Source organism: Neobacillus sp. GCM10023253 (assembly GCF_042653105.1).
GTDB lineage: Bacteria > Bacillota > Bacilli > Bacillales > Cytobacillaceae > Neobacillus > Neobacillus citreus.
In genome coordinates this window covers 340,901-398,416 of sequence record NZ_JBHSHV010000012.1, presented here as the reverse complement: position 1 = coordinate 398,416, position 57,516 = coordinate 340,901, and the positions used below count along the sequence as shown (strand labels likewise).

The following is a 57,516-nucleotide window of genomic DNA, read 5'->3' as shown; positions in this document are numbered from 1 at the left end:
AAACACGATGGCAAATCCACCTAATGATAAATTGGCTAAAGTGATGACATTTGCAGTTTGCGATTTTAATTTCTTGATGGTTTGATCTATAACATCCAATAAAAACATTTTTTACCTACCACTCCTTTCTTCAAGCCGAAGGAATTTATAATTTCCACAGTTTACTTTATAATATTTAATTTTAAGGGTTTTATGTCTATTCGTAAAGAGTATTTTTACACTATTTGGGGGTAATACCAGTGATACAGTCCTTTTACCGATTATTTATTGAATTAACGAATGGAAGGTGGACATCGAGCTTCTTAAAAAGATTTGCGAGGTCCCGTGCGAGCCGCGTCATTGTCCCTTCCTTTGCAAGAGTTTATCATCTCAATTTAGGAGAGATGGAGAAGGAACTGCACGAGTTCCCTACCCTGCATGATTTATTTGTCAGAAGACTGAAGAAGGATGCACGGAAAATTGATGAAGCAACCGATTCTGTGGTGAGTCCGGTTGATGCAGTCATTGAAGATGTTGGGAAAATCAATCAGAATAGTGAGATTCTTGTAAAAGGAAAAACGTATTCTATCGAAGAAATGCTGGGGGACGCAGGAGCTTTGCCAAAATATTTAAATGGTACATATATGATTCTATACTTAAGCCCAAGTCACTACCACCGGATTCACAGCCCAGTAAGCGGTACGGTTACTAAGCAATGGAAGCTTGGTTCAAAATCCTATCCTGTTAATAAGCTCGGGCTAAAATACGGAGTTCGTACACTTGCCAAAAACTACCGTATCATTACAGAAGTTCAAACAGAGTTTGGGCATGTGGCGATCGTGAAGGTTGGGGCTATGTTTGTCAACTCTATTGAAACCATTCATGAGGGTTCAGATTTAACAAAAGGCGGTGAGATGGCTTATTTTACCTTTGGGTCAACAGTGGTGTTGCTGTTTGAACATAACATCTTCGAGCCTGCTGCGGATCTAGAAACTCCTAAAGAAATTAAAGTCGGCGAAAAAATTGGTATCCTATTAAAATAAAAATGAGGCGCGCAAAAATAGCGCCTGCTTTTGGGCAAAAAGAAAAGCCCATTTGGGCAGTTAATTATGATGATTTTTTTATTTTATAAGAAAGGGACCGACGGCGAATTTCGGACTCAATAAGGTTAATAAATTCGCTGCTTAGGTTTAATTCTCTTGCTTTAAAGTAAGATTCAATCAGTAATTCATCGGAAAGTTTACGCATGTCTGATTCCACCTCCGGTTTATAAATTGATGGTTCTATTTTAGTAAAAGGGAACATAATATAGTAAGTTCAGATGGTGTACCCTAAATCTACCAAATTTATTCCTGTAGAACAATCGTTCTAATTATCCACAGGATAAGGTGGATAACTTGTGATTAGCTTGTTTATAAAGCGATGAAAAGTGTATGATTCAATGGGTATAATGTTAATAACGTTATCCACAGGTGTAGGGAAAGTAGATGTTTGTCGAAAAATATTTTTATTTTTTTATGAAACTGCCTTTTTCTTCATAAATCTGATATGATTCTGCCTATTTTGCATACATACATATCATGTATTGTCGGGATTTGAAGAACAATAAGATTAAGAATAAAATGGTTTTGCTTTTTCTTTTGAAACCAAAGTTAAAATTAGTTATGATGGTACAAGAATAGGGAAATCCTTGGCTTCATCACCAAAGATTAGTAATTTAATGAGGTGTACGCTTAGTGCTAAAACAATTTTTACCTGATGAACACGTGAAGAGCATTCTTGAGATATCTCCGGAACAATTAAAATCAAGAGGCATAAAGGGAATTATTACTGATTTGGATAACACATTGGTGGAATGGGACCGTCCAAACGCAACTCCCGCTTTAATTAAATGGTTTGAGGAATTAAAAAAGCAAAATATTCTAGTTACAATTGTTTCAAACAATAACAAAGAACGGGTAGGAGCCTTTGCAGATCCTCTCGATATTCCGTTTATTTTTCAAGCCCGAAAGCCGCTTGCAAAGGCTTTTAAGAAAGCAATTACACAAATGGGCATAAAAAAGGAAGAGGCTGTCGTGATTGGCGATCAGCTGTTAACCGATGTGCTTGGCGGAAACCGCAGCGGCTTTCATACCATTTTGGTGGTGCCTGTTGCCCAGACAGACGGCTTTTTCACAAAATTTAACCGTTTTGCAGAACGGCGGATTTTAAATTGGTTTCGAAAAAAAGGAATGGTTTCATGGGAGGATTAATTAGTGAGTGACCTACAACATATATGCATAGGCTGCGGAGTAAAGGTTCAGACAGAAGACCCTGAGAAAATTGGTTATGCTCCCGCTTCCGCATTGGAAAAAGAAACAATTATTTGTCAAAGATGCTTTCGTCTCAAGCATTATAATGAAGTACAGGATGTCAGCTTAACAGATGACGATTTTTTAAAAATACTAAATGGAATCGGCAAAACCGATGCGTTGGTTGTCATGATAGTCGATATTTTCGACTTTAACGGCAGTTGGCTTCCTGGGCTCCACCGGTTTGTCGGGGGCAATAAAGTGATCCTCGTTGGCAACAAGGTCGATCTGCTGCCGAAATCAGTTAAACATAATAAGTTGATTCATTGGATGAAGCAGGAAGCACGGGAGCTAGGGTTGCGTCCTGAGGAGGTATTTTTGGTCAGTGCGGCAAAGGGCTGGACGATGAAAGAAACAGCCGCTGCCATAGATGAATACCGCGATGGAAAGGACGTCTATGTAGTCGGCTGTACGAATGTTGGAAAATCTACCTTTATCAATCGGATTATAAAAGAGGTGACCGGCGAAGGGGATATCATTACGACCTCTCACTTTCCTGGCACGACGTTAGATATTATCCAAATTCCGCTTGATGACGGAAAATCACTAGTGGATACACCGGGAATTATCAATCACCATCAAATGGCGCATTTTGTTGATAAAAGGGATTTAAAAGTGATTACGCCTAAAAGAGAAATCAAGCCGATGGTTTTTCAATTGAATGAGGGGCAGACATTATTCTTTGGCGGGCTGGCCCGGTTTGATTACGTAAGCGGAGGCAGAAGATCTTTTGTTTGTTATCTTTCCAACGATTTAAACATCCATCGGACAAAAATCGAAAATGCCGATGAGCTTTATGAAAAACATGTTGGGGAAATGCTGACCCCTCCTCGGCAAGAGCATCTGGAAACATTTCCGGAGCTTGTCAAACAAGAGTTTTTCATTAAGGAAGCCAAGACAGATATTGTTTTTTCAGGTCTTGGCTGGGTGACTGTCAATGAACCAGGAGCTAAGGTAATCGCCTATGTTCCCAAAGGTGTTCAAGCATTATTACGAAAATCATTAATATAAAAAGTGAAACTGGGTGGGGAGAAATACGTGAAAAAGCTATATGCGGTTATTGGATATCCAATCGGGCACTCCATGTCCCCGGTGATGCACAATGATTTATTTTCTTTTTATCAAATCGATGGCCATTATCTCCCTTTTCAAGTGGCGCCGGAGAACCTCGAGGATGCTGTGAAAGGCTTAAAAGCAATTGGAGTTGGTGGATTTAATGTAACTATTCCTCATAAAAGCAGAATCATCCCTTATCTTGATGGGGTAGACGAACTGGCGAATGCAATTGGTGCGGTAAATACCGTCGTTAACGAAGACGGCCGTTTTATTGGTTATAATACAGACGGATCTGGATTTCTAACGGGATTGGAAAACCAATTTGCTTCTATTGAAGGAAAAAAAATTCTTGTGATTGGAGCGGGCGGTGCGACCAGAGGTATTTATTTTACTTTGGCAAAGGAAAAACCCGCTAAGATTGACATTGCCAACCGGACCGTGGAGAAAGCTTGGAGTCTCATTAATGATTGTCCGTATCCCAATTCATCAGCTGCCTTTTCTTTGGAGGAAGCGGAACAGGTACTGGAAGATTACGACTTAATTATCCAGACAACCATGATTGGGATGGCGCCGAAAGTTTCTGAACAGCCGATTAAACTCGACAACTTAAAGAAACAGGCAATTGTTTGTGATATTGTTTACAATCCGCTGAAAACAAAATTTTTACAAGATGCGGAACAAAAAGGTGCACAAATTCAAAATGGGATTGATATGTTTGTTTTTCAAGGGGCTCTTGCTTTTGAAAAATGGACAGGGACTTTCCCGGATGCAGAACGAATGAGAGCAATTGTGCTCAAACAACTCGGAGGTTAATACATGTTAACAGGAAAACAGAAACGATTTTTACGTTCAAAGGCCCATCATTTAGATCCGATTTTTCAAGTTGGAAAGGGCGGCGTAAATGAGAACATGGTGAAGCAAATTGCTGATGCTCTTGAGGCAAGGGAACTCTTTAAAGTAAGTGTCCTACAAAACTGCGACGAAGATAAAAATGTGGTTGCCCAGCAGCTTGCTGATGGGGCAGGGGCAGAATTAGTACAGATTATCGGAAATACGATCGTCCTTTATAAGGAATCGGTTGAAAATAAACAAATTACTCTTCCCTAAAGTAAAGGTGGGGTTGTATTGTGAAGGTTGGAATTTTGGGCGGAACGTTTGATCCACCACATTTCGGACATCTTTTGATTGCTAATGAGGTTTTAGCCGCTCTTTCGCTTGATGAAATTTGGCTCATGCCGAATCGAGAGCCTCCGCATAAGAAAAAATCGGAATCGATTTCGAACAATGACAGGCTTCAGATGCTGGATTTGGCCATTGAAGGGAATCAGGCATTCAAAATTCAGCCAATCGAACTTGACAGGGAGGGGCCATCTTATACCCTTGATACGATGAAGGTCCTTAATGAAACCTATCCCGGGCATCAATTTCATTTCATAATTGGTGCGGACATGATTGAATATTTGCCTAAATGGCATAAAATTGATGAACTGGTTAAGCTTGTCCAATTTGTCGGCGTACAAAGACCTTCCTACAGCCATCTTACAGAGTATCCTATTCTGTACGTTGATGTACCGGCGATGGAGGTATCTTCAAGTATGATTAGAGAAAGATTTAAAAACGGAAAAACTGCGCGTTATTTAATGCCTGATTCCATCATCCACTATATTGAGGAGAACCATTTATATGGAACGTGATGTAGCATTAAAGCTTGTAAAGGAACAATTAACGGAGCATCGCTACCAGCATACCTTAGGCGTAATGGAAACAGCCATTGCGTTAGCTAGAAGGTATGGGGCAGATGAAAAAAAGGCCGAAACGGCTGCTATTTTTCATGATTATGCCAAATTCCGCCCAAAAGAGGAAATGAAGGAAATTATTAGGACCCAGGGTTTTTCTCAGGATCTGCTCAGGTTTAATGCTGAACTTTGGCATGCTCCTGCCGGCACCTATCTTGTTGGGAAGGAAGCAGGGATTAAAGACAGAGAAATTCTCGATGCTATCCGTTACCATACATCAGGAAGGCCGGGGATGAGCCTGCTTGAAAAAATTATCTATTTAGCGGATTATATTGAACCAGGCAGACACTTTCCGGGTGTTGAGGAAGTACGGGAAATGGCAAACGAGAATTTAGATAAAGCATTGATCCAATCAGTCAAAAATACGATATTATTTTTAATGAAAAAAAATCAGACTGTCTATCCAGAAACGTTTCATACGTATAATGATTTAATCCAAAATGGAAGGGATGAGTAAATGGACAATCAAGAACTACTTCAATTGACAGTTAAAGCAGCGGATGATAAAAGGGCTGAAAACATTCTTGCACTAAACATGAAGGGAATTTCGCTAATTGCCGATTACTTTATGATTTGTCATGGAAATTCCGATAAGCAGGTTCAGGCAATCGCAAGAGAAATTAGGGAAAAAGCCAATGAAAACGGGCTTGATGTGAAGAGAATGGAAGGTTTTGATGAAGCGCGGTGGGTGTTAATCGATTTGGGGGACGTTGTTGCCCATGTCTTCCATCGTGACGAAAGAAGCTATTATAATTTGGAGCGCTTGTGGGGAGATGCCCCGCGGGTTGACGTCTTGAGTGAATTAAATTCATGACAAGCTACCAGCATTTCGCCTATCTTTATGACGAACTCATGAAGGACGCACCATATGATGAATGGATTCGATTTGTGGAAGAGAAGCTTGCCAAATACGATATTAAAGGCAGAAAGCTGCTTGACCTAGCCTGTGGAACAGGGCAGCTTTCTGTTCGTTTTGCCAAGCAGGGCTTCCAAGTGACCGGATCTGATTTATCGGCTGACATGCTGGCTGTTGCCCAAGCAAAAGCAGAAGCAGAGGGGCTTGTGATTCCATTCTTTGAACAGAATATGGCTGAATTCGAAAACCTGGAACAGTTTGATGTCATCGGCATCTTTTGCGACTCCTTGAATTATTTGGAAACGGAACAAGAGGTTAAAGAAACCTTTTTGCATGTTTTTCAACATTTACAGCAGGGCGGACTTTTTATTTTTGATGTTCATTCTATTTATAAAATCACTCAAGTCTTTATGAACCAAACCTTTGCTTTAAATGAAGACCATATCGCTTATATTTGGAATAGCTTCCCAGGGGAGGAGCCAAATAGCGTGGAGCATGAGCTAAGCTTTTTTGTCTTGGATGAAAAGTCAGGAAGATATGATCGTTATGATGAGCTTCATTATCAGCGAACCTTTAGTGTTCAGCAATATTCTGATTGGCTGGCTGAGGCAGGTTTTCAATTATTAGAGATAAATGCTGATTTTGAGCATGCTAAACCACAAACCCATTCAGAACGAATTTTTTTTATTGCACAAAAAAAATAAAGCCATCATAAAAAAGATGGCTTTTTTTTATTTATTCTTGCAGGAATTTGCGGAAATTTGGCGAATTAATGTTTTGAGATATGCAATTCTACTTTATCAAGATCTTCCTTGAATTTTGCGTGGGTGGCTTGAAATACATGTTCAAACATTTCCCCAAGCTCATTGTCGAGCACCTTAATTCCTTCTCCGGTAATTCCGCCTTTCACACAAACTTTTTCCTGGAGCGATGGTAAGGTATAATGGCCTTGCTTAAGCAATTCACCAAGACCTACAATCATCTCACTGGCCAAAACTGTGGCTACTTTTTCATCGATTTCCGTTTCCTTTACGGCTGCATTAATAAATGCCTGCAGCAAATAACTGAAAAATGCAGGTCCGCAGCTGACAATATCCGATGCTACTCTTGTTACCTTTTCATCAATATCAACTGGGACTGAAATCTTCGTCATTAAATTGTCCATTTCCAATCTCCAATTATCCCGACAGCTTTCCCCATAGGTCATTAAGGAAACTCCCGAAAGAGCCCGATTCGTGATGCTTGGGATGACTCTTACCACAGAACAAGAAACCTTACTCTCAATTTGTGCTGTACTGATAGGGCTTGTTATCGAAACAAGACATTTATTTTCCGTCAAATGGGGATTGATCTTATCTATCACCTTAAAAACATCTAATGGCTTTACACAAACAAATATTAAATCGGATTGTGCCGCAACTTCTACTTCATTTGCCCCAACCCTAATTTCCTTGTATTTATCTTTAAGCAGCATGGCTTTAGCGATCGTTCTGTTCGTAATCAGCATCGAAGAAGGAGATACGGCTTCTCCGTCAATTAACGCTTCCACCAAAATCCTCCCCATATTACCGGTGCCGATAATGCCAATATTCATTGTTTCGACCCTCCTTCACCTCAGAGTTTCTTTTATAACCTTATGAGGAATGTTTGTAAAATATACCTTTAGAAAGGATGGATCCAAGTGAAAGACTGGTTGATGGAACATAAGAGTTATGCTGTTGCTGTTGCATTGCTTGTCGTGGTCTTGATTTTTTATTTTTACCAAAACGGTGCTAGTGAGGCTATCCAACCGCAGCCCTTAGCGACTGATCAAGTATCAGAGGCAGGCAGTATTCAAGAAAAATCCGATGAAATTATGGGGAAGAAACAGAGTCAAACAGCTCCAGTGATCATGGTAGATGTAAAGGGACAGGTGAAACAGCCAGGTGTTTATAAAGCCTCAGAGGGGGAGCGGGTTATTGATGTGGTTAGCCGTGCGGGAGGTGTAACCGAACAGGCCGAGCAAGGCCAAGTGAATTTTGCTGAACGGGTAAAGGATGAAATGGTCATTTATATTCCGGCAAAGGGTGAAGGGGCGGTGGTTCTCCCGGAGGCATCGGGAAATGGAGTAATGGTCTCAGGGGGGACAGGTCAGAATGAAGGGAAAATTAATCTCAATAAAGCGGAGGTCAATGAACTGCAAAACCTGCCTGGTATAGGGCCGGCAAAGGCAGCGGCGATCATCGATTACCGGGAAACAAGCGGACCCTTTAAACGAGCAGAAGATTTAAAGAATGTCAGCGGAATCGGTGAAAAAACGTATGAAAAATTAAAGGATTTGGTTACGGCGCCATAATTCTATCATTGACGTTCATGGACAAGCACTATTAAACTTAAACAAAGAAAACATCATCAAGGGAGTGGCTAAGGTGAATCGTATTTCATGGGATCAATATTTTATGGCGCAAAGTCATTTGCTTGCACTGAGGAGCACTTGCACCCGGCTCACAGTTGGGGCGACCATTGTTAGGGATAAGCGGATTATCGCCGGGGGCTATAACGGTTCCATTGCCGGCGGAGACCATTGTATCGATAAAGGTTGTTATGTCGTAGATAATCATTGTATTCGTACTATTCATGCTGAAATGAATGCCCTTTTGCAATGTGCAAAATTTGGCGTTCCGACAGCAGAAGCGGAAATTTATGTGACCCATTTTCCTTGTTTGCAATGCTGTAAAGCGATTATCCAGGCTGGCATTAAAACTGTTTATTATGCTGAAGATTATAAGAATCATCCTTATGCAATTGAACTGTTTAAACAAGCGAATGTAAAAGTGGAAAAGGTAGAATTAACCGAATCAGTGATAGATTTTCGAAAGGTTAATTCATAACCTTTGTTTGGCGCCGGACTTGAATCCGGCGTCAATATTATTCAAAGACTGGAGAAGGCACGATGACCGGAAAATATATTTATTTTGCAGTTGCAGCTCTTTTAGGAGTATTGGCGGCACTGAACCATTTTCTGCCCTATTTTATGTTGTCCATCCTTTATCTGTTTGTTTTGCACCATTATAAAAAGTTTCAACCATACCTATTATCTGTAATAACCGCAGTATGGCTTGTATTTTTCCTCTTTGGCTTTCAGGCAGCCAACCACAATCATACGAAAATTCCTGAGACTGTCTCTTTATTTTCCCTTGAATATATTCAAGACCCCAAAATAGATGGTGATTTATTACAAATCCAGGCAAAAGAGCATGTTTATAAAGAAAAACTCCTTATCCGCTACAAAATGAATTCACAACAAGAAAAAGAAGACCTTAAAGATAAGTCTTTTTATGGTTATGTATGCAAGCTGTCTGGTGATTTGAAGAAACCAAAGATAGCTAAAAATCCGAATGGCTTTGACTATCGTAATTACCTTAAAACAAAAGAAATTTACTGGATTGTTGAAAGTAAGGAAAATCCTCTGAGTAACTGTACTCCTGTAAAGAGAAGTTCCCCGTTCACTCTCATTCAAGATCTCCGCTTTATGGGAATACATTACCTCGAAAAACAGTTTCCAACCGAAATTGCATCATTATCTTCCGCTTTAATTTTTGGCGAGAGGGGAATGCTTAGCCTGGATTTACAGGAGGATTATCAAAAGACAGGACTCGTTCATTTATTGGCGATCTCAGGACTCCATGTTTCCCTCCTGATCGGGATGGTTTTTTATATGGGGATAAGATTGGGTTTGACTAGACAGACGATGACGAATTTTCTTTTGATGGTATTGCCTGTATATGTCATCTTAACTGGCGCGTCTTCGTCAGTAATTCGTGCAGGGCTTATGATTTTTCTTGTTCTGGCAGTAATAAAGTGGAAGAACCAGCTTAAATTGCTGCCCCTTGATGCCATAAGCCTTGCCTGTATCATATATCTGACCTTTAATCCGTTGGTGCTGTTTGACGTCGGCTTTCAATTATCGTTTACAGTAAGTGCCGCCATCATCTTGTCTGCAAAGTATATTTTGGGGAAATACTCGATTACTATTATCCAAATGATTGTCATTTCCGCAGCCTCTCAATTAACCGCACTCCCTTTTCTGCTGTATCACTTCTTTGGATTGTCCTTCATAGGAATAGTGGCTAACTTAATCTATATCCCGTTATTTTCATATGTTTATCTTCCTGGATTGTATGGTTTATTTTTTATTCAACTTGTATTAGGGTGGACTCCGGGAATCCTCATAAAATTCTTCATGTCTATAATTACCCTTTTTAACACTTTAATTGCTTTACTTGCTGATTTAAACTTTGCTGCATTAGTGCCCGGAAGACCAAATCTTTTCTTTTTACTATTTGATATTGTGGTGATTGTTTGTATTTTTTACATTTGGGAAAAGAGGGGGTATCCAAATAGAAAATGGCATCTTGTCGGTTTATCTGCCGCTCTATTGACATTTCAATCAGGCTGGAACTGGGCCGACCCCTTTGGTGAGGTAACGATGATCGATGTGGGACAAGGAGATAGTATCTTCATCCATTTTCCCCGTGGTGGCGGGAATTATTTGATTGACACGGGTGGAACGATGAATTTTATGGATGAAAATTGGCAGAAGCGGGCGAAACCGTACGAGGTGGGAAGAGATGTTGTTGTTCCATTTTTAAAGGGAAAAGGGATCACAAAAATTGATAAATTAATCTTAACACACGGGGATATGGATCATATCGGGGGTGCCAAATCTATAATAAAAGAACTTAAAGTAGAAGAAATTCTTCTGCCCTCAGTCGCCGAACCATCTGCCATGGAGGAAGAAATCAAGGCGAAGGCTGAAAAAAAGGGAATAAATCTCGTTCACGTTTCTTCTGGATATCGATGGGGAAACGCGGATCATCAATTTTATATACTTAGTCCGGATGAGAACTTTAAAGGAGAACGAAACAGCGGGTCGCTTGCCATTTTTGCCCGTTTCGGAGGGTTGAATTGGTTTTTTGGCGGAGATTTGGATAAGCCGGGTGAGGAAAGAATTATCCAGAGATATCCAGAATTAACGGTGGATGTCCTTAAAGCTGGACATCATGGGAGTAAAACATCAAGCTCTGAAGCCTTTATTCGGCAGGTTAAGCCTAAAGCGGCCATTATTTCTGTTGGGGAAGATAATCGATTTGGACACCCCCATCAGGAGGTGATTAAGCTTTTAAAAGAAGTAAATGCGGTAATTTATCGAACTGACCTGCAGGGAGCGATTACTTACAGTTTTTATAAAAATACAGGAACCTTTTCTACGTTTTTGCCATAAGATACATCACTTAATGAAAAAGAGGCTGCGGGTAATACAGCCTCCTGAAACTCTTATGTAGCATTAATTAAGAACCGATCAGCTTAATGACTGTAGCAATGATAAACATTACAGCAAAAAAGCCAAAAGACACACCAAATCCAACCCCTGAATCAATTGCATCGTTACGCTTGCTTTGCGGATTTTTTTCAAATTGGTTCACAGTCTACCCCTCCTATTTCACAATATAGTATAAGCGATTTCCTTAAAAAAATCCAGCCTCCCCTAAATGCTTTTCCTGTACTGACAAGTGTTGTCAAAATAGTTTGACTAACAAAGGGCTACAATAAGCTTACCAAAGGAACTCCGCCTGACATATCGGTACCTAGGGCTGATAAAAGCAGGCGTTCATTATAGATCGGGAATTGGCACTATGGAGAATGCTGTCAATTCCCTTTTAATTATTCGGAAATAACTATTTCGAACCTGGCGTTTTGTACTTGTCAAATTGTCCAAGCTTCATTACGATAATAAAGAGTGAAATAAAGGGGAGCGCTGGACAAAATGGTAACAGATGTATGGCGAAAAATTAAACAAAATCATATTGCTCCTATTTATTTATTATATGGAACAGAAAGCTTTTTAATCAATGAGACCAAGCAATTGCTGCTAAACCATATATTAAATGAAGAGGAAATGGACTTTAATTTTGCAGCCTATGATTTGGAGGAGACTCCGCTTGAAATTGCAGTAGAGGATGCGGAAACCTTTCCGTTTTTAGGCGAGAGAAAGGTTATTTTTTTACATAATCCGATTTTTTTAACAGCTGAAAAATCGAAAGAAAAAGTCGAGCATAATATAGCAAAGCTTGAAGCCTATATACAGGAGCCTGCACCGTATACTGTCTTGGTCATTTCGGCACCTTATGAGAAATTAGATGAACGAAAGAAAATTACAAAAGAACTTAAACGAACTGCAGAGGTCGTCGAGGCCAAAAAATTAAATGAACATGAACTAAAAAATTGGGTGAGGGACCGGGCGAAGATAGCAGGAATCGAAATCGAGACTGATGCTGTGGAGCAGCTCCTCGCGCTTTCGGGCACCAACTTGTTCATGCTGTCGAGTGAATTAGAAAAGCTTGCTTTATATGCTGCAAATGAGAAAAGAATTGATACGGCGCTTGTGGAAAAATTGGTTGCTCGTTCATTGGAGCAAAATATTTTCACGCTAATCGAAAAAGTGGTGCAGCGGAAATTGGAGGAAGCATTAAGGATTTATTTTGATTTGTTAAAGCAAAATGAGGAACCAATCAAAATATTGGCTCTGCTTTCTAATCAATTTCGCCTAATTTATCAAGTGAAGGAGCTGTCACGACGCGGATATGGCCAGCAGCAGATTGCCGGTTTCTTGAAGACCCATCCATTTCGAGTGAAGCTAGCTCTCGGAAAGGCAGCGCAATTTACGGACGAGGAGCTTGCAAATCTCATGAGCCTCCTTGCCGAAGCCGACTATCAAATGAAAACCGGCGGGATGAATAAGTCATTACTGATAGAAATGTTACTGTTCAAATTAAAGAAATAAAAAAACGATTCCTGAAAAAGGAATCGCTTTTTTATTATAGTGCGTTGATTTTCTTCATTAGGCGAGCTTTTTTACGAGCTGCAGCGTTTTTGTGGATAAGACCTTTTGCAGCTGCTTTATCTAATTGGCTAGCAGCATTTACTAAAGCTTCCTTCGCAGTAGCAGCGTCGTTAAGAGTAACAGCAGCTTCTACTTTCTTTACTGAAGTACGCATTGCAGATTTCGCCATTGTATTTTGAGCATTACGAGATTCGCTAGTTTTTACACGCTTAATAGCAGATTTAATGTTAGGCATCAATTTCACCTCCTGTAAAGAATCGAGACTATATGAACTCGACTAAACATTCATAAACAATTATTCGCAACAAGAGATATTTTATCAAATGGTCAACTAGATTGCAATATAGAATTCATTAGCTCGGCTAGAATAAATTGCATGTTTTCTTTGAAAAGGGGCAAAAATAGGAAATAGTTTCTATTTGCAGGAAATCTTTTTTTTCTAATGGAGGATTGAACATGAAGGAATCTATCGACTTAAGTCAATATTCGGTCCGCACTGATTTAGCGATTGAAGCCAGGGAAATGGTACTGGCCCAATCTGTTGAACAAGAGGAAAACTTGTCTCAAATTGAAGGGGTCATTATTAAAGAAAAAGATGTTGACGATATAAAAATCTCCTTAGTAGAAGTGACGAAACAAGGAGAGGCGCAGCTTGGAAAAAAAGCCGGACGATATTTAACCTTGGAGGTACAGGGGATCCGTCAGCAAAATACGGAAGTGCAGCAAAAAGTGCAGAAAATATTTGCTAGCGAGTTTGCCCATTTTCTAGAGGGGTCAGGGGTTAAGAAAACCGATTCCTGTCTTGTGGTTGGATTAGGGAACTGGAATGTAACGCCGGATGCGGTTGGTCCGATGGTTTGTGAAAACCTGCTTGTGACACGCCATCTTTTCCAGTTACAGCCGGAAAATGTGGAGGAAGGCTACCGATCTGTCAGTGCATTGTCACCGGGAGTTATGGGGCTGACAGGCATTGAGACCAGCGACATTATTTTCGGAGTTGTAGAAAAGATCAAGCCGGATTTTGTAATCGCTATTGATGCCTTGGCATCACGGTCTATTGAAAGGGTAAATTCTACCATCCAAATCTCTGATACTGGCATCCATCCCGGTTCTGGGGTGGGGAACAAACGAAAGGAATTAAGTAAAGAAACATTGGGTGTTCCTGTTATTGCTGTAGGAGTTCCTACAGTGGTTGATGCCGTTTCGATTACAAGTGATACGATTGACTTCATTTTAAAGCATTTTGGCAAAGAAATGAAAGAAGGGAACAGACCTTCAAGAGCACTTGCTCCGGCCGGGATGACCTTTGGAGAACGACGCAAACTGACCGAAGAAGATTTGCCGGAAGAAAAGCATCGTAAAACCTTTCTTGGCATTGTCGGTACACTTCCGGATGATGAGAAACGCAAACTGATTCAAGAAGTCCTTTCACCGCTTGGCCATAATTTAATGGTTACGCCAAAAGAGGTTGATGTGTTTATTGAAGATATGGCAAACCTTCTCGCCAATGGACTAAACGCCGCCCTCCACAGCACCGTTGATCAAGGTAACGCAGGGTTCTATACACGATAAAAATGTTAGAGGCAGTCTGATTTGGACTTGCCTCTAAAAAATGGTTCTACCAACTCTATTAATGTCATAGGATTTACTAGAATCCTTTTTGTGAGAGGTGGAACCATGAAAACCAAAGCTTCAGGAACTTTTATTATGGTGCAAGGGACAAGTGTCCTTAAGTTTATGGCAGCACTGTTTATATTTTTATTGTTTATTTTTTCTATCAGCGGGCTCTTAACATCCTTAAAGCCCCAATATAGACTATCTTCATCCTCTGTCAACCAGGCGGCAACGAAAGTGAACGGTGAACTTCTTTTTCAACTAATGGGCTGGGAAAACCACCACTTCTTAAAAGTGAAGCCTGACTTTACGATGCCAACATTAACGAATTTGGTTTTTAAACTGTCAAGCAACATTAATTTGGATGACCCAAGAAGTATGCTTGGCCGAGAACTGCCAGGATTTTTTCAGTTTGATGGGCAGATATTAGTTGCAGGGGAAGGGACAAATTATACAAATATGCCATTGGAATCCTCGCCGCCGATTGAAATTATGAAAGCGGAACAAGAGGCATCCCTTCAGAATATAGAAGGCTTGGACAAACCTTCGGATAATAATCCGTCACCTGCACCCGGCCAAACGACTGGAGATCGGAAGGTTGTCTACGTTTACTTTACTCATAATCGGGAATCCTATTTACCGTACCTTAAAGGGGTCACCAATCCTAATTTAGCTTTCCATTCGCAAATCAATGTCACAAAAATCGGCGACCAATTAAAAGAAAGCCTTGAAGAAAGAGGAATCGGAACCTTTATTGATAAAACGGATGTTCAAGCGAATCTAAATAAAAAGGGTTTAAAATATTGGGATTCTTATACGGAATCCCGTTCCGTGGTACAAACAGCCATGGCCTCCAACCGGGATTTGCAATATTTAATTGATATCCACCGCGATTCAAAGCGGAAGAAGGATACGACCGTTACTATTAACGGGAAATCTTATGCCAAAATTGCTTTTATCGTCGGTGGTAAAAATCCAAATTATGAAAAAAACGCAAAACTTGCAAATGAATTACACCAACTTTTGGAAAAAAAATATAAAGGTTTAAGTAGAGGGGCATTCGTAAAAAATGAACCTGGAAGCAACAATATCTATAATCAAAACCTTTCTGAAAATGCGATGTTAATTGAATTTGGCGGTGTCGATAATACATTTGAAGAACTGAACAGGTCGGCAGATGCACTCGCAGATGTGTTCAGCGATTATTTCTGGCAGGCAGAAAAGGTGAACAAGGATACGGAGCAATCTACTAATAAACAATAGATGATAGGAGCGTTTCATATGAAAATGTTCATGGTAAAAAGTTTCATTATCGCAGCGCTAATGTTTATTTCAGTTTTAACGGGAATGGAACTGGCGAACAATGGAATCCAAAAAATGAAAGGGTATCAGGATCCCAATTTTCAAAACGCGGTCTCTATAAATGAAACAGGGACTGATCTAAAGGCGACCTTTCTTGGCAAAAATATTTCCAATCATGATATTGAAGCAAAAAAGAAGAAACTTGAAGAGATCAATGCCTATAATTTTTTCTCCTCAATGGGTAGAAAAATGTCAGATGGCTTAACCAAAGCTTCTGAGAGTCTGATTGATTTGGTAGTGAAATAAACGGCGGCACCAGTGAAGGTGCTGCTGTTTTAGTTTTCATTGAATCTTGATAATCCTCTTGTTATAATGAAAAATAGTGTATCTGCGCCAATTTAGTAGGAGTGAACCACATGAATAGAGATGAACGACTGAAACGACAAGAAAAAATCAGAAACTTTTCAATTATTGCCCATATCGATCATGGTAAATCGACCTTGGCCGATCGAATTTTAGAAAAAACCAATGCCCTCTCCTCCCGAGAAATGAAAGCCCAGCTTTTGGACTCGATGGACTTGGAGAGAGAGCGCGGGATAACGATAAAATTAAACGCGGTCCAGTTACAATACAAAGCCAAAGATGGCGAAGAATATATTTTCCATTTAATTGACACCCCGGGACATGTCGATTTCACCTATGAGGTGTCGCGCAGCCTGGCTGCTTGTGAGGGGGCTATTCTAGTTGTCGACGCAGCACAGGGAATTGAAGCGCAAACATTGGCAAACGTTTATCTAGCATTGGATAACAATCTTGAAATCTTACCTGTAATTAATAAAATCGACCTCCCGAGTGCAGACCCAGAAAGGGTGCGCGATGAAATTGAAGAAGTCATAGGGCTTGATGCTTCCGAGGCAGTTTTAGCCTCTGCAAAAGCTGGAATCGGAATTGAAGATATACTTGAGCAGATTGTTGAGAAGGTCCCTGCCCCTGTGGGAGATCCTGGGGCGCCATTAAAAGCACTGATTTTCGATTCGCTATATGATGCCTATCGCGGTGTAATCGCCTATATTCGTATCGTCGATGGGACTGTAAAGGTCGGCGATAAAATTAAAATGATGGCCACCGGTGCGGAATTTGAAGTGACTGAAGTCGGCGTTCATAATCCAAGAGAAGTGCAACGAAATGAATTAACTGTCGGTGATGTGGGCTATCTGGCGGCATCTATTAAAAATGTCGGCGATACCCGTGTCGGGGATACGATCACTAATGCCAAAAACGGAGCTAAAGAAGCGCTGCCTGGCTATCGTAAATTAAATCCAATGGTTTATTGCGGAATGTACCCAATTGATACGGCTAAATTTAATGATCTCCGTGAAGCGTTGGAAAAGCTGCAGCTGAATGATTCCGCCCTGCAATTTGAACCGGAAACCTCACAGGCGCTGGGGTTTGGCTTCCGCTGCGGATTCCTGGGACTGCTTCATATGGAAATCATCCAAGAGCGGATTGAGCGGGAATTTAAAATCGATTTAATTGCGACTGCTCCAAGTGTTATCTATCATGTCCATATGACAGACGGAGAACAGATCAACGTGGACAACCCATCCAACATGCCTGACCCGCAAAAAATCGACCGGGTAGAGGAGCCATATGTGAAAGCAACCATGATGTCGCCAAATGATTATGTTGGCGCAATTATGGAGCTTTGCCAGCAAAAACGCGGCAATTTTATCGATATGCAATACTTGGATGAAAACCGGGTCAGCATTATTTACGAAATTCCGCTTGCAGAGATTGTTTATGATTTCTTTGATCAATTGAAGTCAAATACGAGAGGCTATGCTTCATTTGATTATGAACTGATCGGTTATAAACCGTCCAAGCTGGTTAAAATGGATATCATGTTAAACGCCGAAAAAGTTGACGCTCTTAGCTTTATTGTCCATAAAGACTTCGCCTATGAACGGGGAAAAGTAATTGTCGAAAAGCTGAAGGAACTAATTCCAAGGCAGCAATTCGAAGTTCCTATTCAGGCTGCCGTCGGGCAGAAAATTGTCGCCCGTTCAACCATAAAGGCGATGCGTAAAAACGTTTTAGCGAAATGTTACGGTGGTGACATCTCCCGTAAACGTAAATTGCTCGAAAAGCAAAAAGAAGGTAAAAAGCGGATGAAACAGGTTGGTTCCGTTGAAGTGCCGCAAGAAGCGTTCATGGCCGTGCTAAAGATGGACGACAATAATACAAAAAAATAACTTCAACACGAGGTCAGGACAAGCCCATAAAGGTGAAGCCTGCCTCTTTTTGTTAGCTAATAAGGGATTATAAAATTTTTCCAAATTTTATAATCCCTTAACGCATAAATTCAACTACGCCTCTGTCATCGTCCTAACGGACTCGCCAATCGGCGAGTTTTCATTTATTAATTAGGAGTTGAAACATAAATGATTAAAGCTGCCTATCTGCACATTCCTTTTTGTGAACATATTTGCCATTATTGTGATTTTAACAAAGTGTTTCTTAAGGGGCAGCCTGTTGATGAATACTTACTAGCTCTGGATCGGGAAATGCAAATGACTCTGGCGCAGTATCCAGTGAAAGAACTTGATACTATTTTTGTTGGGGGAGGAACGCCCACCTCTTTAAATGAAAAACAGCTTGAACGATTCTGTGAAAGCATTAACCGACATTTATTGAAAAGTTCAGATGTAGAATTTACTTTCGAGGCAAATCCCGGTGATTTATCGAAGGAAAAATTACAAATATTAAAGGATGCAGGGGTCAACCGGATAAGTCTTGGCGTCCAAACCTTTAATGATGAATTGTTGAAAAAAATCGGCCGTGTTCATCGGGCTGAAGATGTCTATCGAACCATTGACAATGTGAAGAAGACAGGATTTCAGAATATTAGTATCGACCTGATTTACAGTTTGCCCGAGCAAACACTTGAAGACTTTCAAGCTTCTATTCATACGGCGTTTTCATTGGACATTCCGCATTACTCGGCCTACTCGTTAATTATCGAGCCTAAGACCGTTTTTTATAATTTAATGAAAAAAGGCCGCCTTCCAGTCCCTGGTGAGGATATAGAGGCACAAATGTACGAAATGGTAATGGAGGCAATGGAAAAACACGGATTCAAACAGTATGAAATCAGCAACTTTGCCAAGCCCGGCTTTGAAAGCAAGCATAATTTAACCTATTGGGACAACGAAAACTACTTTGGTTTTGGGGCTGGAGCGCATAGCTACGTAGACGGCTTTCGCCGTTCAAATTATGGGCCTTTGAAAAAATATATGGACCAGATTAACAGTGGAAAACTTCCTTTCATTGAGGAACATCCAGTAACATTAGCGGAACAAATGGAGGAAGAAATGTTTTTAGGCCTGCGAAAAACGGAAGGTGTTTCAATCTCACGTTTTAAAATGAAATTTGACCGTGATCCCGAGCAATTATTTAAGCAGGAATTAGCTGATTTAACGTCAAGACAATTGTTAAATGTACAGGATGGCAGAATATATTTAACTAAAAAGGGCCGTTTGCTAGGAAATGAAGTTTTTCAGTCGTTTTTAGGAGTATGTAATTGACACCATAATTCCTTTTTGATAATTTATTAGTATAATTAGCACTCGTTAATGCGGAGTGCTAACAGAGGTGATGAATGTTGTTAACAGATCGTCAATTGTTGATTCTTCAGGTTATTGTTGATGACTTTATTCGATCTGCACAACCAGTCGGCTCTAGAAGTTTGTCGAAAAAAGAGGAAATTTCCTTTAGTTCGGCAACGATTCGAAATGAAATGGCCGATCTTGAGGAAATGGGGTTTATCGAAAAAACCCATACCTCATCGGGGCGTGTCCCTTCGGAAAAAGGTTATCGTTACTACGTTGACCATTTGCTTTCACCGCAGACTTTGAATCCTCAGGATATTTCAATCATTCAATCCATCTTTGCGGAGAGGATTTTTGAATTTGAAAAAATTATCCAAAGGTCTGCAAAAATTTTGTCAGAAATGACGAATTATACTTCTATTGTTCTAGGGCAGGATGTCGGCATCAATAAGCTAAAAAGAATTCAAATCATCCCTTTAAACAAAGAAACAGCTGTTGCAATCTTAGTGACAGATACTGGCCATGTGGAAAATAGGACCTTTTCACTGCCGGCTGTACTTGATATGAGCGAATTGGAGAAAATCGTCAACATCCTAAACGAAAAATTATCCGGCGTCCCGCTTGAAGATTTACATGATAAGATTTTTAAAGAGGTGGCAATGCTTTTAAAACAGCATATCCGCCGTTATGATCTTTTTCTTCATACCATTGCGGAAACCTTTAAAATGCCAGCAACTGAGAAGTTATTTTTCGCAGGGAAAACGAACATGTTAAGTCAGCCAGAATTTCATGATATTGCCAAAATACGTAATCTATTAACCATGATAGATCGAGAAGATTGGATTACAAATTTAATCAGAAGCAATCAAAAGGGTATTAGCGTGAAGATAGGCAGTGAGAATCAAAATAGTATCATGGAAGATTGCAGTCTGATCACGGCTACTTATTCTGCCGGCACAGAAAAATTGGGGACGATTGCGATTCTTGGCCCGACAAGGATGGAATATTCACGTGTTATCAGCTTATTGCAGTTATTAAGCCATGATTTATCGGCGGTATTAACAAAGCTGTATCAATACAAATAACACTGGTAATATTGAGTAAGGGTGAAATCAACCATTTCACCCTCTTACCATGGTTATCAGCCATTAAATAATTGAGATTTGATTCTTTAAGGGAGGTGAGTATGTTGTCAAACGAAAAAAACAATACCTTGAATGAAGAAATGGAAGATTTAAGAGGCAGCGAAAGCGTTGAATTTACTGATAATGAAGCTGCTCGTGCCGGACAATCAATTGAACAAACAATTGAAATGGAGGCAGAAACTTCTGAACAGCCTGTTCGTGCTGAAGCTGAAGTGCAATTGCAGGAAATTCAAATGTTAAAGGAAAAACTGGAGGCGGCAGAGAACCGCTACCTTCGCCTGCAAGCAGACTTTGATAATTTCAAACGCCGTACCCGCTTGGATCAAGAGGCGGGCGAAAAATATAGAGCGCAAAAACTAGTGACCGATTTACTTCCGGTACTTGATAACTTTGGAAGAGCTTTGGAGATTGAGGCAGACAACGAACAAACAAAGTCAGTGCTGCAGGGAATGGATATGGTCTACCGCAGCTTAATCGATGCTTTGAAAAAAGAAGGTGTCGAGCCAATTGAAGCAGTGGGGAAGGAATTTGATCCCCATCAGCATCATGCTGTAATGCAGGGAGACGATGCTGCTTATGGCTCAAACATAGTGATTGAGGAATTCCAGAAGGGCTATTTACTAAAAGACCGGGTGATTCGGCCATCAATGGTAAAAGTGAATCAATAAGCCTACATATTATTTTATAAGGAGGATAAAGGCAATGAGCAAAATTATCGGTATTGACCTTGGTACAACCAACTCCTGTGTTGCTGTACTTGAAGGCGGGGAACCAAAGGTAATTCCCAATCCAGAAGGCAACCGTACAACTCCATCTGTTGTAGCCTTCAAAAATGGGGAACGTCAAGTAGGGGAAGTGGCAAAGCGCCAGGCGATCACAAACCCAAATACGATTATTTCCATTAAACGTCATATGGGGACTGCCCATAAGGAAGAAATTGAAGGAAAGCAATATACACCGCAGGAAATTTCGGCTATCATTCTTCAGTATTTAAAATCCTATGCAGAGGATTATCTTGGTGAGCCAGTAACAAAGGCAGTCATTACAGTTCCTGCTTACTTTAACGATGCTGAGCGCCAGGCTACGAAGGATGCAGGTAAAATTGCCGGTCTTGAAGTAGAACGGATCATTAACGAACCGACTGCTGCTGCTTTAGCATACGGTTTGGATAAAACAGACCAAGATCAAACGATTCTTGTTTATGACCTTGGCGGTGGTACATTTGACGTTTCCATTCTTGAACTTGGAGACGGTGTTTTTGAGGTAAAATCAACTGCTGGCGACAACCGTCTTGGCGGTGATGATTTTGACCAAGTGATTATTGATTATTTAGTAGATCAATTCAAAAAGGAAAATGGCATTGACCTTTCTCAAGATAAAATGGCCTTGCAACGTTTGAAGGATGCTGCTGAAAAAGCGAAAAAGGATCTTTCCGGCGTGACTTCCACGCAGGTATCCCTGCCATTTATCACTGCAGGCCCTGCAGGTCCGCTTCATTTGGAAGTAACTTTATCAAGGGCTAAATTTGATGAATTAACAGCACATCTTGTTGAACGTACGATGGGACCTGTCCGCCAGGCATTGAGCGATGCAAGTATGTCTCCATCAGAACTTGACAAAGTTATTCTTGTCGGTGGTTCTACTCGTATCCCGGCTGTTCAAGAAGCTATTAAAAAGGCAACTGGCAAAGAGCCGCATCGCGGTGTAAACCCTGATGAAGTTGTAGCGATGGGTGCAGCAATTCAGGGCGGCGTTATCACTGGTGACGTAAAAGACGTTGTACTTCTAGATGTAACGCCATTATCCCTTGGTATTGAAACAATGGGCAGTGTATTTACAAAATTAATCGACCGTAATACAACCATTCCAACTTCCAAGTCACAGGTGTTCTCAACTGCTGCTGACAACCAAACAGCCGTGGATATCCACGTTCTTCAAGGGGAGCGTCCAATGGCAGCGGACAATAAAACATTAGGTCGCTTCCAGTTATCTGACATTCCACCGGCACCACGCGGAATTCCGCAAATCGAAGTAACTTTCGATATTGATAAAAACGGTATCGTAAATGTTCGTGCCAAGGATCTTGGTACAAATAAAGAGCAGCAAATTACCATCAAATCATCTACAGGACTTTCTGATGATGAAATCCAAAAAATGGTCCGTGAAGCAGAAGAAAACGCGGAGGCGGATAAACAACGCAAAGAAGAAGCAGATCTTCGCAATGAAGCAGATCAGCTAGTCTTTACGACAGAAAAAACCTTAAAGGATCTGGAAGGTAAGGTTGACGCTGCTGAAGTAGCAAAAGCAAATGATGCGAAGGATGCTCTAAAGCAAGCTATCGAGAAAAACGATTTAGCAGAAATGCGTGCGAAAAAAGATGCTCTTCAAGAAATCGTTCAGGCTTTGACTGTAAAGCTATATGAACAGGCTGCTGCTGCACAGCAAGCGCAGGCAGGCGGCGCTGATGCAGGTGCCTCTGGCAAAAAAGACGACAATGTAGTTGATGCAGAGTTTGAAGAAGTTAAAGACGATAAATAGAAAAGCGGAAGCGCCTTGACCAGGGGCGATAGGCATAAGACGAGCCGGCATGAAGGTTGCTTATTAACCTTCAGGACGGATTGGCTTATGACCCAGAGCCCCTAGGCGCTGGAGCTAGACAGTAATCGTTGTATTAGACGGTTACTTGTATTACTGATAAAAAAGTCAAAGTCAGACTAAAGGCTTTGGCTTTTTTAGCTAATCAGAATTTATTTCATAAATTCTGAACGCATAAATATAACTACGCCTCTGTCTTTGTCCTAATGGACTCGCCAGTCGGCGAGTTTTTATTTATTGCTATACCTTTCCTAGGGTGTTAGAATAATCTTTATGTGAAAAGATTCGGGAGTGATGGTAATCAATGAGTAAACGGGATTACTATGAGGTGCTTGGTTTAAGCAAAGGTGCCTCTAAGGATGAAATAAAAAAGGCTTATCGCAAACTGTCTAAACAATATCACCCGGATATCAATAAAGAACCGGATGCAGCGGATAAATTTAAGGAAATTGCAGAAGCCTATGAAGTGTTGAGTGATGACCAAAAACGGGCACACTATGACCAATTCGGACATACAGACCCGAATCAAGGCTTCGGAGGATTTGGCGGCGGTTCTGATTTCGGCGGCGGTTTTGGCGGCTTTGAAGATATCTTTAATACCTTTTTTGGCGGAGGCGGTTCTCGTCGGAGAGACCCGAATGCGCCAAGACAGGGTGCAGACCTGCAATATACAATGACCATTTCTTTTGAGGAAGCGGCATTCGGTAAAGAAACGGATATTGAAATTCCTCGTGAAGAAACATGTGAAACATGTAGTGGTACAGGAGCAAAGCCTGGAACGAAGCCAGAGACCTGTAAACATTGTCAGGGTTCAGGACAAGTAAGTGTGGAGCAGAATACTCCATTCGGCAGAATTGTGAACAGACGTACCTGCCACTACTGTAACGGAACTGGTAAAGAAATTAAAAATAAATGTGCCACATGCGGCGGCACTGGTAAAGTAAAGAAGCGGAAAAAGATTCATGTGAAAATTCCTGCGGGTATCGACGATGGCCAGCAGATGCGTCTCTCTGGACAAGGCGAAGGTGGTATTAACGGCGGGCCGGCAGGAGATCTTTATGTTGTTTTCCACGTTCGTGAGCATGAATTTTTTGAACGTGATGGCGATGACATTTATTGTGAAATGCCAATCACGTTTGTTCAGGCGACACTCGGAGCCGAGATTGAAGTGCCAACCTTGCATGGGAAAGTAAAATTGAAGGTACCTTCTGGTACACAAACCGGAACCAAATTCCGATTAAGAGGAAAAGGCGTTCCGAATGTCCGTGGTTATGGTACGGGCGATCAACATATTCTTGTTCGGGTTATCACCCCAACAAAATTAAGTGATAAACAAAAACAATTGCTGCGCGAATTTGATGAGGCAAGCGGCAATGCTCCTCTAGGGGAACATGAAGAAAGCTTTTTTTCAAAAGTAAAACGTGCCTTTAAAGGCGAGTAAGGATTGGAGCTGGTAGAATGAAATGGTCTGAAATTAGTATCCACACAACAAATGAAGCGATTGAGCCAATTTCTCATATTTTACACGAAGCTGGGGCGAGCGGTGTTGTAATTGAGGATCCATTTGAATTGACAAAGGAAAGGGAAGATCAATTCGGTGAAATCTACCAGCTTAATCCAGATGATTACCCTGAGGAAGGTGTCATTGTAAAGGCCTATTTGCCGGTCAATAGCTTCTTGGGCGAAACAGTCGAAGCGATTAAAGATTCTATTAATAATCTTATCCTATTCAATATTGATATAGGCTTAAATAAGGTTACAATCAGTGAGGTAAACGAGGAAGAATGGGCGACTGCTTGGAAGAAGTATTATAACCCTGTTAAGATCTCTGAAAAGTTCACGATTGTACCTACTTGGGAGATATATAACCCCGTCAGCAGCGATGAATTAATCATTGAATTGGATCCAGGCATGGCGTTTGGTACGGGGACACATCCGACGACGGTGATGTGTATTCAAGCCCTTGAAAGAACGGTCCGCCCTGGTGATCGAGTCATTGATGTTGGAACAGGTTCGGGTGTTCTAAGTATTGCTGCTGCCATGCTGAGAGCAGAGGATGTCAGGGCTTTTGACCTTGATGAAGTGGCGGTTACACAGGCAAAATTAAATATTAAGTTAAATAAAGTTCACAATAAGGTGAATGTTTCTCAGAATAACCTGCTTGATGGCGTTGAAGAAGGATCAGCTGATGTCATTGTGGCCAATATTTTAGCGGAAGTCATTTTGCGATTTACCGATGATGCGGCCCGGATTGTAAAGCCGGGAGGTTATTTCATTACTTCAGGTATTATTCAGCAGAAAAAAGATCAAGTAAAAGAGGCACTTGTATCATCCGGTTTTGAAATTACAGAAACCATTTTAATGGAGGATTGGGTTGCCATTATTTCTAAAAGGGTATAATGAAGAAGCGAGGGGGGGGATATTCATTCCCCTTTTTGTATTTCATTCTTTATTATTCCTTTAAATTTTAGTAAAATAAGACGTATTCTGTTTTAGAGAGGGTGCAAAGTTGTGCAGCGCTACTTTGTTAAAAACCGAGCAAGTGAAGATCGTTTTTTCATAGACGAAGAAGATCGCCACCATATAGTCAAGGTGATGCGCATGGAACTTGGCGATCAAATCATCTGTGTCGATCCTGATGGAAAGCAGGCCATCTGCCGGCTTGCAGAAATTACCGATGAAAGAGTTGCTGCAGACGTTGTACAATGGAAAGAAGAGGTTTCTGAGCTGCCGATTTCAGTTACTATTGCAAGCGGGCTGCCCAAAGGGGACAAGCTTGAGTGGATTATCCAAAAAGGAACGGAATTAGGAGCTCATCAATTTATCCCTTTCTCGGCCGCACGCTCGGTTGTTAAATGGGATGAGAAAAAGGCTGTGAAAAAAATAGAGAGATGGCAAAAAATTGCCAAAGAGGCAGCCGAGCAATCACATCGTGCCATGCTGCCAAAAGTGGAAAGAGCGATGAGTTTTAAAGAATTGCTTGCTAAAAGTAAAGAATTTGATTATAAATTAGCTGCGTATGAGGAGGAAAGTAGAAACGGAGAAACATCCGTTTTTTCTGCTGTCCTGAAACAATTAAAACCTGGTGAATCTCTCCTTCTTGTCTTTGGACCCGAAGGGGGCCTTTCAGAAGAAGAGGTACAGCAGTTAACGCATAATGGTTTTGATCTTTGCGGACTCGGTCCGCGCATATTAAGGACGGAAACGGCCCCATTGTATTCCCTTGCGGCCATTTCCTATCATTTTGAATTACTGAGGTGAACATACAATGGCAACAGTTGCTTTTCATACATTGGGTTGTAAAGTCAACCACTATGAAACAGAAGCCATTTGGCAATTATTTAAGCAAGAAGGCTATGAGCGCGTGGATTTTGAATCCATATCAGATGTTTATGTGATAAATACCTGTACGGTTACGAATACAGGAGATAAAAAAAGCCGCCAAGTCATCCGTCGTGCGGTTAGAAAGAACCCAGATGCGGTGATCTGTGTTACAGGCTGTTATGCACAAACATCGCCGGCAGAGATCATGGCTATCCCTGGCGTAGATGTTGTTGTAGGAACACAGGATCGTGTTAAAATGCTGGACTATATCGAGCAGTATAAAACAGAACGGCAGCCAATTAACGGTGTCGGCAATATCATGAAGAATCGCGTCTATGAAGAACTGGATGTACCATCCTTTACAGACAGAACACGTGCCTCTTTGAAAATTCAAGAAGGCTGCAATAATTTTTGTACATTCTGTATTATTCCATGGGCACGCGGCCTGATGAGATCACGTGATCCGCAGGAAGTTATTCGCCAGGCCCAGCAATTAGTGGATGCGGGCTATAAGGAGATTGTCCTTACAGGTATTCACACAGGCGGTTATGGCGAGGATATGAAGGATTATAATCTTGCGATGCTGCTTCGCGACTTAGAGGCACAGGTTAAAGGAATAGAACGACTGAGAATTTCTTCGATAGAGGCCAGCCAAATTACCGATGAAGTAATTGAAGTCATCAAGCATTCGAATATTGTTGTCCGCCATTTGCATATTCCGATTCAATCTGGTTCAAATACTGTTTTGAAAAGAATGCGTCGTAAATATACAATGGAATTTTTCGCAGAGAGATTGGAACGTTTGAAGGAAATCCTGCCAGGTCTAGCTGTAACCTCTGACGTAATTGTTGGTTTCCCTGGTGAAACGGAAGAGGAATTTATGGAGACTTTTAATTTTATAAAAGAACATAAATTCTCCGAGCTTCATGTTTTCCCTTACTCCAAGCGTACAGGAACACCTGCTGCCAGAATGGAAGATCAACTTGATGAAGAGGCCAAAAATGACCGCGTTCACCGCTTAATCACTCTTTCTGATCAACTAGCAAAAGAGTATGCTTCAGAATTTGAAGGTGAGGTTCTCGAGGTTATTCCGGAAGAGGAGTTTAAAGAAGAGGCTGAATCAGGCCTTTACATTGGCTACACTGATAACTACTTAAAGGTTGTTTTCCCGGCAACTGAAGATATGGTTGGCAAAATTGTAAAAGTAAAGATTACAAAAGCCGGATACCCTTACAACGAGGGACAATTTGTCCGTGTGGTTGAAGATACAGCAATTGTTAAGGAAGAAGTTTTTACAACTGAAGAAGCAGCTATTTAAAAAGGACCCATTTGTGGGTCCTTTCATTTTGTTATCGGTTTTGAGGGTCTTCTATCGTGTAAAAATAAAATCATCTCGCCAAACTTAGTTGCAAACGGCAGCACCAACAGAGAGGACACTACATTAAAAATAACGCTGATATGAGCCAGTTGAACATCCTTCCTGGCTGCGAGCAGCGGGGCATTTTCGGTCAGCAGAGGGATGAGCGGGATAAATAATAATACGCCAAAAACATTCAGCCACACATGCGCATAGGCCGCCAATTTTGACTCCTTCCCGCCGCCAATGGATGCAATAATGGCGGTGATACAGGTTCCAATATTAGCCCCTAGAACAATGGCAATTCCCGCATCAAGCTGCAGGAGCCCCGCAGTTAGAAATCCCATTGTAATCCCGGTCATTGCCGTACTTGATTGAATAATGGCAGTAATGACCGTTCCCGTTAATAAACTCATCAGAATATTATCATTTATGGAAAGTATGAATTGATGGATCACATTCATCGATGTTAACGGCTCAGCTAACCTTTCAAACCCCTTCATCGCCGTAAAAACAGAAGCGATGCCAAACAGAAGCATTCCAATACTTCTGGCTTTTTTATTGGGAAATAAAATTAGAATTGCCCCAATTATCGCAAATGGGACAAGAACAGCATCTATGTCAAACGTAATTAATTCTGTCTTAAAAGTAGTACCAATATTGGTACCAAGAATAATCCCAATCGATTGAGGAAAAGTCATGATTCTTGCGGAAATTAAGCCGATTGTAATAACCATTACCGCAGAACTGCTTTGCAAGAGTGCAGTTATAAATGTCCCCGTCAGCATTCCCTTTAAAGGTGTACTGGTTAGTTTAATCAGCCATGTCTTAAGCTTGTTGGCGGATAAATTAAATAGTCCAAATCTGATTATTGTCATGCCAAAAATAAATATTAAAATGCAAAGTACAAATAATAATATGTAAAGCATGGTCTATCCTCCCCCCCCTTCATTGTATGGTCAGATAGGGGGGGACATGCCATCTTTAAAAGGAAAATTAAGACATGCTAAAAAATAATTTGCATAAAATCTACATTCCTTGTCACATCAGTGTGAAATACAGTTGACCTTGCACCTAGGTTATATTATAATTGCAAGGTACATGGATTGAATGTAAGTGTGTTGTGTTTCGGAGGGAGGGAAAGAGAATGTCTAAAACCGTTGTTCGTAAAAACGAATCGCTTGAAGATGCTCTTCGTCGCTTTAAACGTACAGTATCAAAAACTGGTACTTTGCAAGAGGCAAGAAAGCGCGAATTCTACGAAAAGCCAAGTGTAAAACGTAAGAAAAAGTCTGAAGCAGCAAGAAAACGTAAGTTTTAAGAGGGTGTAATAAATGAGTCTTCTCGAGCGTTTAAATAATGACATGAAACAAGCGATGAAAAACAAGGAAAAAGACAAACTTTCTGTTATTCGGATGATTAAAGCTTCGATTCAAAACGAGGCGATTAAGCTTGGTGTAAGTGAGCTGTCCGATGCAGATGAGTTAACGGTCCTTTCTCGCGAATTAAAACAACGCAAAGACTCCCTCCATGAGTTTGATAAGGCCGGTCGTGAAGACTTGGTTGAAAAATTGCGTACAGAGATCGCTATTGTCGAACTGTATATGCCGAAACAGCTTTCCGAAGAGGAACTTTCAGAAATAGTAAAAGAAACTATTGCTGAAGTCGGTGCAAAATCAAAAACGGAAATGGGAAAAGTGATGGCTGCTATTATGCCTAAAGTAAAGGGCAAAGCAGACGGCTCACTTGTTAATAAATTTGTACAACAACACCTTTCATAGTATTCTGACACTAAGACCATAGGTAAATGCCTGTGGTCTTTTATTTTTTAAATGAAACTTTCAGGCCAATAATCCGTAAGTATTATTATAGGATGTAAAGAAAGGAGGGCTCGGATGGTTGAGTTTCTTATGAACCCTGTTGTTGTAACCGTTCTCCTGACGATTGGCGGAGTTGGACTGGTATTGGAGCTTTTTTCGCCAAGGTTTGGACTATCAGGCTTAATTGGACTTTTGGCGCTTGTTTTATTTTTTTATGGGCATTTCATGGCAGGCTATGCCGGTGTTGGCACTCTGGTTTTATTTGCTGGGGGAATCCTGCTGCTTTTCTTTGAATTGTTTCTTCCGGGGGCAGTTGCGGGAACTTTGGGCCTGGCAGCTTTGATTTTAAGCTTCTTTCTAGCCGGAGAGGATGCTTTACAAATGGGTGTTTCAATTTTAATTTCAATTTTCTTATCAACCCTCGTGTTCTTTTTAATGATAAAGGTGCTGGGAAAAAAGCTTGTTTTATTCAATAAAATGGTTTTATTTGATTCAGCCAAAAAAGAAGATGGTTATGTTTCCAATATTAATCGTACCGATTTATTGGGGAAAGAAGGAGTGGCATTAACCATCTTAAGGCCTGCTGGTACAGCAATTTTTAATAATGAAAGAGTTGATGTGGTAAGTGAGGGCGGGTTTATTGCCCAAAATTCAAAAATTAAGGTCATCAAGGTCGAAGGTGCTCGAATTGTTGTCAGAGAGGTAATTTAATAACAGAAGGGAGTAATGGACTGTGGACGGATCTATTTTTATTATTGGTTTTGTAATAATTGCCTTAATTTTATTTGGCATCTTGTTATCGTTTGTGCCGGTTATGCTTTGGGTTTCTGCGCTTGCTGCGGGTGTTAGAATCAGTATTTTTACCTTAATAGGAATGAGATTGAGAAGGGTAACACCAAGCAAGGTGGTTAATCCGCTAATAAAAGCCCATAAGGCTGGTTTAAATGTTACTACAAACCAGCTCGAAAGCCATTATTTGGCGGGTGGGAATGTTGACCGTGTGGTAAATGCACTTATTGCAGCACATCGGGCAAATATTGAGTTATCATTTGAGCGTTGTGCTGCTATTGACCTAGCGGGACGTGACGTACTGGAAGCCGTTCAAATGAGTGTGAATCCGAAGGTTATTGAAACACCGTTTATTGCAGGTGTTGCCATGAACGGAATTGAAGTAAAAGCAAAGGCAAGAATTACTGTTCGTGCCAATATTGATCGCCTTGTTGGGGGCGCTGGCGAGGAAACGGTCGTTGCTCGTGTTGGCGAAGGCGTTGTCTCCACCATCGGTTCATCAGATAGCCACAGCAAAGTCCTAGAAAATCCTGATTTGATTTCGCAAACGGTATTGGCCAAAGGGCTTGATGCAGGCACTGCATTTGAAATTCTCTCGATTGATATAGCTGATGTTGATATCGGCAAGAACATTGGCGCTGAATTGCAGACGGAACAAGCGGAGGCTGACAAAAAGATTGCTCAGGCGAAAGCGGAGGAACGAAGGGCTATGGCTGTCGCCCTAGAGCAAGAAATGAAGGCCAAGGTGCAGGAAATGAAAGCCAAGGTAGTAGAGGCCGATGCAAAAGTGCCGCTTGCGATGGCTGAGGCATTGAAATCGGGCAATATCGGCGTCATGGATTATCTTAACTTTAAAAACATCTCCGCCGATACTGAAATGAGAGGGTCAATCGGGAAAATAACAGGAGAAAACAAAGATGGTCAGTAAAATTCATCTTAGGAGGCGGTTGTAATGGAAACGCTGCTCTTCCTAATCATTCTTGGAATCATCTCCACGATTTTTCGCAAAGGGAAAAAACCAACGACAAAATATAAACCATTTTCTATGAATACCTTTGAAGATTTAAGGGCTCATTTTCAAAATGAGCCGGTTAAAACGAAATTTAAACAATCTAAACAAAACAACGAAAAGGATATAGAAAAAGCTTATCAAAAGGTAAAAAAGAAGATGGCAACTGGTTCAACTGTAAATCAGAGCGAGGAAAAGCCTGCCGAAATCAGCCAGAAAGCAAAGGTAGATCCTAATGTTGTCGAGGGGGAAACTGCCATTTCTGTGGAACCAACCCCGCAAAAAATAATCAATGGTATCATTTGGGCCGAAATTCTTGGTGAGCCACGATCTAAAAAATCGTATTACGTAAAAAAGGGTAGAGGGTAATGCCTTAAAGAACGCAGGACCCAATACGAAAAAGATGTGCTAGAACCCCTATTCATTTCATAAACATGAGATGAAAGGGGGTTCTTTTTTTATGGCAAAAAAATGGGGCCAACGGATTCGCAACTGGATGGCTAATAAAATGGATCTTCCTCAAGACGTTTTGATGGATTTGCCCCGAATTACGATGATCGGACAAATCCATATTTATATAGAAAATCACCGAGGCTTGCTCGCCTTTACCGATAAAGAACTCCGTCTGCTATTAAAACAGGGACAGTTACAGATAAAAGGAAAATCTTTCGTCATTAAAACCATCTTACCTGAAGAGATATTACTCGAAGGAAAAATAGATCAGGTTCTGTTTATTAATGATTAATCTGGGAGGAACAAAATGAAGAATATGTGGATGGAATATTTATTTGGAATTGTCACAGTAAAAGTATCCGGTAAAGGGATGGAGCGCTTTATTAATGTCCTGATTAGGAATGGCTTTTTTATCTGGAAGGTAAAGCGGCATGGAACAGAAACCATTACGTTTAAAATGAGGCTTGAGGATGCCAAGAAAATCAGATATTTTGTTCGTAACAGTGGGTGCAGGGTTTCTTTTTTACGAAGAACCGGGATGCCCTTTTTATTTAAAAGGATATTGAAAAACAGCGGCTTTTTGATAGGTGCGGGAGTCTTCCTGATCATAATTTTTGTTTTATCAAATGTCATTTGGGGAATCCAAATTAAAGGGGCTAAGCCTGCAACTGAGTATCAAATTCGCAAAGAATTGGACAAGATGGGCGTTAAGATTGGCAAGCTGCAATTTTCGGTAAAAAATGTTGAGGGAATTCAAAGACAGTTAACCAATAACATTGGTGATCTTACGTGGGTTGGTGTGGAATTAAAAGGGACAACCTATCATCTCCAGGTGGTCGAAAAAAACGAACCGAAGAAGCCTGAGCAACTATCTCCGCAAAATCTCGTCGCCAAAAAGAAGGCGATTATTGTTAAAAGATATATTGAAGAAGGACAACCAGTGGTGGATAAGAACGATCATGTGGAGGAAGGGCAATTACTCGTTTCTGGTGTAATCGGAGAAGGGGAAAATTCCAAAATGATCGCAGCAAAAGGAGAGGTCTGGGGCGAAACTTGGTATATGAGCCATGTTGAGCTGCCGTTTGAAACCAGCTTTAAAGTCTATAACGGAAACGAGGAACAAAAGCATTCATTATTATTTGGAAAATTTGAGCTGCCAATCTGGGGCTTTGGTAAACCGGATTTCAAGGAATCTGAAACCGAAACGGTTGAACATAAAATTCATTTCTTAAAATGGGAGCTGCCCATCTCCTATGTTCATAAAACCATTCGGGAAAGAGAGGAATACACGAGAAATTACACAGAAAAAGAAGCGGAAGAAAACGCACTCGAATTAGCCAGAAAACAAATAAAAAGTCTTTTAGAAGAGGATGCTATCATTAAAGATGAAAAAATTTTACACAAAGACAATAAAAATGGTAAGGTTATACTGGACGTTCATTTTAAAATCATTGAAAACATTGCAGTCGGACAACCGATTTCCAAGGAGACTCATGAATGACAGAAAAGTTAACAACCATTAAGGTACAGCTTGAAAATCCTGCAGAAGCAATGGCGCTGCTCGGAACTTCAGACCAACATTTAAAAATTATTGAACAAGAGCTTAATGTTTCGATTATTACAAGGGGTGAGTCGCTCAACCTCTCAGGAGATGAGGAGCAGGTTTCTCTTGCTGGGCAAATACTCGACCGCTTAATGTTTGTCATCCGAAAGGGAATTGCCATTAGCGGGCGAGATGTCTTATATGCCGTGCAAATGGCTCAAAAGGGAACCCTTGATTACTTTGTGAATCTATATGAGGAAGAAATCGGCAAAAACGTTAAAGGAAAATCCATCCGTGTTAAAACGCTTGGCCAAAGGCAATATATCAACTCGATTAAGAAAAATGATTTAGTGTTTGGAATTGGCCCTGCTGGTACAGGAAAAACGTATTTAGCCGTTGTTATGGCCGTTAACGCCCTGAAAAATGGACAGGTTAATAAAATCATTTTAACTCGCCCTGCTGTTGAAGCAGGAGAAAGTCTTGGATTTCTTCCTGGCGATTTAAAAGAAAAGGTCGACCCATATTTACGGCCATTGTATGACGCGCTCCATGATATATTGGGGGCAGAACATACAGGAAGGCTTATCGAACGGGGGACAATCGAAATTGCTCCGCTTGCGTATATGAGGGGACGGACGCTTGATGATGCTTTCGTTATCCTGGATGAAGCGCAAAATACGACACATGCGCAAATGAAAATGTTCTTGACAAGACTTGGATTCGGCTCAAAAATGGTCATTACAGGTGACCGAACCCAGATAGACTTGCCAAAAGGAGCTAAATCAGGCCTAGTTGAGGCTGAGGAAATTCTACAAAATATAAAGGGCATTTCCTTCGTCTATTTTGAAGCGGTCGATGTCGTTCGCCACCCGCTTGTCGGAAGAATCATACTGGCATACGAAAAAAAGGAAAAATAAGATGGACTTGAAAGGGACTCACTGTATATAAAAGTGATTCCTTTTTTTTTTGAGGATGAAACTTGACGGAAAAACTGTTATCATTTTACATAAAGCAAGCTTTCATCTAAAATCAATAAATAACATAAGTGTAAAGACTTGATAATTCAGGGAAACGTGGTTGGAGGGATATAGTTGGAAAAACTGCAGGTGCATTTCATTCGAATTCGCAAACTGCTGGATAATACATTCTTTCGTATTCTTTTTTTCCTGGTATTAGGAATTGTTCTTTTCACAGCTATGTTTAACAACGTAAAGCCGGAAAAGCTGGATATTGAATTGTTTTCAGTGGCAGGAAAAACGATACGGTCTCCAGGGACAGTCGAAGATAAGCAAAGCACGGAGAAGAAAAGAAAAGAGGCGCGCGACCAGGTTCAGGCTGTCTATACATTAAAAAATGAATATACGCAAAACCGCGTTGACCTAATTACCTCCATTTTCAGCGCTGCGGCTGAAGTAAATGATGAAGTAAAGGATAATAAAAAAAAGCAGGCTGCAGAGGCTTCTGAGGAGCCGCCACAAATTATAGAGCCTAGTGTTTCAGAAAAAGTTACGATGCTTAAGTCGAAATTAACGCCGACGGTATCGAAGGATTTATCCGATCAGGTTTTTTCCGCATTAGTTCAGGCAAATAACGAAGAATTGTCCATTGCAAAAGATTTAACGGTTACCGCCATAAACAATGTAATGACGAAAAGAATATCTGCGGATGAAGTCGAAAATGCTAAAAAGAGGGTTGAGGAAGAGGTAAAATATTCAGCATTGAGCGAGAATATGAGAATTGCGGCAATTGATCTTGGCAGGTATGCTGTGATCCAAAATGAATTTTATGACCCTTCTGCAACCGAAGAACTTAGGAGGCAGGCGGCGGAAAGTGTTGAACCCGTTAAGATTCTACAAGGGCAAATTATTGTAGAAGAAGGGAAACTCATAAACCAAGATATTTACCGTCAATTGAAGCTTGTTGGACTGCTACATAACGAAAAATCCTTTAAGCCGTTCATTGGATTAGTTGTTTTAATAAGCATTATACTTACATCGCTTTATTGTTACTTTTACCAAATGAAATCGCTCCCCGAAAAGAGACAAAACTTTTTGTTATTGTTCGGGATGATTTTCATTCTATCAATTTTTTTATTGAAAATACTCAGTATGCTGCAAGTATTTAATTATTCTGCGATTGGCTATCTATTTCCTGCAGCCTTGGCGGGGATGATGATAAAAATTTTAATTGATGAAAAGCTGGCTATTATGACCTCTATCATCCTTGCAGTTTGCGGCAGTGTATTATTTAATGAAGGCGTATCGGGGACATTAAACTTTTCAGAAGGTATCTATATTTTATTCAGTGCTTTGGGAGGCATATTATTTTTAAGTAATCAAAACCAGCGGTCAAAAATTCTGCAGGCTGGGATATTTTCTGCAGTAGTGAATCTGTTGACCATTTTGGCTTTAATGTATTTGCCAAACGGGCAATATTCCGGCTTGGAATATGGGTATTATTTTATTACAGCCCTTGTATCAGGTATTGCCTCTGCGGTGTTGACGATTGGCTTACTGCCTTTTTTTGAGGCAAGTTTCGGCATACTATCAACCATTAGGATGATCGAATTATCGAATCCAAATCATCCGCTTTTAAGGAAAATCTTAATGGAGGCCCCTGGGACCTATCATCATAGCGTGATGGTTGCAAATTTAGCGGAGTCTGCCTGCGAAGCTATTGGTGCAAATGGTTTGCTGGCAAGGGTAGGAAGCTATTATCATGATATAGGCAAAACGCGGCGGCCAAACTTTTTTATCGAAAATCAAATCCACCATGATAATCCGCATGACCGTCTGCCGCCGGACAAAAGCGCGAGCATCATCATTGCCCATGTAACGGATGGTTCGAATATGCTAAAGAAGTGCCATATGCCAAAGGAAATAATTGAAATCGCGGAACAGCATCATGGGACCACCTTACTGAAGTTTTTCTATCATAAAGCGCTTCAGGCCGATCCTGATGTAAGGGAAGATGATTTCCGTTATCCCGGTCCGAAGGCACAGTCAAAGGAATCGGCCGTGGTGGGAATTGCAGATAGTGTTGAGGCTGCAGTACGGTCCTTATCACAGCCTACGCCAGAGTTGATTGAGTCTCTTGTGAAAAAAATTGTGGCTGACCGTCTTCAAGATGGGCAATTAAATGAATGTGATCTGACCATGAAGGAAATTGAAACTGTCACTTTCACATTATGTGAAACATTAAAGGGGATCTTTCATTCTAGAATTGAATATCCTGAGCTAACAAAGAAGGTGAAACAAGCATGACATTACTTATTGATTCATTAGATGAAACAGAGCAGCTGTCTGACCAACAGATGCTTGATGTTGAAAGGTTACTAAATTTTGCAGCAAATAAGCTAAGCATTGAAGAACATAGTGAAGTTTCGGTTACCTTTGTGACAAATCAAAGAATCCAAGAAATTAATCGTGAATACCGTGATAAGGACGCGCCAACTGATGTGATTTCATTTGCCATGGAAGAGTTAGGTGAGGGAGAAATAGAAATTGAGGGCGCTGAGATGCCAAGGGTATTGGGAGATATTATCATTTCAGTTCCTAAGGCAATGGAGCAGGCAGAAGAATATGGCCATCCTTTCGTAAGGGAACTTGGCTTTTTAGCTGTGCATGGATTTCTCCATTTATTAGGGTATGACCACATGACAGAGGAAGAGGAAAAAGAAATGTTCTCTCTGCAGAAGGAAATTTTAAATGAATATGGACTCGCTAGATAGGCCTAAACGAAAAAAATTTTGGCACACCTTTGCCTATGCCATAGAAGGAATTGTGACGGCCTTAAAGCATGAAAGAAATATGCGTTTTCATGCAATAAGCGCTGTTATTGTGATTGCCTTTGGCTTGTTCTTCTCTATTACTAAAATAGAGTGGCTGTTTATTCTCGTTTCAATTGGCGGCATGTTTTCGTTGGAATTACTGAATACGGCAATTGAACGCGTAGTAGACCTGGTAACAAATGAGTATAAACCACTTGCTAAACAGGCGAAGGACATTGCTGCCGGAGCAGTGTTCATTTTTGCCATTATTACACTTGTAATAGGAATCGTCATATTTTTACCCTATGTCTTGGAATTGTTTTTGTAAGCTTTTGATTACAGGATTTGAAATGGCCGCTTGATTTAGGTAAAATGACTAAACAGCTTCTTCTTAGAAAAAAATATTTTTAAGAATATTTCAACTATTTTAAATCTTTTATTTTTTTCTTTACAAATAATGTTTTTTTGGAAAATTTGAGGTAAAATAAAGAAACAGCAGGACTCCTGCTGGAAAGGAAAGAAGACTAGTGAACATCGAACAACTAATCGAAGAAGCTAAAAAAGCAAGAGAAAAAGCTTATGTTCCTTATTCTAAGTTTGGCGTGGGAGCAGCGCTTTTAACAACAGATGGTAAAGTATATCATGGCTGTAATATTGAGAATGCCGCCTACAGTATGTGTAACTGTGCAGAGAGGACTGCTGTTTTTAAAGCGTTTTCAGAAGGCGACCGGCAATATCAAATGATGGCCGTTGTTGCTGACACTGATCGGCCATGCTCGCCATGCGGGGCCTGCAGGCAGGTCATTGCAGAATTATGCCCAAGGGAAATGAAGGTGGTTTTAACCAACCTTAAAGGGGATGTTCTAGAGACCACAGTAGAACAATTATTGCCAGGTGCTTTTTCGCCGGAGGATTTAAATGGTAAATAATACAAATTCCGGAACAGATTATAAATCAGGGTTTATATCCATTATTGGCCGCCCGAACGTTGGAAAATCAACTTTTCTGAATCGGGTAATCGGCCAAAAAATCGCCATCATGAGCGACAAGCCGCAAACGACGCGCAATAAAATCCAAGGAGTTCTGACCCTTTCAGACGCCCAAATGGTGTTTATCGATACCCCTGGTATCCATAAACCAAAACATAAATTAGGCGACTTCATGATGAAGGTTGCCCAAAATACTCTTAAAGAAGTAGACTTAGTTTTATTTATGGTCAATGCCGAAGAAGGTTTTGGTCGTGGTGAAGAATTTATTCTTGAAAAATTTCAAACCATTAATACACCAGTCTTTCTCGTCATTAATAAAATTGATCAAGTTCACCCTGATGAGCTGTTGCAGATTATTGAATTGTATAAAGAAAAGTATGCTTTTCAAGAAATTGTGCCAATTTCCGCACTGGAAGGAAATAATGTCGAAAGACTGCTTGAGCAAATTAAAGCAATTCTTCCTGAAGGGCCGCAATACTATCCTGCCGATCAGGTAACCGATCATCCGGAACGCTTTATCATTACAGAGTTAATCAGGGAAAAAGCCCTTCATTTAACAAGGGAGGAAATCCCTCATTCCTTGGCTGTTGTTCTTGATAAAATGGAACGGCAGGGGAATAAAGACATTATTCATGTCATGGCAACCATTATTGTCGAACGTGATTCACAAAAAGGGATTATCATTGGCAAGCAGGGAAGCATGCTGAAGGAAATAGGCAAGCGTGCTCGTGTCGATATTGAAAACCTTCTAGGTTCCAAAGTCTTTTTGGAACTGTGGGTAAAGGTTCAAAAGGATTGGCGCAATAGAATGTCCCAGCTTCGTGAATATGGCTTTAATGAAAACGAATATTAGTGAATCACTTTAACTAAAGTATTAACACTCTTTCAAGAATATGCATAATCAGTTTTAACAAAATTTACGTCTTATGATTAATGCGTAGGCAGGCTATGATAATTGTAAGGTTTGAACTGTAACGCTAGTCTAAATATCGAAAGGTGGGGTTTTCATGTTGGATTTTACGTGGAAAATATTTAGCCAAACAGGTAATATTGACACATATCTTCTCTTTAAAGAGCTTGAGAAGGAAAACCAAGAAATACCCGGTAATCTGAATGAAGAGCTAGCTCAAATCGATTTTCCAGTTTCATAAGCAAGTCACGCGCCTGAAGAAGGTGACAATCATGCTTCAGAAATGTGAAGGCATCGTCATTAGAACAACAGATTATGGTGAAACAAACAAAATTATTACACTATATACAAGGGAATGGGGAAAGGTTGGCTTTATGGCCCGTGGAGCTAAAAAGCCTAATAGCCGTCTTTCAGCTATTACCCAGTTATTCACTCACGGTTACTTCCTCGTTCAAAAAGGAACAGGCCTAGGAGGCCTTCAGCAGGGTGAAGTCATTTCCTCGATGCGATCGATTGGGGAAGATATTTTTCTAACCGCATATGCAAGTTATATTGTCGAACTAACGGATAAATGTACTGAGGAGAAAAAGCCTAATCCTTTTCATTTTGAATTGCTTTATCAGACCCTTCACTATATGAATGAAGGCTTTGATGCTGATATTCTTGTGAATATCTATGAGATGAAAATGTTGAATGTTTTAGGATTATATCCTATCTTGAATCAATGTTCCGTTTGTGGAAGCACAGACGGGCATTTTTCTTTTTCGATCCGGGAAGGCGGATTTATCTGTCACCGATGTTTAGCCAAGGACCCCTATCATATAAAACTGTCACAAGCAGCGGTAAAATTATTAAGATTGTTTTATTATTTCGATTTGTCTAGATTAGGGAATATCTCTGTTAAAGATGAAACAAAGGCAGAACTGAAGAAAGTTATTTCGGTTTATTATGAAGAATATTCTGGGCTTCATTTGAAGACAAAGAAATTCCTTGACTCGATGGGGCAGTTTCGTAATCTTTTATAAATGCGATGTTGACATTGTTCAAAGTTTTGGTTAATATTAGCTTTAAAATTAATATTTGCGTTGACAGAAAGTAGTACTTAGTCCCCTCTATAAAAGCGAACCTAGGATAGTGTAAGCTAGGGTATAGAGCATTAAGGAAGGCGTTCTTGAGCAAAGTTGTATTAAGGTGGCTGCTATTTAGGCAGCAAATAGGGTGGAACCGCGGGTAACTCTCGTCCCTATGCTTATTATAGGCATAGGGACGGGAGTTTTTTTATTTATTAAGAATATGAAAAAGGAGTTATTACGATGAGTGTAACAATGGAACAGATTGTCTCACACGCTAAGCACAGAGGTTTTATTTTTCCGGGGTCTGAAATTTACGGCGGACTTGCGAACACTTGGGATTACGGTCCTTTAGGTGTCGAATTTAAAAATAATATAAAAGCTGCCTGGTGGAAAAAGTTTGTTCAGGAGTCACCATATAATGTTGGCTTAGATGCGGCAATCCTCATGAACCCGAGAACATGGGAAGCTTCAGGGCATATCGGCAACTTTAACGATCCAATGATTGACTGCAAAAACTGTAAAGCCCGTCACCGTGCTGATAAATTGATTGAAAATGCGCTTGAAGAAAAAGGAATTGAGATGGTGGTCGATGGCCTTCCATTTGAAAAAATGGAAGAGCTGATTAAAGAGCATAATATCGCCTGCCCAGACTGCGGCAGCCACGATTTTACCGGCATTCGCCAATTTAATCTTATGTTTAAAACATTCCAGGGTGTTACGGAAACAAGTGCAAATGAAATTTTTCTTCGTCCGGAAACAGCTCAAGGTATTTTCGTAAACTTTAAAAATGTACAGCGGACAATGCGTAAGAAACTGCCATTCGGTATTGCTCAAATCGGTAAAAGCTTTCGTAATGAAATTACACCGGGTAACTTTACCTTCCGTACAAGAGAATTTGAGCAAATGGAGTTGGAATTCTTCTGCAAACCAGGAGAGGAACTAAAATGGTTTGATTATTGGAAGCAATTTGCGGAAAAATGGCTCATGTCATTAGGTCTTAACCAAGAAAACTTAAGACTTCGCGACCATTCCGAAGACGAACTGTCCCATTACAGCAATGCTACAACTGATTTTGAATATAAATTCCCGTTTGGCTGGGGTGAGCTTTGGGGTGTTGCCTCTAGAACTGATTATGATTTAAAGCAGCATATGCAACATTCCGGTGAGGATTTCAATTATATTGATCCGGAAACAAATGAACGATATATTCCATACTGCATTGAGCCTTCCCTTGGTGCAGACCGGGTAACGTTGGCTTTCTTAATCGATGCTTATGATGAAGAGCAGTTAGAAGATGGAACATCTAGAACAGTTATGCGTTTCCATCCTGCTCTCGCACCGTTTAAGGCAGCAATTCTTCCGCTTTCAAAGAAGCTTTCCGATGGTGCACGAGAAGTATTTGAACGATTAGCAAAACACTTTAACGTAGATTATGATGAAGCAGGCTCTATCGGTAAACGATACCGCCGCCATGATGAAATCGGTACTCCATTCTGTATCACATATGATTTTGATTCCCAGGAAGATCAAAAGGTTACAGTTAGAGACCGCGACACAATGGAACAAACAAGGGTTCCAATAGCGGAGCTTGCTGCATTCTTACAAGAAAAGGTATCATTCTAAGATAAAGGTGCGGAAACCCGCACCTTTTCCTATTTGGCTAATAGGAAATTATAAATTCAACTACGCCTCTGCTTCGTCCTATCGGACTCGCCAATCGGCTAGTTTTCATTTGTAGTTCACAGCCGATTCATTTCAATTAGTTAGCATTTAGTATATAATATTGCTAAATAAGAGGTTTCCGGGATACTTTCAGGAATTAAAAGGGTGGTGAGGACAATCGAACTGACAAAACGCCAAGAGCTGATATTAGATATAGTAAAGGAAAATGGACCGATCACAGGAGAGCATATCGCCGACCAATTGAACTTAACCAGAGCTACATTAAGGCCGGATCTTGCTATTTTGACAATGGCTGGTTTTTTAGATGCCAGACCCCGGGTCGGATATTTTTATACAGGAAAATCAGGAGCGCAATTATTAACGGAAAATCTACAACGAATATATGTGAGGGACTACCAATCCATCCCGGTTGTCGTAAGTGAAAACGTCTCGGTTTATGATGCTATTTGCACCATGTTCCTTGAGGATGTCGGGACATTATTTGTGGTCGACCAAAATACTGTTTTGGTTGGTGTTCTATCCAGAAAAGATTTGCTTCGGGCAAGTATTGGGAAACAAGAGTTAACGACCATTCCTGTCAATATCATCATGACAAGAATGCCCAATATAACCATGTGCGAGCGGGATGACCTGCTTATTGAAGTTGCGAAAAAGTTAATTGAAAAACAAATAGATGCACTGCCGGTAGTGAGAGAAACCGAAAAAGGCTTTGAAGTGATCGGCAGAGTAACGAAAACGAACATTACCAAAGCCTTTGTTGCATTAGGTGATGATGAATAAAAGTTTGGTAATAAGAAGGAGTTGATTTGGGAATGGTCTCGCCAGTGATTTATGTGGTATCAGATTCAGTAGGTGAAACGGCCGAATTAGTAACAAAAGCGGCTATCAGTCAATTTAATGGATCCGGGATGACATTAAAGAGATTCCCTTATGTAGAAGATAAGGAAAATATTGATGAAGTCTTGTCACTAGTTTCTTTGGATCATGCAATGGTGGCATATACACTTGTCAAACCGGAAATGCGTACATACATGAAAGAAAGAACAGATATAGAAGGAATATCAGCTGTGGATTTAATTGGCCCGATTATCGATCAAATTCAAAGCTTCAGCGGCAAAGAACCATTGTGTGAACCAGGGCTTGTCCGCAAATTGGATGAGGATTATTTTAAAAAGGTGGAGGCAATTGAGTTTGCTGTAAAGTATGATGACGGTCGTGATCCCAGAGGGATTTTAAAGGCAGATATTGTGCTAATAGGTGTATCTCGAACCTCAAAGACTCCATTATCCCAGTATTTAGCCCACAAACGCCTAAAGGTGGCCAATGTCCCGCTTGTTCCAGAGGTTGATCCGCCGGAAGAACTTTATAAAGTCCCGAAAGAGAAATGCTTTGGCTTAAAAATCAGTCCGGAAAAGTTAAATAACATAAGAAGAGAAAGACTGCTTTCTTTAGGATTAAATGATCAGGCTAGCTATGCAAACATTGACAGGATAAAAGAAGAGTTGAATTTTTTTGAAAAGGTAGTACAGAAAATTAATTGTCCTGTTGTTGATGTAACCAATAAAGCAGTTGAAGAGACGGCCAATGTTATTTTAAACTATATTCAAAAAGGCAGGCCATAGCACATAATCTTATGATTATGTGTTTTTTGCTTATTGGCTAAAAAAAATAATAAATAAAAAGTTATGGCAAAATGATAACGAATATACTATAATAAAAAATTGTGATAAAAATATATGTTTTTAGGTTTAGACTTGCATTTGAACGAATAAACTATTTACTGTGAGATGTCAAGGGGACCTACAAAAAAAAATTCGACATAAATCCTTTTTTTCACTCTAAGGAATTTTTTTTTGAAATTCTTATTTTATCGGGAAAATTTCTCCATAACCCGTTTGCCTGCTCGTAAATCGGCGAGTTTTCCCAATAAAATTAATCTGGAAAGAAGGAATATTCGGAGTGATGTAGAATTAATAAAATGGTGAGAGACCACCCGACAATTTATGTCGATGCTGATTCCTGCCCGGTCAAGGCGGAGATTGTCGAAATTGCAAAGAAATTCGCCATTGACATATTTTTTATCGCCTCCTTTGACCACTAAAACAAGGAAAAGTTCCTTAACGCGAAGGCTAGAAGGAAGGGAGTTTACGGTAAAGGTCCAAAACCTTTTCGTTTAGCGGATCGGAAAAATTTACGGCGGAATTAACAAAAATTTTGTCGAAATTTGCAGGAATTTAAAATGAAGGTGTTGAATACCTGTATACCAATGGAGTTGTTTTCATGGCAGACCGTATTGCCGAAGAAAAAATAGAACAAATTCGTCAGGCTGTTGATATTGTCGAGGTAATCAGCGATTATGTCGGGTTGAAAAAGCAGGGGCGAAATTACTTCGGATTATGTCCTTTCCATGGAGAGAGCACCCCGTCATTTTCAGTATCGCCTGACAAACAAATCTTCCATTGCTTTGGCTGTGGTGCAGGCGGAAATGTTTTTTCTTTTTTAATGGAACTAGAGGGAATTTCATTTCAGGAAGCGGCTATGAAACTGGCTGCTAGAGGAAATATTAATCTTGAAATAAATTTATCCTCCGCACACTCCGAGAAAAAAATTTCTGATGAACTTCAGGCCATGCTTGATGCTCACGAGCTGTTACGTAAATTTTATCATCACTTGCTGGTAAATACAAAAGAAGGACAGCATGCATTGGAGTATCTGCTTGGAAGAGGATTTACACATGAGTCGATTGAAAAATTTCAAATTGGTTATTCCTTGAATTCGTGGGATTTTGTTTATAAGTTCCTAACGAAACGGGATTTTTCTCCCGAATGGATGGAAAAAGCCGGACTCATCATTAAACGTGAAAAGGATGGAACATACTTTGATCGATTTAGGGATCGAATTATGTTTCCGATATTCAACAGAAACGGAAATACGATTGCTTTTTCAGGGAGAACACTAGGGGCCGATGAGCCCAAATATTTAAACAGTCCCGAAACAGCAATCTTTAATAAAAGCAAAATTTTATACAATTACAACTTGGCTAAGCCCAGCATAAAAAAATCCCAGCAGGCAGTTTTATTTGAAGGGTTTGCAGATGTGATTTCCGCTGACCGCGCCGGAATCGAAAATGGCATTGCGACAATGGGGACATCGTTGACTGATGATCATATTGCCCTTTTACGTACTAGCGCGCAAACCATCACTATTTGCTATGATTCAGATAAAGCAGGAATTGAAGCAGCGTTTCGAGCAGGCAACCATTTGAACGATGCAGGCTTTCAAATAAAAGTAGCTTTAATGCCTGATGGCATGGACCCGGATGAATATATAAAGAAGAACAGTCCGGAGAAATTTCGCGGCGAGGTAATTGGAGCAAGTTTAACTTGGATGGCTTTTAAAATTCTTTATTTTCGAAGAGGAAAAAATCTTCAGAATGAAGGAGATAGGCTTGCTTATATCGAACAAATAGTAAAAGAAATCAGCAAATTAACAAAAGCCGTTGAAAAGGATCATTATTTGCGGCAAATTGCAGCAGAGTTTTCCCTATCATTAGATTCCTTAAAACAGCAGGAACAGCAGATATATTTTGCGGAGAAGAAAAAGGAAATTGGTAAGAACGAACCAAAATCTAAGCCGATTCTAGTGCAAAAAAAAGTAAATGAATTAAAACCTGCGTATTATCGGGCAGAAAGATGTCTCATTGCCCATATGCTAAAAAGCAGGGATAACACCTATAAGGTACAGGAGTTACTACAGGGCGATACGTTTAACGAAGATGAACATCAGGCAATCATAACCTATCTTTTGGCATTTTACGAAGAACATATTAACCCTGATTCAAGCGCATTTTTATCTTATATTCATGATGAAAATCTAAGAAGAATAGTCGCCAACATCGAAATGATGTCAATTAATGATGAATTAAGTCATCAGGAATTAACTGATTATATCAAACAGGTGTTGAAACATAAAAAATTGTTAAAAATAAAGGAAAAAGAAGCCGAGTTAAAAGAAGCGGAGCGACACAGTGATTTTAGGCTGGCTGCTGCGATTGGAAATGAAATCAATCAATTGCGTAAATCACTATAGAGTAATTTAGTGTGTTTGATTAATTGAAGGAGGGGACCCCCGTATGGCTGCTGAAAAATCAGCACGTGCAAGCGAGGTCGAGAATGAATTGACCCTTGAGCAAGTGAAAGACCAGTTAACCGCATTGGGTAAAAAAGTTGGTGTCCTTGCCTATGATGATATTGCCGAGAAAATGGCAAATTTCGACGTGGAATCCGATCAGATGGATGAGTTTTACGAATTCCTTGGAGACCAGGGAATTGAATTAGTTGGTGATAGTGATGATGAGGACGATGATGATCCAAGCATCAAGGCGCTATCAAAAGATGATGATAGCGATGAATTTGATTTAAATGATCTCAGTGTACCTCCAGGTGTAAAAATCAACGACCCTGTTCGTATGTACCTAAAGGAAATTGGCCGGGTTGATTTGCTCTCTGCTGAAGAAGAAATTAACTTAGCCCACCGCATTGAACAAGGTGATGAAGAAGCAAAGCGGCGACTTGCTGAAGCAAACCTCCGTCTTGTTGTTAGTATTGCAAAACGCTATGTTGGCCGTGGCATGCTGTTCCTTGACCTTATCCAGGAAGGAAATATGGGTCTTATCAAAGCGGTTGAAAAATTTGATTATCGTAAAGGCTTTAAATTTAGTACATATGCCACATGGTGGATTCGCCAAGCGATTACCCGCGCCATTGCCGATCAGGCGAGAACAATCCGGATACCAGTGCATATGGTAGAGACAATTAACAAGCTTATTCGTGTTCAGCGTCAGTTGCTGCAGGATTTAGGCCGCGAACCAACTCCGGAAGAAATTGCCGAAGATATGGACCTGACACCTGATAAGGTAAGGGAAATTTTAAAAATTGCCCAGGAACCTGTCTCACTTGAAACACCAATTGGTGAAGAAGATGACTCACATCTTGGAGATTTCATCGAGGATCAGGATGCTACATCCCCTTCAGAGCATGCTGCTTACGAGTTATTAAAGGAGCAGCTTGAAGATGTTCTCGATACCCTGACGGACCGGGAAGAAAATGTTCTTCGCCTTCGTTTTGGGCTGGATGACGGCCGTACCCGCACCCTCGAAGAGGTCGGCAAGGTTTTTGGTGTCACCCGCGAGCGAATCCGGCAGATTGAAGCAAAAGCATTAAGGAAACTGCGTCACCCAAGCCGCAGCAAACGCCTTAAAGATTTCTTGGAATAGGGCTCAAAAGATAGTTTACTTCTTACAAGAAGTAAACTATTTTTTTTAGCTAATAAGAAAGTATAAATTCAACTACGCCTCTGTCTTCGTCCTAACGGACTCGCCAATCGGCGAGTTTTCATTTATTTTTTTGAAAGCACTTTCTCTTTGTTCTCTATTTTACTGAATTGTCTCTCATTTTGCAAATAGGCCAATTGGTGTTTTCTCCCAAATACCAGCTTAATTATTATCGTAAAAAAGGTGAACTAAAGTCAATTTTTCCTATTCATATAAGGTATGTAGTGCTAAATACCCTACCTGAATGGGTTTATCATCCCATACTCAGATAATATTATATTTTCTAAAATTTATTAAAGTTGAGAATTGTCAGGTGAAAAGAATATAATATATTTGTAAGCGTATACATAGGTGATTAGGGGGAGATGGACTTGAACTTTGACTTAACATCTGAACAACAAATGATTAAAAAGACAATTCGCCAGTTTGCAGAAGAAGAGGTTGCGCCAGATGCAATAGAACGTGACAGAACAAAACAGTTTCCGACAGATGTGTTTAAAAAAATGGCAGAAATGGGAATGATGGGACTTCCCTTCCCGGAGGAATACGGCGGGGGAGGGGCAGACACCGTTAGTTTTGCGATTGTGGTGGAAGAGTTAAGCAGAGTTTGCGGTTCAACAGGCATCACTTATTCAGCGCATATTTCCTTAGGGGGCGCTCCTTTAAACTTATTTGGTACAGAAGAGCAAAAGCAAACCTATTTAAGACCCATTTGCACAGGCGAATCGTTAGGTGCCTTTGGATTGACAGAGCCAAATGCCGGATCCGATGCCGGAGGAACTAAAACAACCGCAAAAGAAACGGGTGGCCAGTTTGTCATCAACGGAAATAAATGTTTCATCACGAATGCCAGTTATGCCAAGCATTTGGCACTAACGGCTGTAACGAATGAAACAAACGGTAAAAAAGAAATCAGTGCCATCATTGTTCCAACAAATACAGCTGGATTTACAGTTATTGATAATTACGAAAAAATGGGCTTAAATTCCTCCAATACAACTGAGCTTGTCTTAGAGGATGTCAAAGTACCTGTGGAAAACCTGCTGGGAAAACGAGGCGAGGGTTTTAAGCAATTTTTAATTACCCTTGATGGCGGCAGAATTGGAATCGGCGCCATGGCTGTCGGGATTGCTCAGGGTGCTTACGAGAAAGCGCTAGCCTATGCTAAGGAAAGAAAACAGTTTGGCAAATCAATTTCAACTTTCCAAGCTATTCAATTTAAGCTGGCTGACATGGCAATGAAAATTGAGCTGGCCCGCAATATGGTCTATAAGGCTGCTTGGTTAAAGGATCAAGGAAGAACATTTTCAAAGGAAGCAGCAATGTGTAAATTATACGCATCCGAAATATGTATGGAAGTTACCAGCCAAGCAGTCCAAATTCACGGCGGCTATGGCTATATGAAAGAATATCATGTGGAGCGAATGATGCGTGATGCAAAGCTCCTGGAAATAGGCGAAGGAACCTCCGAAGTTCAGCGAATGGTAATTTCAAGATTAATTGGTTGTTAAAAAATATATTGGGAAATATAACAAAGAGGCTGAAATAAATAATTATTTTAGCCTCTTTGCTCTTTTTTTAAAAGATTATAGTGATAAAATAACATTAGGGCTTTTCCTTCTGTTCATTTTCAAGTAAAATAGTAGTTGTTTGTAGGCGGTTTTATTTATTTACAGATGTTTATACATAGGGAGGTAAAATTATGAAAAAGAATCCGGTAATTCCTTACATTCTCATCATGGTTTTTGGGATTGTCCTTATGTTCACTTTGTCTTTTAAAGGACTAGGGGATAGTAAGGAGCTTGCTGCTGAGAAAGGTGAAGGCAAAGGCAGTGAGAAAACAGAAGTGGCTGCATCCAAGCCAGAAGACATTTATAAAACAACTTGTATTGGCTGTCACGGCGATCAATACCAAGGGGTTGTAGGTCCTCCGTTAAAAGGTGTTGGCGACAAGCTTTCTAAAGAAGAACTTAAAAACATCGTGACTCACGGTAAAGGCTCCATGCCTGCAGGTCTTGTTCCCGAGGATAAAGCTGCTGCAATGGCAGATTGGTTATCGAAACTTAAATAATTTGACAAAAGGTCCTTTGCATCTGTAAAGGACCTTTTATATTATTAAGGCATACATATTGAAAAGCAGGTGTGTTAATTTGAATGCAGAAAAATTATCAATGCGTTTGACGGCTGTTGCGAAATACGTTCCAAAAGAGGCAAGATTAGCAGATATTGGTTCTGATCATGCTTATCTGCCTAGTTACTTGGTAAAAAACGCTGGCATTACGTTTGCCGTTGCCGGTGAAGTAGCGAAAGGTCCATACCAATCTGCAAAAAGCAATGTAATGGCAGAAGGACTGTCAGATAGAATTTCAGTCAGGATGGGAGACGGCCTCGAGGTTATCGAATCTGGTGAAATAGATTGCATTACGATTGCCGGCATGGGTGGCGCATTGATTGCCAGTATTTTAGAAAATGGAAAAGAAAAGCTGGAAACCGTCAAGAGGCTTGTGTTACAGCCAAACATTAGCGCCATTTCTATCCGATTATGGTTTTTGGAAAATGAATGGGAGTTGATTGCCGAAGAAATTCTTGAGGAAGACGGCAAAACCTATGAGATTTTAGTTGCTGAAAAAGGTAATGCAAAACGCCCTTATCAAAAGAATAAAATGGAGATGGAGCTGTTAATGGGACCATTTCTTATTCAGAACCAAAATGAGATCTTTAAGAAAAAATGGCTGTCTGAAAGCAGCAATTGGGAAAGAGTTAAAAAACAGTTAGAAAACGCTGCTGCGACCCCTGAAACAGTTGAGAAAAGAAAGGAAATAGAAGATAAGCTAAAACTTGTGGAGGTGGCATTGAAAATTGAAAAAAGCTAATGGTCATGAAATTATTCAGCTGTTTGAAAAATTTGCGCCAAAGAGCCTGGCAATGGAAGGAGATAAAATCGGCCTGCAAATTGGCCGCCTTAATCAAAAGGTAGAACGGGTAATGATTGCCTTGGACGTTCTTGATTCCGTCATTGATGAGGCCATTGAAAAAAAGGTTCAGCTTATTATTGCTCATCACCCGCCGATTTTCCGGCCACTAAAAAATATTATTACTGATACTGTTCAAGGGCAGATCATTGAGAAATTACTCAAACATGATATCGCCGTATACGCGGCCCATACCAACCTAGATGTGGCCAAGGGCGGGGTAAATGATTGGCTGGCTGAAGCTTTAGGGTTGGAGGATGCTGAGGTTTTAGTTCCAACTTTTGATACAAAACTAAAGAAATTAGTGGTGTTTGTGCCTGTCAGTCATGCTGATGAACTAAGACACGCGCTAGGGAACGCCGGTGCAGGTTTTATTGGCAGCTATAGCCATTGCTCATTTACGGCAAACGGTACTGGCCGATTTTTGCCGGGGGAGGATACGAATCCTTTTATCGGTAAGCCTGGGGAGCCAGAAACGGTCGAAGAGGTTCGGATTGAAACGATTGTCCCTGAGCCTATCTTAAAAAAGGTAATCACCGCTATGATTAAAGCTCATCCATATGAGGAAGTGGCCTATGATGTTTATCCGCTTGAAAATAAAGGAGAGGTACTTGGGCTAGGCAGAATTGGAAAGATCCCGGAAATGACGTTAGAGGAGTTTGCCGAAAAGGTAAAAGTGGCTCTTGAGGTGGACAGGGTCCGCGTGGTGGGCGATATGCAGGCAAGAGTGAAGAAGGCCGCCGTATTAGGTGGAGATGGAAATAAATATTATTCCCATGCCAAATTTAAAGGGGCCGATGTTTATGTGACAGGTGATATTTATTATCACACTGCTCATGATGCGATGATGGATGGCTTGAATATGATTGACCCAGGACATAATGTTGAAAAGGTCATGAAAAAAGGCCTGACCAAAACGTTGCAGACATTATGCCAGGAAGCAGGCTATGAAGTGGAGATTTTTCCTTCACAAATTCATACTGATCCCTTTCAATTCATATAAGAATAGGCTGACATATGTCAGCCTACTCACTTAGCTCTCTTTTTTTACCTTCGGCAAGATTTTTGCCAATGGAACGTTTTTCTTGCGTTCCCATGTAGCTTCGTTATTTGGATCGAATTGTTCAAGGAACGCAATGACTTCCTTCGTAATTGGTGTCGGAGTTGATGCACCCGCAGTAACAGCCACGTTTTTGGCGTCCTTAATCCAATCGATGTCAAGTTCTGTAATATCAGCAATCCTATATGCTGTTGTACCAGCAATTTCCTCAGAAACCTGAGCAAGGCGATTAGAATTGTTGCTTTTTGGATCACCGACGACAATAGTGACATCCGCTTGTTTTGCCTGCTCGGCAACAGCTTCCTGACGGATTTGGGTGGCATGGCAAATCTCATTAAATACCTCGACATGAGGATATTTTTCTTTTACCTTTTCCATCGTATCGAAAACGTCCCATTGGCTCATGGTTGTTTGGTTAGTGACAATGAGTTTATCATAATCGAGATTCAATGCTTCGACATCAGCGGGTGTTTCCACGAGGTGGACCATGCCAGGTGCCACTCCAAGTGCCCCTTCGGGCTCTGGATGCCCTTTTTTGCCGATGTAAATCGTTTGGTATCCTTCCCTGGCCTTTTCTTCAATAAGGTCGTGTGTCCTGGTTACATCCGGGCAGGTTGCGTCAATGGCGACTAGCCCTTTCTTTTTCGCAAGTTCCCTTACCTCTGGCGAGATACCGTGGGCTGTGAAAATAACAGTCCCTTTGTCAACTTTCTCTAAGATATCAAGACGATTCTTGCCGTCAAGGGTGATAATTCCTTCTTCTTCAAAGGCATCTGTAACATGTTTATTGTGAACAATCATCCCCAAAATGTAGATGGGACGGGGCAGCGTTTTATCTAATGCAGCATTCCTCGCAATGACCATGGCATCAACAACACCATAACAATAACCACGCGGCGAAATTTTAACGATTTGCATATATAAAGTCCTCCAAAAGGAAAAATTTTTAATAGATTATATGTCCATTATATAAAACTAATAGATATATTACAAAGAGACATTTTTCCTGCCCAAAATAGTAAAGAATGCCGGAGGCCGGCATTCTTAAGTTAAATATATAATTTTGGTATCGAGGTTCCTTTTGTGTGCTGTCTCTTTTCCGGCGCACTGGTCTTGTGTGTTCTTTTTCTGCTGCTTTCCCTGTCGGAACTGGTTTGCTGGGTTCCTTTTCGACTCGTTTTTTTAGATGAAGTTTTGGTTGTTCGATTTGTTGATGTTAAGCGGCTGCTAGAGGATTCTTCCCCTGACTGCTTTTTCTTTTCACTCGATTCTTCCTTACCTGAATCAGAGCTTTTTAAGCCGCGATATAACTTCCATAAGGCTGGCAGGTTTCTCACTAATGGACCATACTGCTGGATCATTGGGCCGATTGTCTGGGCCGTCTTTATAACCTGTTGAGTATTGTTAAGAATACTTGATAGTCCACCCGGGTTAGACAAGGATTGAAGCAATCCGCCGCCGCCTCCTGCGGCTCTGCCGGCACCCTGCATCCCCATAAGGCTGCCCGGTCCACCGCCGCCCATCATTCCGCCTGGTCCGCCCATGCGGTTTCCTCCGCCGAAAAGCCTAGAGAGTAATCCGCCGCCTCTGCCCATTTGTTGTCCGCCCATTCCGCCAAAGGGATTTCCTTGCGGGCCCATCATTGGATTTCTTCCACCGCCCATCAGTCCACCGCCGGGTCTCATCATTTGATTTCCCCCGCCGAATAAACCGCCCGGTCTGCCCATCATTTGTCCACCGCCGCCAAACGGTCCCATTCCCCCTGGCATTGGGAATCTAGGTCCTGGTTGCATACCATAAAACCTCCTCTCGTTTTTCAGCACATGAAGACACCGTTTTCCCATAAAAAAGAAATTATAAAAGGAAAAAGTGCGGATGGGGAAAACTCTTGAACATGTGCGGAATTTCCACTTTTACCCTCTTGAATTACAATATGCATACACCTTGTTTTTGTTTAGGTATTATACTCAGAATCAAATGAAATTTATGGTTTTAAAAGCTGCAGGAAAGTAAAAGATGATAATAACTGGTGATTTACCTTGAACTCTACTATAATTACTTGATGGACGCGAAAATCGCAGGTCTCCCGATCATTTGACTTAAAAATAAGATATTTTTATATAAGGAGTACGTAAATGAAAGAAACTAAATTTGAACGTTTTGATTTTCAAGGCTTTATTAATGAGGCGCTGAACAAGCTGGGCTTCACTCAACCGACGGAAATTCAGGAACGAATGATTCCGTTGGTATTAAAAGGGGAAAGTGCGATTGGCCAATCACAAACCGGAACGGGAAAAACATTTGCCTATGTGCTGCCAATCCTTGATAAGGTGGATGCTTCGAGACAAGAGGTCCAAGCAGTCATCACAGCACCTACCAGAGAGCTTGCCAGCCAGATTTATCAACAAATTTTAAAAATTACTGAGCATTGTCCCTCTGAGAAAACAATTACCGCCAAATTATTTACAGGCGGAACAGACAAGCAGCGGACCATCGAGAAATTAAAAATACAGCCTCATATTGTTGTCGGAACGCCTAGCAGAATTAACGACCTTGTAAAGGAACAGGCGCTATTAGTACATACAGCCCGGATTCTTGTCGTCGATGAAGCGGATATGATGCTGGACATGGGCTTTATTGAGGATGTTGACCGTGTTGCGTCAAGGCTGCCGGAAGACCTGCAAATGTATGTTTTTTCCGCCACCATTCCGGAAAAATTAAAGCCTTTTCTGAAAAAATACATGGAGAATCCAAAAAACATTCAGATTGAACCGACAAGGAAGGCAGCTGAAAACCTGGAGCATTATTTGCTTCCATCAAGACACCGCGATAAGAAGGGGCTTGTTCATGATACTCTTATCGCCTGCAATCCCTATTTAGCCATTGTATTTACAAATACGAAAAAAATGGCTGATGAGGTGGCGGATTATTTATATCAAAAAGGCTTGAAGGTTGGACGAGTCCACGGAGATTTAACTCCAAGAGAACGAAAAAAAATGATGAAGCAGATTCAAGATTTGGAATTTCAATATATTGTTGCGACAGATCTGGCTTCAAGGGGAATTGATATTGAAGGGGTAAGCCATGTCATAAACTATGAAATTCCTTCTGACTTGGATTTTTATATTCACAGGGTTGGCAGAACCGCTAGAGCAGGAAATGCCGGGATTGCCTTAACGATTTATGATTTATCAGATGAAGATGCTTTAATTCGTCTTGAAAAGATGGGCATTCAATTTAAGAATGTTGACTTGAAAAATAACGAATTTGTTGAACTAGAAGGTCGAAACCGCCGGAAAACACGAGTAAAGCCAGAGGATGAGATTGACCATCGTGTAAAGGCTGTCATTAAAAAGCCGAAAAAGGTAAAACCAGGGTATAAAAAGAAAATGCAAACAGAAATAGAGAATATCAAGAAGCGGCAGCGCAGATTAGATAAGAAGAAATAAGAGAGGGAGAGGAAATAATGTTAAAAATAGGGTCGCACGTTTCAATGAGCGGCAAAGAAATGCTTCTCGCTGCAAGTAAGGAGGCCATTTCTTACGGTGCCAACACCTTTATGATTTATACGGGAGCCCCGCAAAACACTAGAAGGAAAAAAATCGAGGATTTAAATATTGAGGCGGGAAGAAGACATATGGAGGAGAATGGAATTTCCGAAATAGTTGTCCACGCTCCCTATATTATCAATATTGGAAATACCTCCAATCCGGATACATTTGAATTGGGTGTCCGGTTCTTACGGTCGGAAATCGAACGGACAGAAGCCCTCGGAGCCAAGCAAATAGTCCTTCACCCAGGTGCTCACGTCGGTGCCGGTGAGGAGGCTGGGATTAAAAAGATTATCGAGGGTCTTAATGAAGTGCTAACCGGAAAAGAACAGGTTCAAATCGCTTTAGAAACAATGGCGGGAAAAGGTTCGGAGTGCGGGAAATCATTCGAGGAACTTGCGACGATAATCAATGGTGTCAACTATAATGAAAAACTTTCAGTATGCTTTGACACATGCCATACCCACGATGCCGGCTATAATATCATCGAGGATTTTGATGGTGTTTTAAATGTGTTTGATAAAATTATTGGGGTAGATAAATTAAAGGTGCTCCATATCAATGACAGCAAAAATGCATCAGGAACAAGAAAAGACCGTCATGAAAACATCGGATTTGGCCATATTGGATTTAAGGCACTAAACTATATTGTTCATCATCCGCAATTGATGGATGTACCGAAAATCCTTGAAACTCCGTTTGTCGGTGAAGACAAAAACAATAAAAAGGCGCCATATCGCCACGAAATCGCCATGCTTCGCGAGCAGACGTTTGAAGAGGATTTACTGAATAAAATAATGCAGTCTTAAATTCCAAACAAAAAAGCTGTGCAGATGCGTACAGCTTTTTTATTTAAATCTTTTGATTGTCTCTGCAACTAGGCCTGTTAATTTCCGCTCCGGGCACTCGCTTTCCGCGGGGAGGTCCTGGAGCCTCCTCGGCGCTATTGCGCCTGTGGGGTCTCCAGTGACCTCTATATCCCGCAGGAGTCGAGTGCCCTCCGCTCCAATCAACAGGGAGGCAATACAACCTAAAGTATTGCAACACACTTGTTTCTAACCTGGCTGGCTATGTGTGTTGCAATTTTTTTATTTTGGCAGGCTTTTTTCAATTAGATAAGGAACAAACGAACAATGCCTAAGTTATATATCATTTGAAAAATAATATTAAAAGTCATGCCTGTAGTGTTGGTTAAGACAACAGAACACCACTTTTATTATTATTTATTGTAAAAATCGAGGTCTTTATTAATACACCTGTTGATTGGCGTGGAAGGCACGAAGACTCCTGCGGGAGTACGGGGCAGGGGAGACCCCGCAGGAGCTTTAGCGACGAGGAGGCTCCCCGCAACGCCCGCGGAAAGCGAAGTGCCTGGAGCGCCAATCAACAGACCTGTTAAAAAGCCTATATATTTACATTATTATAATAAACAAAATAAAAGGCTATCGAATGATTTTCGACAGCCTGTTCTGTGCAAATCCGCAATGCTTTTCATTTTTTTACTAATTCTGCAAAAAGTTTATTGACCTCCCGGGCTGTTTGCGGGCCGGCGGATTTGGCAATTTCCCTTACCAATTGGGCACGCTGGAGGTCATCAAAAATATTAATATTTTTTCCTCTTAAGTATTCGGCTATTTTTTTTGCCTGACTGCGGGTTATGGCTATATTAAATTGGTTTGCATATTTTAGCAGTTCATCGGCAGTGATGGTATTTATTTTATGATTGATAATACTTTCAAAAATCTTCACCTTAATCACTCCTCCATGCTAATTTATGAAAAAGCGGCTGGAGTGTGACAGTGACTTATAAAGGCGGTTAAATAAGACATTCGCGAATTGCTCTGCTTTACAAACACAAAATAACTATTGTATACTACATAAAGTTAAATCGGAATGATTCTTAAAATTAAAGTGAGAGTGCGAAATCTATGCAATCAATTATTGATATTAAACAGCTGTCCTATCGATATGAAAAGGACATCGTTCTTGAAAACATCAATTTATCCGTGGAAAAGGGTGCGTTTCTCGCCATTGTCGGCCCCAATGGTTCTGGAAAATCAACACTATTAAAGTTAGTTTTGGGATTATTAAAGCTGCAAAAGGGAGAAATTTACCTATTTGGCCAAGAAATCAATAAATTTAAAAATTGGGACAAAATCGGTTACGTTTCCCAAAAAGCCAACTCCTTTAACACGGGTTTCCCGGCGACCGTATATGAGGTAGTGGCAAGCGGGTTAACAAAAAAGCTGGGCCTGTTGTCTTTTTTCAAAAAGGAGCACTCGGAAAAAGTATTAGCCTCATTGGATGCAGTAGGGATGAAAAAATTTAAAGACCGAAATATTGGCGAGCTTTCAGGCGGGCAGCAGCAGCGGGTATTTATAGCTAGAGCCTTGGTGAGTGAGCCAGAGCTGTTGATACTTGACGAACCAACCGTTGGGGTTGATGCAGAGAACATAAAGGCTTTTTATGAAATGCTTGATGTGTTAAATAAAAATAAGGCGATTACATTGGTGATGGTCACACATGACATCGGGACCGTTTCCGATAAGGTATCCCATGTAGCCTGTTTAAATAAGCATTTGCATTTTCACGGACTGACAAATGAATTTGAGCAGATGAGAATGGAAGACCTGTCATCATTCTATGGACATGATGTGCAATTGCTAACTCATCATCATGAACACGGAGGCGTATAGT

At 40.7% G+C, this 57,516-nt stretch carries 60 protein-coding genes and 2 pseudogenes (1 of these 62 running past the window's edge); 53 read left to right on the top strand and 9 right to left on the bottom strand.

Features of this window, described 5'->3' with window-relative positions; all coding sequences use genetic code 11:
* On the bottom strand, positions 1-108 hold the 5' portion of the coding sequence (gene pssA / locus ACFPA1_RS16120; RefSeq protein ID WP_213120099.1) for a CDP-diacylglycerol--serine O-phosphatidyltransferase. 432 nt of this gene lie to the left of the window's left edge; the window shows 108 of its 540 coding nt (coding positions 1-108); the start codon lies at positions 106-108; its stop codon lies beyond the left edge, outside the window.
* A 131-nt stretch (positions 109-239) separates the two neighbouring features.
* Here pssA and ACFPA1_RS16115 point away from each other — a divergent pair, with 131 nt between their 5' ends.
* A complete protein-coding gene (locus tag ACFPA1_RS16115; protein ID WP_378584110.1) occupies positions 240-1,022 on the top strand; it encodes a phosphatidylserine decarboxylase in 783 nt (260 codons plus the stop codon).
* Between the two features lie 64 nt (positions 1,023-1,086).
* On the opposite strand, the gene ACFPA1_RS16110 is transcribed toward ACFPA1_RS16115, so the two are convergent.
* Positions 1,087-1,227 carry a sporulation histidine kinase inhibitor Sda gene (locus tag ACFPA1_RS16110; RefSeq protein WP_213144787.1) on the bottom strand — a complete coding sequence of 47 codons (141 nt, stop codon included), beginning with the start codon at positions 1,225-1,227 and terminating at the stop codon, positions 1,087-1,089.
* 488 nt (positions 1,228-1,715) lie between these two features.
* On the opposite strand from ACFPA1_RS16110, the gene ACFPA1_RS16105 reads away from it, so the two are divergent.
* Genes ACFPA1_RS16105 through ACFPA1_RS16070 form a run of 8 tightly spaced genes read left to right on the top strand, consistent with a single transcriptional unit; the run spans position 1,716 to position 6,742 of the window.
* Positions 1,716-2,231: a YqeG family HAD IIIA-type phosphatase gene (locus ACFPA1_RS16105; protein WP_213144788.1), complete on the top strand. Its 516-nt coding sequence runs from the start codon at positions 1,716-1,718 to the stop codon at positions 2,229-2,231.
* Positions 2,232-2,234: 3 nt separating this feature from the next.
* Positions 2,235-3,341 carry a ribosome biogenesis GTPase YqeH gene (gene yqeH, locus ACFPA1_RS16100; protein ID WP_378584109.1) on the top strand — a complete coding sequence of 369 codons (1,107 nt, stop codon included), beginning with the start codon at positions 2,235-2,237 and terminating at the stop codon, positions 3,339-3,341.
* Positions 3,342-3,368: 27 nt separating this feature from the next.
* On the top strand, positions 3,369-4,199 hold the full coding sequence (gene aroE, locus ACFPA1_RS16095; RefSeq protein ID WP_378584107.1) for a shikimate dehydrogenase: 831 nt from the start codon (positions 3,369-3,371) through the stop codon (positions 4,197-4,199).
* A 3-nt stretch (positions 4,200-4,202) separates the two neighbouring features.
* On the top strand, positions 4,203-4,493 hold the full coding sequence (yhbY, locus tag ACFPA1_RS16090; protein ID WP_213144791.1) for a ribosome assembly RNA-binding protein YhbY: 291 nt from the start codon (positions 4,203-4,205) through the stop codon (positions 4,491-4,493).
* Positions 4,494-4,510: 17 nt separating this feature from the next.
* Positions 4,511-5,080 carry a nicotinate-nucleotide adenylyltransferase gene (locus ACFPA1_RS16085; RefSeq protein ID WP_378584412.1) on the top strand — a complete coding sequence of 190 codons (570 nt, stop codon included), beginning with the start codon at positions 4,511-4,513 and terminating at the stop codon, positions 5,078-5,080.
* Positions 5,070-5,639 (top strand): bis(5'-nucleosyl)-tetraphosphatase (symmetrical) YqeK, encoded by a 570-nt coding sequence (gene yqeK, locus ACFPA1_RS16080; RefSeq protein WP_378584104.1) that lies wholly within the window; start codon positions 5,070-5,072, stop codon positions 5,637-5,639. Before ACFPA1_RS16085 ends, yqeK begins: the two co-directional genes overlap by 11 nt.
* Positions 5,640-5,996 (top strand): ribosome silencing factor, encoded by a 357-nt coding sequence (gene rsfS / locus ACFPA1_RS16075; RefSeq protein ID WP_213144793.1) that lies wholly within the window; start codon positions 5,640-5,642, stop codon positions 5,994-5,996.
* Complete coding sequence (locus ACFPA1_RS16070; protein ID WP_378584102.1) at positions 5,993-6,742, top strand: class I SAM-dependent DNA methyltransferase; 750 nt, start codon at positions 5,993-5,995, stop codon at positions 6,740-6,742. The genes rsfS and ACFPA1_RS16070 overlap by 4 nt, the downstream gene beginning before the upstream one ends.
* A gap of 65 nt (positions 6,743-6,807) precedes the next feature.
* On the opposite strand, the gene comER is transcribed toward ACFPA1_RS16070, so the two are convergent.
* Positions 6,808-7,632 carry a late competence protein ComER gene (comER, locus tag ACFPA1_RS16065; RefSeq protein ID WP_378584100.1) on the bottom strand — a complete coding sequence of 275 codons (825 nt, stop codon included), beginning with the start codon at positions 7,630-7,632 and terminating at the stop codon, positions 6,808-6,810.
* A gap of 87 nt (positions 7,633-7,719) precedes the next feature.
* Between comER and ACFPA1_RS16060 the strand changes: the two genes are divergently transcribed.
* The 3 genes and pseudogenes from ACFPA1_RS16060 to ACFPA1_RS16050 all read left to right on the top strand — a co-directional run bounded on the left by ACFPA1_RS16060 (position 7,720) and on the right by ACFPA1_RS16050 (position 11,301).
* Positions 7,720-8,373 (top strand): helix-hairpin-helix domain-containing protein, encoded by a 654-nt coding sequence (locus ACFPA1_RS16060; protein WP_241113846.1) that lies wholly within the window; start codon positions 7,720-7,722, stop codon positions 8,371-8,373.
* Between the two features lie 73 nt (positions 8,374-8,446).
* A pseudogene (locus ACFPA1_RS16055) lies at positions 8,447-8,893 on the top strand (ComE operon protein 2); the annotation flags it as partial.
* Positions 8,894-8,970: 77 nt separating this feature from the next.
* Positions 8,971-11,301, top strand: coding sequence for a DNA internalization-related competence protein ComEC/Rec2 (locus tag ACFPA1_RS16050; protein ID WP_378584099.1), 2,331 nt, complete (start codon positions 8,971-8,973; stop codon positions 11,299-11,301).
* Between the two features lie 67 nt (positions 11,302-11,368).
* Here the strand turns inward: ACFPA1_RS16050 and ACFPA1_RS16045 are convergent, their stop codons facing one another.
* On the bottom strand, positions 11,369-11,503 hold the full coding sequence (locus ACFPA1_RS16045) for a YqzM family protein (protein ID WP_213120113.1): 135 nt from the start codon (positions 11,501-11,503) through the stop codon (positions 11,369-11,371).
* Positions 11,504-11,844: 341 nt separating this feature from the next.
* Here ACFPA1_RS16045 and holA point away from each other — a divergent pair, with 341 nt between their 5' ends.
* Entirely contained in the window at positions 11,845-12,861 is a 1,017-nt protein-coding gene (gene holA / locus ACFPA1_RS16040) for a DNA polymerase III subunit delta (protein WP_378584097.1), read from the top strand.
* Positions 12,862-12,895: 34 nt separating this feature from the next.
* Here holA and rpsT read toward each other — a convergent pair whose 3' ends face one another.
* Positions 12,896-13,156, bottom strand: coding sequence for a 30S ribosomal protein S20 (gene rpsT / locus ACFPA1_RS16035; RefSeq protein ID WP_213120116.1), 261 nt, complete (start codon positions 13,154-13,156; stop codon positions 12,896-12,898).
* A gap of 221 nt (positions 13,157-13,377) precedes the next feature.
* Here rpsT and gpr point away from each other — a divergent pair, with 221 nt between their 5' ends.
* From gpr to mtaB, 12 genes are all read left to right on the top strand, one after another.
* Positions 13,378-14,493, top strand: a complete 1,116-nt coding sequence (gene gpr / locus ACFPA1_RS16030; RefSeq protein WP_213144799.1) for a GPR endopeptidase — start codon at positions 13,378-13,380, stop codon at positions 14,491-14,493.
* 105 nt (positions 14,494-14,598) lie between these two features.
* Positions 14,599-15,798 carry a stage II sporulation protein P gene (gene spoIIP, locus ACFPA1_RS16025; RefSeq protein ID WP_213144800.1) on the top strand — a complete coding sequence of 400 codons (1,200 nt, stop codon included), beginning with the start codon at positions 14,599-14,601 and terminating at the stop codon, positions 15,796-15,798.
* A gap of 18 nt (positions 15,799-15,816) precedes the next feature.
* Positions 15,817-16,143 (top strand): DUF3679 domain-containing protein, encoded by a 327-nt coding sequence (locus tag ACFPA1_RS16020; protein WP_213144801.1) that lies wholly within the window; start codon positions 15,817-15,819, stop codon positions 16,141-16,143.
* Positions 16,144-16,253: 110 nt separating this feature from the next.
* Positions 16,254-18,089, top strand: coding sequence for a translation elongation factor 4 (gene lepA, locus ACFPA1_RS16015; RefSeq protein ID WP_213144802.1), 1,836 nt, complete (start codon positions 16,254-16,256; stop codon positions 18,087-18,089).
* Between the two features lie 189 nt (positions 18,090-18,278).
* Entirely contained in the window at positions 18,279-19,421 is a 1,143-nt protein-coding gene (hemW, locus tag ACFPA1_RS16010; RefSeq protein ID WP_378584096.1) for a radical SAM family heme chaperone HemW, read from the top strand.
* Positions 19,422-19,498: 77 nt separating this feature from the next.
* A complete protein-coding gene (gene hrcA / locus ACFPA1_RS16005; protein ID WP_213145290.1) occupies positions 19,499-20,530 on the top strand; it encodes a heat-inducible transcriptional repressor HrcA in 1,032 nt (343 codons plus the stop codon).
* Between the two features lie 101 nt (positions 20,531-20,631).
* Entirely contained in the window at positions 20,632-21,258 is a 627-nt protein-coding gene (grpE, locus tag ACFPA1_RS16000; RefSeq protein WP_378584095.1) for a nucleotide exchange factor GrpE, read from the top strand.
* A 34-nt stretch (positions 21,259-21,292) separates the two neighbouring features.
* Entirely contained in the window at positions 21,293-23,128 is a 1,836-nt protein-coding gene (gene dnaK / locus ACFPA1_RS15995; protein WP_213144805.1) for a molecular chaperone DnaK, read from the top strand.
* 361 nt (positions 23,129-23,489) lie between these two features.
* On the top strand, positions 23,490-24,626 hold the full coding sequence (gene dnaJ, locus ACFPA1_RS15990) for a molecular chaperone DnaJ (protein WP_378584093.1): 1,137 nt from the start codon (positions 23,490-23,492) through the stop codon (positions 24,624-24,626).
* 17 nt (positions 24,627-24,643) lie between these two features.
* On the top strand, positions 24,644-25,585 hold the full coding sequence (prmA, locus tag ACFPA1_RS15985) for a 50S ribosomal protein L11 methyltransferase (protein ID WP_378584091.1): 942 nt from the start codon (positions 24,644-24,646) through the stop codon (positions 25,583-25,585).
* Positions 25,586-25,696: 111 nt separating this feature from the next.
* On the top strand, positions 25,697-26,446 hold the full coding sequence (locus ACFPA1_RS15980) for a 16S rRNA (uracil(1498)-N(3))-methyltransferase (protein WP_378584089.1): 750 nt from the start codon (positions 25,697-25,699) through the stop codon (positions 26,444-26,446).
* A gap of 7 nt (positions 26,447-26,453) precedes the next feature.
* On the top strand, positions 26,454-27,827 hold the full coding sequence (mtaB, locus tag ACFPA1_RS15975) for a tRNA (N(6)-L-threonylcarbamoyladenosine(37)-C(2))-methylthiotransferase MtaB (RefSeq protein ID WP_378584088.1): 1,374 nt from the start codon (positions 26,454-26,456) through the stop codon (positions 27,825-27,827).
* 23 nt (positions 27,828-27,850) lie between these two features.
* On the opposite strand, the gene ACFPA1_RS15970 is transcribed toward mtaB, so the two are convergent.
* On the bottom strand, positions 27,851-28,795 hold the full coding sequence (locus tag ACFPA1_RS15970) for a Na/Pi symporter (RefSeq protein WP_213144810.1): 945 nt from the start codon (positions 28,793-28,795) through the stop codon (positions 27,851-27,853).
* Positions 28,796-29,013: 218 nt separating this feature from the next.
* On the opposite strand from ACFPA1_RS15970, the gene rpsU reads away from it, so the two are divergent.
* The 25 genes and pseudogenes from rpsU (at position 29,014) to ACFPA1_RS15845 (ending at position 51,211) form a co-directional block, all read left to right on the top strand.
* The gene (gene rpsU / locus ACFPA1_RS15965) at positions 29,014-29,187 is read left to right on the top strand and encodes a 30S ribosomal protein S21 (protein WP_007087607.1); all 174 of its coding nucleotides are present in this window, start codon (positions 29,014-29,016) and stop codon (positions 29,185-29,187) included.
* A gap of 13 nt (positions 29,188-29,200) precedes the next feature.
* The gene (locus ACFPA1_RS15960) at positions 29,201-29,647 is read left to right on the top strand and encodes a GatB/YqeY domain-containing protein (protein WP_213120130.1); all 447 of its coding nucleotides are present in this window, start codon (positions 29,201-29,203) and stop codon (positions 29,645-29,647) included.
* A gap of 114 nt (positions 29,648-29,761) precedes the next feature.
* A complete protein-coding gene (locus ACFPA1_RS15955; protein WP_378584086.1) occupies positions 29,762-30,397 on the top strand; it encodes an NfeD family protein in 636 nt (211 codons plus the stop codon).
* Between the two features lie 34 nt (positions 30,398-30,431).
* A complete protein-coding gene (gene floA / locus ACFPA1_RS15950) occupies positions 30,432-31,403 on the top strand; it encodes a flotillin-like protein FloA (protein WP_378584410.1) in 972 nt (323 codons plus the stop codon).
* Positions 31,404-31,427: 24 nt separating this feature from the next.
* Positions 31,428-31,853, top strand: a complete 426-nt coding sequence (locus tag ACFPA1_RS15945; protein ID WP_213144812.1) for a hypothetical protein — start codon at positions 31,428-31,430, stop codon at positions 31,851-31,853.
* Between the two features lie 91 nt (positions 31,854-31,944).
* Entirely contained in the window at positions 31,945-32,229 is a 285-nt protein-coding gene (gene yqfC, locus ACFPA1_RS15940) for a sporulation protein YqfC (RefSeq protein ID WP_213144813.1), read from the top strand.
* 15 nt (positions 32,230-32,244) lie between these two features.
* Positions 32,245-33,438: a sporulation protein YqfD gene (yqfD, locus tag ACFPA1_RS15935; RefSeq protein WP_213144814.1), complete on the top strand. Its 1,194-nt coding sequence runs from the start codon at positions 32,245-32,247 to the stop codon at positions 33,436-33,438.
* Positions 33,435-34,397 (top strand): PhoH family protein, encoded by a 963-nt coding sequence (locus ACFPA1_RS15930; RefSeq protein ID WP_213144815.1) that lies wholly within the window; start codon positions 33,435-33,437, stop codon positions 34,395-34,397. Before yqfD ends, ACFPA1_RS15930 begins: the two co-directional genes overlap by 4 nt.
* A 174-nt stretch (positions 34,398-34,571) precedes the next feature.
* Complete coding sequence (locus tag ACFPA1_RS15925; RefSeq protein ID WP_213144816.1) at positions 34,572-36,743, top strand: HD family phosphohydrolase; 2,172 nt, start codon at positions 34,572-34,574, stop codon at positions 36,741-36,743.
* 50 nt (positions 36,744-36,793) lie between these two features.
* On the top strand, positions 36,794-37,210 hold the full coding sequence (ybeY, locus tag ACFPA1_RS15920) for an rRNA maturation RNase YbeY (protein WP_378584408.1): 417 nt from the start codon (positions 36,794-36,796) through the stop codon (positions 37,208-37,210).
* Complete coding sequence (locus tag ACFPA1_RS15915) at positions 37,188-37,577, top strand: diacylglycerol kinase family protein (protein WP_378584084.1); 390 nt, start codon at positions 37,188-37,190, stop codon at positions 37,575-37,577. Before ybeY ends, ACFPA1_RS15915 begins: the two co-directional genes overlap by 23 nt.
* Positions 37,578-37,776: 199 nt before the next feature.
* On the top strand, positions 37,777-38,178 hold the full coding sequence (locus ACFPA1_RS15910) for a cytidine deaminase (protein WP_213144819.1): 402 nt from the start codon (positions 37,777-37,779) through the stop codon (positions 38,176-38,178).
* A complete protein-coding gene (era, locus tag ACFPA1_RS15905) occupies positions 38,168-39,091 on the top strand; it encodes a GTPase Era (RefSeq protein ID WP_378584083.1) in 924 nt (307 codons plus the stop codon). The genes ACFPA1_RS15910 and era overlap by 11 nt, the downstream gene beginning before the upstream one ends.
* A gap of 154 nt (positions 39,092-39,245) precedes the next feature.
* Positions 39,246-39,389, top strand: coding sequence for a YqzL family protein (locus tag ACFPA1_RS15900; protein ID WP_213120142.1), 144 nt, complete (start codon positions 39,246-39,248; stop codon positions 39,387-39,389).
* A 31-nt stretch (positions 39,390-39,420) separates the two neighbouring features.
* A complete protein-coding gene (gene recO, locus ACFPA1_RS15895) occupies positions 39,421-40,173 on the top strand; it encodes a DNA repair protein RecO (protein ID WP_213144821.1) in 753 nt (250 codons plus the stop codon).
* A 288-nt stretch (positions 40,174-40,461) separates the two neighbouring features.
* Positions 40,462-41,844 (top strand): glycine--tRNA ligase, encoded by a 1,383-nt coding sequence (locus tag ACFPA1_RS15890; protein WP_378584080.1) that lies wholly within the window; start codon positions 40,462-40,464, stop codon positions 41,842-41,844.
* Between the two features lie 204 nt (positions 41,845-42,048).
* On the top strand, positions 42,049-42,684 hold the full coding sequence (locus ACFPA1_RS15885; protein WP_338088285.1) for a helix-turn-helix transcriptional regulator: 636 nt from the start codon (positions 42,049-42,051) through the stop codon (positions 42,682-42,684).
* 32 nt (positions 42,685-42,716) lie between these two features.
* A complete protein-coding gene (locus ACFPA1_RS15880; RefSeq protein ID WP_213145291.1) occupies positions 42,717-43,526 on the top strand; it encodes a pyruvate, water dikinase regulatory protein in 810 nt (269 codons plus the stop codon).
* Between the two features lie 356 nt (positions 43,527-43,882).
* A pseudogene (locus tag ACFPA1_RS15875) lies at positions 43,883-44,002 on the top strand (hypothetical protein); the annotation flags it as partial.
* A 182-nt stretch (positions 44,003-44,184) separates the two neighbouring features.
* A complete protein-coding gene (gene dnaG, locus ACFPA1_RS15870; protein WP_213144824.1) occupies positions 44,185-45,993 on the top strand; it encodes a DNA primase in 1,809 nt (602 codons plus the stop codon).
* Between the two features lie 43 nt (positions 45,994-46,036).
* Complete coding sequence (gene rpoD / locus ACFPA1_RS15865) at positions 46,037-47,179, top strand: RNA polymerase sigma factor RpoD (protein WP_213144825.1); 1,143 nt, start codon at positions 46,037-46,039, stop codon at positions 47,177-47,179.
* Between the two features lie 428 nt (positions 47,180-47,607).
* Positions 47,608-48,747, top strand: a complete 1,140-nt coding sequence (locus ACFPA1_RS15860; RefSeq protein ID WP_213144826.1) for an acyl-CoA dehydrogenase — start codon at positions 47,608-47,610, stop codon at positions 48,745-48,747.
* A 191-nt stretch (positions 48,748-48,938) separates the two neighbouring features.
* Complete coding sequence (gene cccA, locus ACFPA1_RS15855; protein WP_213120150.1) at positions 48,939-49,307, top strand: cytochrome c550; 369 nt, start codon at positions 48,939-48,941, stop codon at positions 49,305-49,307.
* 79 nt (positions 49,308-49,386) lie between these two features.
* The gene (locus tag ACFPA1_RS15850) at positions 49,387-50,109 is read left to right on the top strand and encodes a tRNA (adenine(22)-N(1))-methyltransferase (protein ID WP_378584076.1); all 723 of its coding nucleotides are present in this window, start codon (positions 49,387-49,389) and stop codon (positions 50,107-50,109) included.
* The gene (locus ACFPA1_RS15845) at positions 50,096-51,211 is read left to right on the top strand and encodes a Nif3-like dinuclear metal center hexameric protein (RefSeq protein WP_213144828.1); all 1,116 of its coding nucleotides are present in this window, start codon (positions 50,096-50,098) and stop codon (positions 51,209-51,211) included. Before ACFPA1_RS15850 ends, ACFPA1_RS15845 begins: the two co-directional genes overlap by 14 nt.
* Before the next feature lie 30 nt (positions 51,212-51,241).
* Here the strand turns inward: ACFPA1_RS15845 and ACFPA1_RS15840 are convergent, their stop codons facing one another.
* Both ACFPA1_RS15840 and vrrA read right to left on the bottom strand, forming a co-directional pair.
* On the bottom strand, positions 51,242-52,186 hold the full coding sequence (locus ACFPA1_RS15840; RefSeq protein ID WP_213144829.1) for a 4-hydroxy-3-methylbut-2-enyl diphosphate reductase: 945 nt from the start codon (positions 52,184-52,186) through the stop codon (positions 51,242-51,244).
* A gap of 131 nt (positions 52,187-52,317) precedes the next feature.
* Complete coding sequence (vrrA, locus tag ACFPA1_RS15835; RefSeq protein WP_378584075.1) at positions 52,318-53,061, bottom strand: VrrA/YqfQ family protein; 744 nt, start codon at positions 53,059-53,061, stop codon at positions 52,318-52,320.
* A gap of 342 nt (positions 53,062-53,403) precedes the next feature.
* On the opposite strand from vrrA, the gene ACFPA1_RS15830 reads away from it, so the two are divergent.
* Together ACFPA1_RS15830 and ACFPA1_RS15825 are read left to right on the top strand one after the other, a co-directional pair.
* The gene (locus tag ACFPA1_RS15830) at positions 53,404-54,717 is read left to right on the top strand and encodes a DEAD/DEAH box helicase (protein WP_213144831.1); all 1,314 of its coding nucleotides are present in this window, start codon (positions 53,404-53,406) and stop codon (positions 54,715-54,717) included.
* Positions 54,718-54,734: 17 nt separating this feature from the next.
* Positions 54,735-55,628, top strand: coding sequence for a deoxyribonuclease IV (locus tag ACFPA1_RS15825; RefSeq protein ID WP_378584073.1), 894 nt, complete (start codon positions 54,735-54,737; stop codon positions 55,626-55,628).
* Positions 55,629-56,310: 682 nt separating this feature from the next.
* Here the strand turns inward: ACFPA1_RS15825 and ACFPA1_RS15820 are convergent.
* Positions 56,311-56,568, bottom strand: coding sequence for a DUF2624 domain-containing protein (locus ACFPA1_RS15820; protein ID WP_213144833.1), 258 nt, complete (start codon positions 56,566-56,568; stop codon positions 56,311-56,313).
* A 179-nt stretch (positions 56,569-56,747) separates the two neighbouring features.
* Between ACFPA1_RS15820 and ACFPA1_RS15815 the strand changes: the two genes are divergently transcribed.
* Positions 56,748-57,515 carry a metal ABC transporter ATP-binding protein gene (locus ACFPA1_RS15815; protein ID WP_378584072.1) on the top strand — a complete coding sequence of 256 codons (768 nt, stop codon included), beginning with the start codon at positions 56,748-56,750 and terminating at the stop codon, positions 57,513-57,515.
* The last annotated feature ends 1 nt before the right edge of the window (position 57,516 follow it).

Excerpts from the sequence above, each read along its gene's own strand:
- ACFPA1_RS16110 (WP_213144787.1), bottom strand. The coding sequence starts at position 1,227 with ATGCGTAAACTTTCCGATGAATTACTGATTGAATCTTACTTTAAAGCA.
- yhbY (WP_213144791.1), top strand. The coding sequence starts at position 4,203 with ATGTTAACAGGAAAACAGAAACGATTTTTACGTTCAAAGGCCCATCAT.
- yqeK (WP_378584104.1), top strand. The coding sequence starts at position 5,070 with ATGGAACGTGATGTAGCATTAAAGCTTGTAAAGGAACAATTAACGGAG.
- rsfS (WP_213144793.1), top strand. The coding sequence starts at position 5,640 with ATGGACAATCAAGAACTACTTCAATTGACAGTTAAAGCAGCGGATGAT.
- ACFPA1_RS16070 (WP_378584102.1), top strand. The coding sequence starts at position 5,993 with ATGACAAGCTACCAGCATTTCGCCTATCTTTATGACGAACTCATGAAG.
- comER (WP_378584100.1), bottom strand. The coding sequence starts at position 7,632 with ATGAATATTGGCATTATCGGCACCGGTAATATGGGGAGGATTTTGGTG.
- ACFPA1_RS16050 (WP_378584099.1), top strand. The coding sequence starts at position 8,971 with ATGACCGGAAAATATATTTATTTTGCAGTTGCAGCTCTTTTAGGAGTA.
- holA (WP_378584097.1), top strand. The coding sequence starts at position 11,845 with ATGGTAACAGATGTATGGCGAAAAATTAAACAAAATCATATTGCTCCT.
- rpsT (WP_213120116.1), bottom strand. The coding sequence starts at position 13,156 with ATGCCTAACATTAAATCTGCTATTAAGCGTGTAAAAACTAGCGAATCT.
- gpr (WP_213144799.1), top strand. The coding sequence starts at position 13,378 with ATGAAGGAATCTATCGACTTAAGTCAATATTCGGTCCGCACTGATTTA.
- spoIIP (WP_213144800.1), top strand. The coding sequence starts at position 14,599 with ATGAAAACCAAAGCTTCAGGAACTTTTATTATGGTGCAAGGGACAAGT.
- ACFPA1_RS16020 (WP_213144801.1), top strand. The coding sequence starts at position 15,817 with ATGAAAATGTTCATGGTAAAAAGTTTCATTATCGCAGCGCTAATGTTT.
- lepA (WP_213144802.1), top strand. The coding sequence starts at position 16,254 with ATGAATAGAGATGAACGACTGAAACGACAAGAAAAAATCAGAAACTTT.
- hemW (WP_378584096.1), top strand. The coding sequence starts at position 18,279 with ATGATTAAAGCTGCCTATCTGCACATTCCTTTTTGTGAACATATTTGC.
- grpE (WP_378584095.1), top strand. The coding sequence starts at position 20,632 with ATGTTGTCAAACGAAAAAAACAATACCTTGAATGAAGAAATGGAAGAT.
- dnaK (WP_213144805.1), top strand. The coding sequence starts at position 21,293 with ATGAGCAAAATTATCGGTATTGACCTTGGTACAACCAACTCCTGTGTT.
- dnaJ (WP_378584093.1), top strand. The coding sequence starts at position 23,490 with ATGAGTAAACGGGATTACTATGAGGTGCTTGGTTTAAGCAAAGGTGCC.
- prmA (WP_378584091.1), top strand. The coding sequence starts at position 24,644 with ATGAAATGGTCTGAAATTAGTATCCACACAACAAATGAAGCGATTGAG.
- mtaB (WP_378584088.1), top strand. The coding sequence starts at position 26,454 with ATGGCAACAGTTGCTTTTCATACATTGGGTTGTAAAGTCAACCACTAT.
- ACFPA1_RS15970 (WP_213144810.1), bottom strand. The coding sequence starts at position 28,795 with ATGCTTTACATATTATTATTTGTACTTTGCATTTTAATATTTATTTTT.
- rpsU (WP_007087607.1), top strand. The coding sequence starts at position 29,014 with ATGTCTAAAACCGTTGTTCGTAAAAACGAATCGCTTGAAGATGCTCTT.
- ACFPA1_RS15960 (WP_213120130.1), top strand. The coding sequence starts at position 29,201 with ATGAGTCTTCTCGAGCGTTTAAATAATGACATGAAACAAGCGATGAAA.
- ACFPA1_RS15955 (WP_378584086.1), top strand. The coding sequence starts at position 29,762 with ATGGTTGAGTTTCTTATGAACCCTGTTGTTGTAACCGTTCTCCTGACG.
- ACFPA1_RS15945 (WP_213144812.1), top strand. The coding sequence starts at position 31,428 with ATGGAAACGCTGCTCTTCCTAATCATTCTTGGAATCATCTCCACGATT.
- yqfC (WP_213144813.1), top strand. The coding sequence starts at position 31,945 with ATGGCAAAAAAATGGGGCCAACGGATTCGCAACTGGATGGCTAATAAA.
- yqfD (WP_213144814.1), top strand. The coding sequence starts at position 32,245 with ATGAAGAATATGTGGATGGAATATTTATTTGGAATTGTCACAGTAAAA.
- ACFPA1_RS15930 (WP_213144815.1), top strand. The coding sequence starts at position 33,435 with ATGACAGAAAAGTTAACAACCATTAAGGTACAGCTTGAAAATCCTGCA.
- ybeY (WP_378584408.1), top strand. The coding sequence starts at position 36,794 with ATGCTTGATGTTGAAAGGTTACTAAATTTTGCAGCAAATAAGCTAAGC.
- ACFPA1_RS15915 (WP_378584084.1), top strand. The coding sequence starts at position 37,188 with ATGAATATGGACTCGCTAGATAGGCCTAAACGAAAAAAATTTTGGCAC.
- era (WP_378584083.1), top strand. The coding sequence starts at position 38,168 with ATGGTAAATAATACAAATTCCGGAACAGATTATAAATCAGGGTTTATA.
- ACFPA1_RS15900 (WP_213120142.1), top strand. The coding sequence starts at position 39,246 with ATGTTGGATTTTACGTGGAAAATATTTAGCCAAACAGGTAATATTGAC.
- recO (WP_213144821.1), top strand. The coding sequence starts at position 39,421 with ATGCTTCAGAAATGTGAAGGCATCGTCATTAGAACAACAGATTATGGT.
- ACFPA1_RS15890 (WP_378584080.1), top strand. The coding sequence starts at position 40,462 with ATGAGTGTAACAATGGAACAGATTGTCTCACACGCTAAGCACAGAGGT.
- ACFPA1_RS15880 (WP_213145291.1), top strand. The coding sequence starts at position 42,717 with ATGGTCTCGCCAGTGATTTATGTGGTATCAGATTCAGTAGGTGAAACG.
- dnaG (WP_213144824.1), top strand. The coding sequence starts at position 44,185 with ATGGCAGACCGTATTGCCGAAGAAAAAATAGAACAAATTCGTCAGGCT.
- rpoD (WP_213144825.1), top strand. The coding sequence starts at position 46,037 with ATGGCTGCTGAAAAATCAGCACGTGCAAGCGAGGTCGAGAATGAATTG.
- cccA (WP_213120150.1), top strand. The coding sequence starts at position 48,939 with ATGAAAAAGAATCCGGTAATTCCTTACATTCTCATCATGGTTTTTGGG.
- ACFPA1_RS15840 (WP_213144829.1), bottom strand. The coding sequence starts at position 52,186 with ATGCAAATCGTTAAAATTTCGCCGCGTGGTTATTGTTATGGTGTTGTT.
- vrrA (WP_378584075.1), bottom strand. The coding sequence starts at position 53,061 with ATGCAACCAGGACCTAGATTCCCAATGCCAGGGGGAATGGGACCGTTT.
- ACFPA1_RS15830 (WP_213144831.1), top strand. The coding sequence starts at position 53,404 with ATGAAAGAAACTAAATTTGAACGTTTTGATTTTCAAGGCTTTATTAAT.
- ACFPA1_RS15825 (WP_378584073.1), top strand. The coding sequence starts at position 54,735 with ATGTTAAAAATAGGGTCGCACGTTTCAATGAGCGGCAAAGAAATGCTT.
- ACFPA1_RS15815 (WP_378584072.1), top strand. The coding sequence starts at position 56,748 with ATGCAATCAATTATTGATATTAAACAGCTGTCCTATCGATATGAAAAG.